Annotated in this window: 47 protein-coding genes, 2 tRNA genes and 1 CRISPR repeat array; of the genes, 30 read left to right on the top strand and 19 right to left on the bottom strand. The window is 64.0% G+C overall.

Features of this window, described 5'->3' with window-relative positions:
- A CRISPR array of direct repeats spans positions 1–1778; the repeat unit is 36 nt; unit sequence GCTTCAATGAGGCCGCGGCGAATTCGCCGCGGAAAG.
- 514 nt (positions 1779–2292) lie between these two features.
- Both cas2 and A39O_RS0103780 read right to left on the bottom strand, forming a co-directional pair.
- Positions 2293–2586 (bottom strand): CRISPR-associated endonuclease Cas2, encoded by a 294-nt coding sequence (gene cas2 / locus A39O_RS0103785; protein WP_020503375.1) that lies wholly within the window; start codon positions 2584–2586, stop codon positions 2293–2295.
- A gap of 26 nt (positions 2587–2612) precedes the next feature.
- The gene (locus A39O_RS0103780) at positions 2613–4367 is read right to left on the bottom strand and encodes a CRISPR-associated endonuclease Cas4/Cas1 (protein ID WP_020503374.1); all 1755 of its coding nucleotides are present in this window, start codon (positions 4365–4367) and stop codon (positions 2613–2615) included.
- A 177-nt stretch (positions 4368–4544) separates the two neighbouring features.
- On the opposite strand from A39O_RS0103780, the gene A39O_RS0103775 reads away from it, so the two are divergent.
- A complete protein-coding gene (locus A39O_RS0103775) occupies positions 4545–4733 on the top strand; it encodes a hypothetical protein (RefSeq protein ID WP_169338398.1) in 189 nt (62 codons plus the stop codon).
- 654 nt (positions 4734–5387) lie between these two features.
- Here A39O_RS0103775 and csb2 read toward each other — a convergent pair.
- From csb2 to A39O_RS0103710, 9 genes are all read right to left on the bottom strand, one after another.
- Positions 5388–7598, bottom strand: a complete 2211-nt coding sequence (csb2, locus tag A39O_RS37720) for a type I-G CRISPR-associated protein Csb2 (RefSeq protein ID WP_083924501.1) — start codon at positions 7596–7598, stop codon at positions 5388–5390.
- A gap of 2 nt (positions 7599–7600) precedes the next feature.
- A complete protein-coding gene (cas7g, locus tag A39O_RS37715) occupies positions 7601–8737 on the bottom strand; it encodes a type I-G CRISPR-associated RAMP protein Csb1/Cas7g (RefSeq protein WP_083924499.1) in 1137 nt (378 codons plus the stop codon).
- Complete coding sequence (cas8g2, locus tag A39O_RS37710; RefSeq protein ID WP_083924498.1) at positions 8734–9663, bottom strand: type I-G CRISPR-associated protein Cas8g2; 930 nt, start codon at positions 9661–9663, stop codon at positions 8734–8736. Before cas8g2 ends, cas7g begins: the two co-directional genes overlap by 4 nt.
- Positions 9663–12533, bottom strand: coding sequence for a type I-G CRISPR-associated helicase/endonuclease Cas3g (gene cas3g / locus A39O_RS0103740; protein WP_020503366.1), 2871 nt, complete (start codon positions 12531–12533; stop codon positions 9663–9665). Before cas3g ends, cas8g2 begins: the two co-directional genes overlap by 1 nt.
- 681 nt (positions 12534–13214) lie before the next feature.
- Positions 13215–14057: a Fic family protein gene (locus tag A39O_RS0103730; protein WP_157639598.1), complete on the bottom strand. Its 843-nt coding sequence runs from the start codon at positions 14055–14057 to the stop codon at positions 13215–13217.
- Positions 14058–14535: 478 nt separating this feature from the next.
- The gene (locus tag A39O_RS31860; RefSeq protein ID WP_020503363.1) at positions 14536–14958 is read right to left on the bottom strand and encodes a hypothetical protein; all 423 of its coding nucleotides are present in this window, start codon (positions 14956–14958) and stop codon (positions 14536–14538) included.
- A 235-nt stretch (positions 14959–15193) separates the two neighbouring features.
- Positions 15194–16141 carry a phosphatidate cytidylyltransferase gene (locus tag A39O_RS0103720; RefSeq protein ID WP_020503362.1) on the bottom strand — a complete coding sequence of 316 codons (948 nt, stop codon included), beginning with the start codon at positions 16139–16141 and terminating at the stop codon, positions 15194–15196.
- Positions 16138–16758, bottom strand: a complete 621-nt coding sequence (locus A39O_RS0103715) for a lysophospholipid acyltransferase family protein (RefSeq protein ID WP_020503361.1) — start codon at positions 16756–16758, stop codon at positions 16138–16140. Before A39O_RS0103715 ends, A39O_RS0103720 begins: the two co-directional genes overlap by 4 nt.
- Positions 16755–17408: a CDP-alcohol phosphatidyltransferase family protein gene (locus A39O_RS0103710; RefSeq protein WP_020503360.1), complete on the bottom strand. Its 654-nt coding sequence runs from the start codon at positions 17406–17408 to the stop codon at positions 16755–16757. Before A39O_RS0103710 ends, A39O_RS0103715 begins: the two co-directional genes overlap by 4 nt.
- Before the next feature lie 159 nt (positions 17409–17567).
- Between A39O_RS0103710 and A39O_RS36165 the strand changes: the two genes are divergently transcribed.
- Positions 17568–20174 carry an nSTAND1 domain-containing NTPase gene (locus tag A39O_RS36165; RefSeq protein ID WP_026199145.1) on the top strand — a complete coding sequence of 869 codons (2607 nt, stop codon included), beginning with the start codon at positions 17568–17570 and terminating at the stop codon, positions 20172–20174.
- Positions 20175–20648: 474 nt separating this feature from the next.
- On the opposite strand, the gene A39O_RS0103700 is transcribed toward A39O_RS36165, so the two are convergent.
- The 3 genes from A39O_RS0103700 to A39O_RS40255 form a co-directional block, all read right to left on the bottom strand.
- A complete protein-coding gene (locus A39O_RS0103700) occupies positions 20649–21587 on the bottom strand; it encodes a trypsin-like peptidase domain-containing protein (protein ID WP_020503359.1) in 939 nt (312 codons plus the stop codon).
- Positions 21588–21610: 23 nt separating this feature from the next.
- Entirely contained in the window at positions 21611–21856 is a 246-nt protein-coding gene (locus tag A39O_RS31850) for a CU044_2847 family protein (RefSeq protein ID WP_020503358.1), read from the bottom strand.
- A 331-nt stretch (positions 21857–22187) separates the two neighbouring features.
- Positions 22188–22394 (bottom strand): hypothetical protein, encoded by a 207-nt coding sequence (locus tag A39O_RS40255; RefSeq protein ID WP_157639597.1) that lies wholly within the window; start codon positions 22392–22394, stop codon positions 22188–22190.
- 97 nt (positions 22395–22491) lie between these two features.
- Here A39O_RS40255 and A39O_RS0103680 point away from each other — a divergent pair.
- From A39O_RS0103680 to A39O_RS0103605, 16 genes are all read left to right on the top strand, one after another.
- Positions 22492–22568 (top strand) — tRNA-Val (locus A39O_RS0103680).
- 190 nt (positions 22569–22758) lie between these two features.
- Complete coding sequence (thrS, locus tag A39O_RS0103675) at positions 22759–24678, top strand: threonine--tRNA ligase (RefSeq protein WP_020503355.1); 1920 nt, start codon at positions 22759–22761, stop codon at positions 24676–24678.
- Positions 24679–24888: 210 nt separating this feature from the next.
- On the top strand, positions 24889–25422 hold the full coding sequence (gene infC, locus A39O_RS0103670) for a translation initiation factor IF-3 (protein ID WP_026199144.1): 534 nt from the start codon (positions 24889–24891) through the stop codon (positions 25420–25422).
- A gap of 28 nt (positions 25423–25450) precedes the next feature.
- Entirely contained in the window at positions 25451–25645 is a 195-nt protein-coding gene (rpmI, locus tag A39O_RS0103665; protein WP_020503353.1) for a 50S ribosomal protein L35, read from the top strand.
- Positions 25646–25677: 32 nt separating this feature from the next.
- Positions 25678–26037 (top strand): 50S ribosomal protein L20, encoded by a 360-nt coding sequence (gene rplT, locus A39O_RS0103660; RefSeq protein WP_026199143.1) that lies wholly within the window; start codon positions 25678–25680, stop codon positions 26035–26037.
- Between the two features lie 262 nt (positions 26038–26299).
- Positions 26300–27331, top strand: coding sequence for a phenylalanine--tRNA ligase subunit alpha (gene pheS / locus A39O_RS0103655; protein ID WP_020503351.1), 1032 nt, complete (start codon positions 26300–26302; stop codon positions 27329–27331).
- Between the two features lie 81 nt (positions 27332–27412).
- Positions 27413–29803 carry a phenylalanine--tRNA ligase subunit beta gene (gene pheT / locus A39O_RS0103650; RefSeq protein WP_020503350.1) on the top strand — a complete coding sequence of 797 codons (2391 nt, stop codon included), beginning with the start codon at positions 27413–27415 and terminating at the stop codon, positions 29801–29803.
- Between the two features lie 4 nt (positions 29804–29807).
- Positions 29808–30107 carry an integration host factor subunit alpha gene (gene ihfA, locus A39O_RS0103645; protein WP_020503349.1) on the top strand — a complete coding sequence of 100 codons (300 nt, stop codon included), beginning with the start codon at positions 29808–29810 and terminating at the stop codon, positions 30105–30107.
- Positions 30088–30465, top strand: a complete 378-nt coding sequence (locus A39O_RS0103640) for a MerR family transcriptional regulator (RefSeq protein ID WP_020503348.1) — start codon at positions 30088–30090, stop codon at positions 30463–30465. Before ihfA ends, A39O_RS0103640 begins: the two co-directional genes overlap by 20 nt.
- A gap of 469 nt (positions 30466–30934) precedes the next feature.
- Positions 30935–31011 (top strand) — tRNA-Pro (locus A39O_RS0103635).
- A gap of 143 nt (positions 31012–31154) precedes the next feature.
- Complete coding sequence (ribBA, locus tag A39O_RS0103630) at positions 31155–32276, top strand: bifunctional 3,4-dihydroxy-2-butanone-4-phosphate synthase/GTP cyclohydrolase II (RefSeq protein WP_020503347.1); 1122 nt, start codon at positions 31155–31157, stop codon at positions 32274–32276.
- 495 nt (positions 32277–32771) lie between these two features.
- Positions 32772–33242, top strand: coding sequence for a 6,7-dimethyl-8-ribityllumazine synthase (ribH, locus tag A39O_RS0103625; RefSeq protein ID WP_020503346.1), 471 nt, complete (start codon positions 32772–32774; stop codon positions 33240–33242).
- A gap of 5 nt (positions 33243–33247) precedes the next feature.
- Positions 33248–33763, top strand: a complete 516-nt coding sequence (nusB, locus tag A39O_RS0103620; RefSeq protein ID WP_020503345.1) for a transcription antitermination factor NusB — start codon at positions 33248–33250, stop codon at positions 33761–33763.
- An 82-nt stretch (positions 33764–33845) separates the two neighbouring features.
- A complete protein-coding gene (gene thiL, locus A39O_RS0103615; protein WP_020503344.1) occupies positions 33846–34832 on the top strand; it encodes a thiamine-phosphate kinase in 987 nt (328 codons plus the stop codon).
- Complete coding sequence (locus A39O_RS0103610; RefSeq protein WP_051088758.1) at positions 34822–35328, top strand: phosphatidylglycerophosphatase A family protein; 507 nt, start codon at positions 34822–34824, stop codon at positions 35326–35328. The genes thiL and A39O_RS0103610 overlap by 11 nt, the downstream gene beginning before the upstream one ends.
- Before the next feature lie 33 nt (positions 35329–35361).
- Entirely contained in the window at positions 35362–36324 is a 963-nt protein-coding gene (locus A39O_RS0103605) for a universal stress protein (RefSeq protein ID WP_020503342.1), read from the top strand.
- A gap of 133 nt (positions 36325–36457) precedes the next feature.
- On the opposite strand, the gene A39O_RS0103600 is transcribed toward A39O_RS0103605, so the two are convergent.
- Positions 36458–36883, bottom strand: coding sequence for a hypothetical protein (locus A39O_RS0103600; protein ID WP_020503341.1), 426 nt, complete (start codon positions 36881–36883; stop codon positions 36458–36460).
- A 312-nt stretch (positions 36884–37195) separates the two neighbouring features.
- Between A39O_RS0103600 and A39O_RS0103595 the strand changes: the two genes are divergently transcribed.
- The 3 genes from A39O_RS0103595 to A39O_RS31845 all read left to right on the top strand — a co-directional run bounded on the left by A39O_RS0103595 (position 37196) and on the right by A39O_RS31845 (position 43241).
- Positions 37196–39451 carry a nitric oxide reductase activation protein NorD gene (locus A39O_RS0103595; RefSeq protein WP_157639595.1) on the top strand — a complete coding sequence of 752 codons (2256 nt, stop codon included), beginning with the start codon at positions 37196–37198 and terminating at the stop codon, positions 39449–39451.
- 24 nt (positions 39452–39475) lie between these two features.
- Positions 39476–39694: a hypothetical protein gene (locus A39O_RS0103590; RefSeq protein WP_020503339.1), complete on the top strand. Its 219-nt coding sequence runs from the start codon at positions 39476–39478 to the stop codon at positions 39692–39694.
- Positions 39695–39953: 259 nt separating this feature from the next.
- Positions 39954–43241 (top strand): hypothetical protein, encoded by a 3288-nt coding sequence (locus A39O_RS31845; RefSeq protein WP_020503338.1) that lies wholly within the window; start codon positions 39954–39956, stop codon positions 43239–43241.
- Here the strand turns inward: A39O_RS31845 and A39O_RS0103580 are convergent.
- Positions 43192–44277, bottom strand: a complete 1086-nt coding sequence (locus A39O_RS0103580; protein ID WP_020503337.1) for a carboxypeptidase-like regulatory domain-containing protein — start codon at positions 44275–44277, stop codon at positions 43192–43194. The two genes, A39O_RS31845 and A39O_RS0103580, sit on opposite strands and share 50 nt — an antisense overlap.
- 199 nt (positions 44278–44476) lie before the next feature.
- Here A39O_RS0103580 and A39O_RS0103575 point away from each other — a divergent pair, with 199 nt between their 5' ends.
- A complete protein-coding gene (locus A39O_RS0103575; protein WP_020503336.1) occupies positions 44477–44797 on the top strand; it encodes a DUF1840 domain-containing protein in 321 nt (106 codons plus the stop codon).
- 144 nt (positions 44798–44941) lie between these two features.
- Here the strand turns inward: A39O_RS0103575 and A39O_RS0103570 are convergent, their stop codons facing one another.
- A complete protein-coding gene (locus A39O_RS0103570) occupies positions 44942–45124 on the bottom strand; it encodes a hypothetical protein (RefSeq protein WP_020503335.1) in 183 nt (60 codons plus the stop codon).
- Positions 45125–45448: 324 nt separating this feature from the next.
- On the opposite strand from A39O_RS0103570, the gene A39O_RS0103565 reads away from it, so the two are divergent.
- The 6 genes from A39O_RS0103565 to A39O_RS0103540 all read left to right on the top strand — a co-directional run bounded on the left by A39O_RS0103565 (position 45449) and on the right by A39O_RS0103540 (position 52576).
- Positions 45449–46543, top strand: coding sequence for an AAA family ATPase (locus tag A39O_RS0103565; RefSeq protein WP_020503334.1), 1095 nt, complete (start codon positions 45449–45451; stop codon positions 46541–46543).
- 423 nt (positions 46544–46966) lie between these two features.
- Positions 46967–48175, top strand: a complete 1209-nt coding sequence (locus tag A39O_RS0103560; RefSeq protein ID WP_020503333.1) for a hydrogenase small subunit — start codon at positions 46967–46969, stop codon at positions 48173–48175.
- Complete coding sequence (gene hybA, locus A39O_RS0103555) at positions 48172–49203, top strand: hydrogenase 2 operon protein HybA (RefSeq protein WP_020503332.1); 1032 nt, start codon at positions 48172–48174, stop codon at positions 49201–49203. Before A39O_RS0103560 ends, hybA begins: the two co-directional genes overlap by 4 nt.
- Positions 49196–50353, top strand: a complete 1158-nt coding sequence (gene hybB, locus A39O_RS0103550; protein ID WP_020503331.1) for a Ni/Fe-hydrogenase cytochrome b subunit — start codon at positions 49196–49198, stop codon at positions 50351–50353. The genes hybA and hybB overlap by 8 nt, the downstream gene beginning before the upstream one ends.
- A complete protein-coding gene (locus A39O_RS0103545) occupies positions 50350–52053 on the top strand; it encodes a nickel-dependent hydrogenase large subunit (protein WP_026199142.1) in 1704 nt (567 codons plus the stop codon). The genes hybB and A39O_RS0103545 overlap by 4 nt, the downstream gene beginning before the upstream one ends.
- Entirely contained in the window at positions 52031–52576 is a 546-nt protein-coding gene (locus A39O_RS0103540) for a HyaD/HybD family hydrogenase maturation endopeptidase (RefSeq protein ID WP_020503329.1), read from the top strand. The genes A39O_RS0103545 and A39O_RS0103540 overlap by 23 nt, the downstream gene beginning before the upstream one ends.
- Before the next feature lie 17 nt (positions 52577–52593).
- Here the strand turns inward: A39O_RS0103540 and A39O_RS41570 are convergent, their stop codons facing one another.
- Positions 52594–52770: a hypothetical protein gene (locus tag A39O_RS41570; protein WP_020503328.1), complete on the bottom strand. Its 177-nt coding sequence runs from the start codon at positions 52768–52770 to the stop codon at positions 52594–52596.
- A gap of 302 nt (positions 52771–53072) precedes the next feature.
- On the opposite strand from A39O_RS41570, the gene A39O_RS0103530 reads away from it, so the two are divergent.
- Complete coding sequence (locus A39O_RS0103530; RefSeq protein WP_020503327.1) at positions 53073–54431, top strand: vWA domain-containing protein; 1359 nt, start codon at positions 53073–53075, stop codon at positions 54429–54431.
- A gap of 257 nt (positions 54432–54688) precedes the next feature.
- Here the strand turns inward: A39O_RS0103530 and A39O_RS0103520 are convergent, their stop codons facing one another.
- Positions 54689–55759 carry a tetratricopeptide repeat protein gene (locus A39O_RS0103520; RefSeq protein WP_020503325.1) on the bottom strand — a complete coding sequence of 357 codons (1071 nt, stop codon included), beginning with the start codon at positions 55757–55759 and terminating at the stop codon, positions 54689–54691.
- A 353-nt stretch (positions 55760–56112) separates the two neighbouring features.
- Between A39O_RS0103520 and A39O_RS0103515 the strand changes: the two genes are divergently transcribed.
- The gene (locus A39O_RS0103515) at positions 56113–56655 is read left to right on the top strand and encodes a hypothetical protein (RefSeq protein WP_020503324.1); all 543 of its coding nucleotides are present in this window, start codon (positions 56113–56115) and stop codon (positions 56653–56655) included.
- The last annotated feature ends 258 nt before the right edge of the window (positions 56656–56913 follow it).

Here is a 56913-nt window from a genome sequence, read left to right as displayed (position 1 = left end):
GCTTCAATGAGGCCGCGGCGAATTCGCCGCGGAAAGCTCTTGACCAGTGTGCCCTGACTCCCAGGGTGCAGCGCTGCTTCAATGAGGCCGCGGCGAATTCGCCGCGGAAAGCTCGCAAGCCGCCGTCACCGCCGCGACCGCCGAAGCCGCTTCAATGAGGCCGCGGCGAATTCGCCGCGGAAAGGTAGCCGGCGGCATCAAAGACAGCGCCCAGAAAGGCGCTTCAATGAGGCCGCGGCGAATTCGCCGCGGAAAGCGCGCCCGCGGGTTGGGAAAAGGCATTCTCAGGAACGCTTCAATGAGGCCGCGGCGAATTCGCCGCGGAAAGGAAGCTGCTGGTCACATCGGCGCTTGGGGGCCATGGCTTCAATGAGGCCGCGGCGAATTCGCCGCGGAAAGAAAGCAGTCGCGGCGAGAAAAAATTGAAAACGATATCGCTTCAATGAGGCCGCGGCGAATTCGCCGCGGAAAGCGCCGACAGATGCCTGAAAGGCTTGGGCTTGGCGCGCTTCAATGAGGCCGCGGCGAATTCGCCGCGGAAAGCTTCTGGCACTGTGCGCTCTGTTCTGTTGTTCTGGTTGCTTCAATGAGGCCGCGGCGAATTCGCCGCGGAAAGCAGGCCGGGCGGGTGGACCCGGAGACCGGCGAGCTGCTTCAATGAGGCCGCGGCGAATTCGCCGCGGAAAGGTCCTATCCGCCGCCGGGCGGCGGGGCGACTGATGAGCTTCAATGAGGCCGCGGCGAATTCGCCGCGGAAAGGGCGGCCCTGCATTTGGGGTCGGCGCGGCTAGGGGATGCTTCAATGAGGCCGCGGCGAATTCGCCGCGGAAAGCTGCTGGTTCGCCAGTCCGGCCCGCGCCATGGCCTCGCTTCAATGAGGCCGCGGCGAATTCGCCGCGGAAAGCCATGGTGTTGACGGTCTCGAAATAGGGCGCCGGACCGCTTCAATGAGGCCGCGGCGAATTCGCCGCGGAAAGCCGCTGCTGCCGCTGACCTTGCCGCGCGGATCACCGATGCTTCAATGAGGCCGCGGCGAATTCGCCGCGGAAAGGTCTCGCCCTGGGGCACATCGCCGGTCCTCGCGTCTGGCTTCAATGAGGCCGCGGCGAATTCGCCGCGGAAAGGTGTCTTGTGGCGCCGGGCCAGGCCGGGGGTACTGACCCGCTTCAATGAGGCCGCGGCGAATTCGCCGCGGAAAGGTCCTCGAACTCGAACTGGCCGACGACAAGCCAGCCGCTTCAATGAGGCCGCGGCGAATTCGCCGCGGAAAGGAGCTGATCCGCGCCGGGGATCTGCTGGCGCGGCTGGCTTCAATGAGGCCGCGGCGAATTCGCCGCGGAAAGCTCTGCCTGACCACCCACCGCCAATACGGCACTCCATGCTTCAATGAGGCCGCGGCGAATTCGCCGCGGAAAGGACGATGTCGAGCGCGTGTCGCTGCTGGGCGAGCTGCTTCAATGAGGCCGCGGCGAATTCGCCGCGGAAAGAAAAAGACCTGGGGCTGGATGATGCGACCTGGAGCGGCTTCAATGAGGCCGCGGCGAATTCGCCGCGGAAAGCCGGCCCGGAGCGCCAGATGCTGCTGCGCGAGCTGGGGCTTCAATGAGGCCGCGGCGAATTCGCCGCGGAAAGCACCCGATACTGCGCCAGATCAATCACGTGGTCGGCAGCTTCAATGAGGCCGCGGCGAATTCGCCGCGGAAAGCTCTCCGATGAAATTCACAAAGGCCGGTTCATGGGCTGCTTCAATGAGGCCGCGGCGAATTCGCCGCGGAAAGAGCCCGCTCTGGAGCCCGCCAGGGGCGCGGGTTGCGGGGCGCTTTGCGAGCGCTCCCTGATCGGAAAGCACTTGCGCGCCACGACTTGACTCAAGACAAGAGAAGTGTAAATCATTTTCCTGATTTTTAAAGAGCAAATTTCTGCGAGTGCTCACGGGGTTTGACGCACCATTGGAGCGCTCGCGGCCTCCCGGCGAGCCTGGTGTTTCGTTGCGTGTCCTAAACCGCGTCCGGCGCGAAATACGTAATTTTCATTGTGTGTTCGGCCTTGGGGATTTAACCAACCTCGCTGGAGACGCGGCTTAAAATTGATGCTCTTCAAAACTTTAAAAGCGCCAACTCCATCAATTGTCGAGTCTGCCGGGGCCGAGCCAATCCAAGAACATCGCATACCGCGCTGGGCGCGGTTTAGCCTGAAGAAGCGGGTCCGCTCGACGTTGACGATGAGCGAAGGCCCGGTGTTCGCGGGGCGACGGGCGTCTCGCAGTGTCGATTCAGGTCGATGCGCAGTGGATCAAACGATGATCACCTCATGTTCAATGACCTGGAACTCGGCTTTCCCCAGGCTGACGACGCGTGGGATGACATTATCAGCAACGCCCAAGTCCATCAAGACGATGTGATCTTCCACGTGGTTGATGATGCCGTCGAGCAGCGCGACCAGTTCGGCGTGCTGTTTCGGTGTGAGGCGGCACTGAAAAACGGAAAGTTGAACCCATTCGCCGTAACCTTTCATCAGTTTGAAGATGCGGCGCCAGCGTCCGGGTTCCGAGATGTCGTAAGCGACGATGTAGAGTCGTTCGTTCATGACCGGGTGAGTCTGATCAACTCAGGTTAACGGGGGGTGAAGTTCGGGTAGACATCGAGTTCCCCGAGCAGATGACGGGCGAGCAGCCGGGCCTGGAGTTCGAAGAGTCGGCGGTAGCTGAGCCGGTAGCCGAACTCCGGGTGTGTGACCTCCTGGCTCATCCGGCGCTCGAAGGTCGCGATGAATCGCTTGCGCCCGTCCGGGGTCAAGTTGACGCTGCCGGCCGCGGAGACGAAATCGGTCGGGCGGACTTCGCCGTTGTTGATCGCCTGGAGCACGCTGGAGTCGGCGATCAGGGGGCGGAAAGGTTCCATCAGGTCCAGGGCGAGCGCGGGGCGACCATAGCGCGGTTGGTGGTAGAACCCGAGATAGGGGTCGAAACCGACGGCTGAGAGCGTGACGAGCCAAATGCGCACCATCAGCGTGTATGCGAAAGAGAGCATCGCATTCACCGGGTCGGTGGGCGGGCGGCGGTTGCGGGTGGTGAAGTCGAAAGCGAAGTTGTCTTCCGGTCCGCTGGGTTTGATGAGCTTGCCGAAGTTGCCGAAATAGCGGGCGGCGGCGCTGCCCTCGGCGCCGAGCATGGTCTCCAGGTCCGGCACCCTGAGCACCCGGCGGGCGTCGCCGCTCATGGCTTCGAGCAAGTCGGCGGGAGCGGCATCGCCGACTTTCCAGTTGCGTCGCATCAGGGTGCGGCAGTTGCGGACTTTGGCTTCGATCAAACCCTTGGTGAGACGCAGACAGAAGGCCGGGTCGTCCGCGGCGCGGAACTGCGCGCGCCGCAGCTCGACGTTCTTGTGTCCGGTGCCGACGGTATGGCCGCTGAACCAGCCGCCATAACTGTGCCAACTGACCGGGATGCCGCGGGCCATGAGTTCGGTCAGGGCGGGGCTGGTGACGTAAACGTTGCCGAACAGAACGAGCTGGGACGTGTCGATCAGCCGGGCGGTTTGGGTCTTCACATCGTCGACGAAGATCTCCAGGCATTCGCCGGCCTTCGCGACCTTTGCATGAAACGCCTGGACATAGACCGGCATCGCGCTTTCCTGCCCGACGGCGAGCGGGCGCGGGGCGATGTCGGCGCCGCGGAAGAAGCTGATCTCATCCGGCAGGCAGATACCCACGAGCGAGCAGTGCGGGCATTTGGGGCTGTCTTCCAGTGGGGCGGGGATGCGTCCGCCGGCCGCGACGAAGCGCAGACCGTCGATGGTGGTGCGCGTGAGCCGGCGCAACTCCTCGGTGAACTCGACATGCACGCGCTCGCGGCTGCCGGCAAAGTAGAGCACCCCGGCGTCGCACTGGTATCCGTGCTCGGCCAGGATCATCCCCTGAACGCAGAGTTGCACCCGCTCCGGGTCATAGGCGCCGTGCGGCACATGGGGGCGTTTGCCGCGCTTGTAGTCGACCGGAGTGACCGTGAGTCCCTCGCCCTCGATCAGATCGAGCCGAGCGATCAGTCCGAGCCGGTTCGACGACAGGGTGATCGATCGGGCGTGGATCTTTTCCATCACCGCGCCTTCGTCTTCCGCCGCTTTGATCTTAGCCTGGTCAGCGGCGGCCGGCAGCTTACCGCCGGGTTTGTCCACCCGGCGGTGGACATGCCGCCCCTCGACCGTGTCGCTGGAGTCTTCCCACTCGCCTTGAACCCACTCCAGGTAAGCGAGACGCGGGCAATAGCAAAACTCATTGAGCATGCGCGCCGGCAGCAGCGGCACGTCGCGGATCAACTCCGGGAAGGGGAGTTCCAGATCGAGCTGTTCGGGGTGTTCGGCGATGGCCATGGTGGACTCCTTGTGGCACGCTCAGCGGTTTGAACGTGATGCTTGCTATACGCGCGTTCGCATGAAAAACGTATCAGGTTGATGCAGCATGGGTCAGTCAAGTTTGCGTGGGCCGGACGGGCTGGCCGTGCGGCAGGATACCGAGGCGGCACTGAATGGCCTGCCAGGTCGGAGGTGGTGCGCGTCGTGCTTGCCGAGTCCCTGTTGCGGCAGCAGCCTGAGCGCCTGATGAAGGCAATGGCCGCGGCGGCGCGTGCCGAGGTGCGGCAACTCAATGTGGCGTTTCTCCCGGCAGAGAACGGTGCGCTCGACGCCGATGGGGCGCGTCGTGCGGGCAAAGAATCACGCGAGCAGTGGGGGGTCTGATGCGCGGCGGCGAGGTCCGGCTGGCCGATCCGGATCAGAACCGCGGCTGGAAAACGGTGTTGGATGTCGGGTGGCGTCGCCCAGGGTGCCGCCGGACCCGCGGGCGTCCAGCCCGCGGGTGTCGGCAATGCACAGCACAACCGACCGGAAAACCGGGTCGCGACCTCTGTGTGCCGGCACTGTCCTTTGCTGATCGACATGCGTCATCGCCAGGAGGGTTCCTACGGATACGTAACCATTTCAATCATTGAAACAAGGCGATGGACTGCATCACGGTACGCGAAACGCGCCGCGTGCCGGTTAAGTATGGAAGCCCCTGGCGGCGGCAAGTGAGATGTCCGGCACAGTTTGGGGCATTGAGGTCGGGGGCTTGATCATCGCGGTCCTGATCATCGTTCCGGCCCCCGTGTTTAAAGAAACGCCATGCCGGTGCTTTGAACCGGCTGGCAGCCGCTTCTAAGCCTGGGGCGATCAAGGTCTTGGAGTCCAAGGCTTCAGCCTTGGCGCTCGCGATCCAAGGCTGAAGCTTGAGACTCCGGCTCGTGGCGACCGGAGCATGTCCATGGTCGCGGTCGTCGGATCGTTCTTGTCATCCCGTTGTAGGCTGGACTTCGGATGGTCGGCCCAACCTGGGGGCATCATCGAGAACTTCGATCAAACATCAATTGCAGGGACCGGTTGAAACAATCCGCCTCCGAAATGGCGTGTTCGACCAATGAGAAGTGGTCCGGCTTGGGCCGTTCTGAACCGCAGACGAAAACGACCAGCAAGCCCGCCGCGCGGTCCTTCTGCAACGTCTAGCACCTCTACCGCCGGTTCCGGTATGCCGCTCCGCCGGATCTCCGTCAGGACGTCGATGACGAGCGCATCGGCCGCCTCAACTCGTTTGGCGTGTCGCGTTGGCCGATAGTCTGTCACGCTTTCCCAGTGTTGAGCCGGAGCGAAAAGCGGATCCTCATCTGGTACGACTGTTTCGGGGAGAAGCGTCAGGCGCCCAGCTACTCCGGCCCGCAAGTCGATGAGATCTTTGACCGCCGCATTGAGCGTTGCCAACTGATTGCGCTCCCATCCTGTCGGCGCACGGGCTTCGATCAGATGCGGCGCAAGAATCAGGAGGCGGTGTCGCGAGAGATCGGCCGCAAAGGCGAGATGGCCATGATTGCCCTCGCGCAAAGGATCGCCGGTCGGCGCATGCCCGGAGAAGAACGCTGGAAGTGGATTGCCGCGCGCCAACTGCGCTTGTACGCGGGCCATGACCGCTCTGCGCAGCGCCCGGCTTAGCTCTTCTGGATCGGCAGGAAAAACCAAGCCGTCAGTGATCGCGAAGGCGAAAGCCCCCTCTACACGTCGGACCGGGGCCAGCAAACCCAGACCCAAATAGCGTCCGTCACCGATGATCAAAGGCCCGTCTATAGGCTCGGCAAACTGAATCTCGGCATGCCAAAGCCGCTCTTTCGCAAAACGGGTCCCGGCAGCGAATGCCTCGGCACGCGCACCTCTCGCGGCGAAGGGCTCGCGTTGTACCCGGACGGAGTTCACTCGTTGACGGACACCGGCATGACGCAACGCGTGAAGCACCGCGGTCCCGGCACGTGCTTCCTCAGCCAAGCGTTCTTTGGCGCCCTTGATCTCATCTTTAAGATGATTCGGGTCGATCCGGCGTCGCGCCGAAGGCTGGGGGAGCGCGGCGGGCGTTACTGTTCGCCACAACCGGTTCGAGTCGTCGGATTCGATTCCGAACTTCTCAAGCATCCGCATGTCAGTCGTCGGGGTAAGTCTGGTTTCTTCCAATACCTCGCCCGTATTTATGTCGACACTCTGATTGACCAAGAGTCCGGAGAATGCCCAAGCGATGTCCTCGCCTGCAATCTCGCAACCCGTTGGCACCTCCAAGAGCACCCTACGGATGCCTCGGTCAACGTGGGCGTGCCCGATCGATGGTAAGGGGATGATCCGGATTCGTGATGCTATATCGCGCCCGGTTGCGTCCCGACCGATCAGTCTCCGCTCGATCAGCGCATTTTGTTCGGGAAGCGCTTTGGTGAGCACACTGGCTGCAGTATCGCGCAGCCGAGCGACGAGGTCCGCAGTCCGTTCCTGCGACCAGCCTGCGAAAGGTGCACCAGCGGCTGAGGCGCGTATTTCGAAGAGACGTCGGAATGGTCGGCTATTGTAGACGACTGATCGAAAGTACGGCTTTGGCGCTTGAGTCAAGAGCATGTTAACTTTGTTACCCACCAAGCTTCGGCTGAAACGCTTAAGGTTCGCGGCGTAGCGTGTTTCAAGACTCGTGAGTGAACCGATGATCGGGCAATCGAGCAGAACACCCTGGCCGTAAGGGGTAGGCCGAAACAGGGTTCCCACATAACCTGTGAGTCGTGCTTCCAGATCATCCTCGCTCAGAACCTCGGCCCAAGCCCACGCCATATCGATTCCGCAACCCAATTGGTAGATTTGTTTTGCTGCTTTACAAATGACCTGAGCATTTCGTGAGTCAGGGTGACCTGAGTCGAAGAGCCAGCAGAAGATAAGCGGAATTTCCGCGTTGAATAACTGGGGTCGGATCAGCTTGCCATCACGAATCTTCCCGATTAATTTTGGATCACCGCCAACATGGTCCAGATCGTTATTAGGGACATAATTCGTGTATCGTTGCCCGGATCGAGATCTAGGCGCCGCGATGAGGGGTACTGGCAACCCCTCTAGCCATGCTAATCCCGCGCGAAACTCATCAGGCAACTTGTCGCCGATCGCCGATCCAGAAATCAGCGCTTGAAATACACGAGCCGGCGCAGGAGGCCAGTCACCTGCTCCGTGGTACCGCCCTTCGAAGAGGCGAACCGAAATCACAAGTGCCTGAGCCATAACTAAACCTTGTTTTCTGCTTCGGCGGAAGCGGTCTTCGCAGGCTTTTTCTTACTGTTCTTTGTCTTTTGATCTGGCGCATCTTGAAGGTCGGCATGTGCCAAATCCTTAGAGAAGGAAAAACTCCCGTCCGGTTCGACCGCAAAGTCTTGCTTTACGTTCATGGTGTATTGCACCGCTTTGTGGTGGTCCAGCAACACCGGCGTGCGCACCCCATCCCTACCAACAGTTTCCCAATTTGCAGAAACCGATGGATCAGGAGTAAGGAGGCAACCTTGACGAAGAAAACCATCCAAAGACGCAGTAGCCGCCACCAAAGATAGCCCCAACACGTAACGGCGCAAAGCACTGGTGGTCTCGGTTGTTCCCCGAAGGCGCCGAAGTGCAACGAGGTTGATGGTGATATGTCGCTCGATGCCGCCGCGCACAAGAACGCCGCCAAGTGCCTTGCCTGCGGGAACATGAACGAAGCCGCGCTTTGCGAGAGGACTTTTCGGGTCGCCTTCTTGCTTCTTCTTATCCTCATCGCTAAACACATCGAGTGCAGCGTAGTCGATTGGTGGATTGTACTGAGCTGACCTTGTCATTTCTTCAACGTCCCAGGCACGGATCACGGCCTGAAGAACGCGCGGAAGTTTTGCTTGGGTGTCACGCGAATCCCAGACACCGAAAATCAATGATGTTGGCGCTAACTTAGCGATATCGGTAGCATCACCGTTGTCAAGGAACTTTAAGAATGCTGCATTGGCTTTTTCTTTCAGTTCCGACGAACGGATAAGCGCATCGCCGAGTCGATGTCCGACTTCAAGAATGGAGACAAATTTTCCTTCGCCGTATCTAATCGTTATCTGAGGAATCAGACCGGAGAGCGGGTTTTCTGTCTCGTTGTCGGGTGCGGCTTTGAATATAGGTTCTATGCGATTTCCTTGCGAGCCGACACTATCGATGGTAACAACGCGGCTCCCATCCGACAGGGTATCTATGTTATAGCCGATGTCCGCATAGGTTGGGGGAAATATGACCCCGCCTTCGCCTTCCACAGGCAGGAGTTTTTGCTTCAGATGTAGTGCAACCGGTCCCTCTAGGTCGTCAGCCCATTGATTGATATTCTCGTCAGTTAGCGATAGCAGTATGTTCATGGTCTCGATTCCTCCTCGGCAAAGGTGACAACTTTGTTCTTGCCGGATAAGGCAAGTTGAAAAAAGAAATATCTCTGCGATAAGGCAGGAATACTGCCAGATAACGCAGTGCGCGCGATGACAGTTGGAAGAGGGTAATCCCAGACCGCGTAACGCACCTTACGTGAGCCATATACGTTCGGCCGCACATGCTCCATGCCGAGAGCCGCGAAGAACTCTACAACGGGGGAGGCGGCTATAAGGTGTTCTTGGTCGTTCGGCGAATAGCCAGCATCGATCGCTGTCCAGCCACCGCGTGGATCGAAATTGAAGCTTCCGCGCATTGGAGTGAGAACATCGAAGGGACGTTCTATTACTGCATCACGATGATCGTGCCAGAGATTACTTATGCCATGCGTCTTCAGGTTACCGATAGGCTGCTTCTTGGTCCCCTCGTGGCGTGTCCCAAACAGCATCGCCCGAGCGATTCGGAGTGCGGATCGGTTTCCGGCATAGAGTTTAAACTTGTCTCTGGTAGAGCCGTCTGCCCAGTGTGTGAAATTTATCACTAACTGATCGGTCGTTCGAAGACGTATCGGAAAACCCATCGGATCTCCTGAGCGCTCGGGGAAGGTCTCAGAGAAATGGTATATCAGATTTAGCGACGTTTCCGCGGCGCTCTCGTCTACATCTTGCCCCCGAACTGGTTCGAGATATCCGTATGGTGCCCAGCACTCTATTTCGGAAGTTGTGATAGCATCGAGTACGACTCGGTAAGGGTTTGAGGTTCCGGGCGTGCGCAAGTGGAAGTGTGTATCTCTTGCGCGAAGCCAGTCGAACCAGCCTTCTGCCTGACCAATAAGTAAGTCAGCGGCTTCGAGGAACCCCAGGCAAGCAAAGACCTGTCCGGGATTGAACAGATCCACCGGAATAGACGCTTCAGCCATTAGTCAGCCTCCTGCTTGGCGTATGATTGCTTGGAATCGTTTTCGCGTGACGCTTGCTGGTCCGCCGCGCGAAGTAGAGACTCCCACCAGGCAAGTCCCCAAGGCCCCCAGCGCTGCTGTAAGCAAGCGAAGCGAAGGGCAACATCACGTGCGCGCTGAGCCAGTATGGAGGGTGGTGCGTCCTCGCACCCGGCGGTTGGTATCAAAGGGCGGGCCTGCCCATGGTGAGCGGCAATCATGTGCAGGATCAGGTCTTGCAGGTCAAGCGGAAGCGACTTCAGTTCCGGATCGTCTTGCGCATACCTCAGTGATCCAAACTCGTGTCGATAACCGTCCAGAAGGCGCCAGTTACAGGGTCCTTTGGTTTTGGCATAGGGGCTGCCTTGACGAGGCGCGTTGAACGCCCGTTGCCACCGTTCGGCTTGTTTTCCCTCGTCATGAAGGCGTGCCGCGATCACGAGGGCGCGTGTATAAGGGGCGGGGAGTCCGATCCGGTCGGCGAGGTTTCTTGCCTTGGTGGCTGCACAAGACTGATGCGCTTTAAGACTTTGCAGGGAACCGACCGACCGGTCGTCTTCAGTTGCAGCGTCGTAGCGCCATTTGTCGATCACCAACCAGCGAACGCTTTCTCCGTCGTCGGACTCTTCGGTTGCGAAACGCAGTCGCTCCCGCCAATCTTTGTCGGCTTCTGATCGTTCTTCGATTTTTCCCTGGATGCTCCGCACTCGGAAGCGGATCACGGGAGCTTGTTTATCGGTCTTATTCTCAGTTGCTGGTTTGTCTGTTGGTGGATTCAGCCAGTCCTCCCCGTCGTCTGCGGTATGACGGGGAGGAGCGCTAACCTTCTCGCTCAACAGCCCATCGTCAGTCAGACCACCGAACTTTGCGTCCACTACCAGAGTTTTTCCGACGAGGATTTTGCGGAAGCGATCACGAAGGTTCGCCGGAGTCATTTTGTCATTGGGAATGAAATCGGACAGCTTGCAGGCTTGAACAAGATCGCCGGTTGGAGAGAGTGCAAAGGCAACGCAATCTGATCCGCTTAGGATCGCCGGCGATTGTTGTGCCTTATCGGCGGCTTCGTGAAATATCGGTGTTTCGCGATCTGGCGAGTCATCTTGCTTTGTGCGTTGTCGTGCTTGCTCCCAGTGTTTCGCTGCCACCGGCATGAGCCAATCGACCACCCGCCAGGTCTCAGTTTCCAGAATCTCGCTAATGTGCGGCGGGGCGGCTTCAAAAAAAGCTTCGATCTCTTTTGGTTCGACAGTTGCACCTTTGACGCGGATTGGAAGGTGTTTACGCCAAAGGATTCCCGTTTGAGGTTCGTCATCGACCCAACCTCGAAGCCATGGATCAACCTCAGGACGCCCCGTGTGTTCTTTGAGCGATGTCATGGACCAGGCATCGACGAGGGCACGGGTGAGTGCAGGGCGCAACGGTACCGGGGAGGTGGCGTCAGCAATATGCACACGTAACTGGTCATCGGTAACCGACCGAGTCTTCAAAGCGCGAAGCGAACCAGGGCTGACATTTGCCGATCCGTCCGCGTGTTGTGGCAGTGCTCCGACGAGCGCGTGTAGCGCGGTATGCTGCCTGATTGCGCGTGCTTCACTGGGGTTCGGGCTGTCTGCTTTTGCAGGCTTGGGTGCGCCGGTATCAAAGACGACCACCTTAGCATCGCCCTCTCCACGTCGGTTTACGCGGCCAAGTCGTTGCACCATGCGCTCCCAGGCCACTAGGTCACAGATCATGTGATCCGCGTCGAGGTCGACGCCGACTTCGCCCGCAGACGTCGCGACCAGGAACCTTGGCCCAGTTAGCTCAGTGTCGGAGCCCGCCAGGAAGCCCATTTCTTTCAGTTTCTCACCGGCCGTCTCACGCTCGAATACACGGCGCGCACCGACGAAAAGTTCCGTCTCGCTGTCCATCGTATTCTGGCCCGTTTTCTTTCGCTCAGCGATCAGCTTATCAATCTGCACCTTGGCAGCTTCTGCGGTCTTTCGACTATTGCAGTAAAGAATGCAGCGGACAGCGTTCTGACCTTGGTCGGAAATTTTCCAGGCAGCTTCGGCCAAGGTGACCGGCAGATCTTTCTCGCTTGCAGGTGAACAGGTTAGCGCTTTCCTCGCGTTGAGTCGCTGTTGTGTCACGGGCTGCTGGAGGTGTGGTTCGTCCAAGTCCGATTCTTCCAGTTGAAAGACCGTGCCCGAACGCTCACGTCCAGTCGCGGAAAGCGAGAGCAGTTTGAATGGCGGAACTAGCGTTCTGTCCGCGTTAACCCTCGGGCCAAATTGGTTGGCATCGGTCTCGATCGCTTCCAGCAATTTTTCGAAAGGAGGCACAAGATGCGCCTCGTCGAGCACGACCAGGGTGTCGGCTCCGAGTAGTCCTGCATGGTAGGGGCGCATCTTTCGTGAGACACCAAAGCCCTCGAACAAGAGACGCGAACCGATCATGTCTACGGTGCCGACGATAATGGCAGTGGCGCTCGGATCCTCCAGCCATTCACGGTTATCGATATGTTGCCCGCGCAACGTTGAGATTGACAGAGGTCGTTCAGAACTCAGGTTTTTCCGCAGCTTGATCGCGAAGTCCGTTGCTTGATCGACAACGGCGCGGCGGTCGACTACATAAACCAAGCGTCTTGGCAAAGCGACTCGCTGCTCGTGAGCGAGTAGCCATAAGGCCATGACAGCCGTCTTACCTAAACCCGTTGGTACATCGACAGCGGAAGGAACGATGCCGCGCGCAAACCAGTCACGAAATAGCCGGATCTGCCAGGACATCGGCGGGAACCCCGCCAGACTCGTAAAGCTAGCTTCGAATGTCATCTTGGCGAATCGCTCCAGAGTGTTCGAGCTGAAGAACATTTTGGTGTTGCCCGTGCAAGTCCGTTGGGTGTTGCTCGCGAGAGGACGAAACGCTTCGCGGTTGCTCTGAAGGGATCGCGTGGGTCGTCCGCTTCTGCAATGAGGCCCCGGTGCGTGGCCGGGGAAGTTTCGCTGAGACCGATCCAAGAAAGCGTAGAACGCATCTGCTTCAATGGGGCACCGTTGTAACGTACGGGGAAAGGCTTGGATCGTCATCGGGAGCATCACAACATGTAGTGAGTTCCAGCGGTAGGTGACACAAGCGTGTCCACTAAGTGCTTGAACAGGTCGCCTCGCTCGTCTATTCTCTCCACATTCAAAATAATAGCATTCTTAAGCGTAGAACGCATCTAAACATGGAAATCAATTTTTCCGGTATTTTGGAAGGTTTTTTGTCTTTGGCACAGGTGCTTATGAAGATCGACTTTTATGTCATGGTTGCTGGGGCGGTCATGCTTTGCCTCGTAGTGCTCCTCGTGGCTGTCCTGAAACATCAGTAGGCAGATGGACTCAGCGGCTGACCTGTCGTTGCAGACAGAGCGTATTGTGTTCGGATATGTCATGTATCGTCGGGTCTCGGGTGGGATGGTGCCTAGTCCCGGCTGGAGTGCTTATGCTTTGACAGCGCTGCAAAGGTTGCTGACCATGGAACGGTGCGCTTCTCTGGTGGCGTTTGAGAGGTTAACCATCAGTTTGCGCGCTTCGAAAGCGTGTATTCCAACAACCTATCAAGAGCGTCCCATCTCCCCGATCCCCCGCGGCCAGCGCCGCAAGATAGCTTCCCCGCTCATCGTCACCCGGCGCCAACCGCACCGGCGGGAGTTCCAGCCGCCGCAGCACCAGACGCAGAAACACGCGGGTAACCCGGCCGTTGTAGTCGGCGAAGGGGTGGATGCGCAGTAGTCGGCCTTCGGCGAAGGCGAGGGTTTCGAGCAGCCGTTCTGTGGTTTCCAAACCCTGGGCGGCGAGGCGGGCCTCCAGATCGCGTCCGTAGTCGCGCATGAGGATTGGCACCAGCGGCCACGGCGGGGCGACGTGGCTGCCGACGGTGACGCCGACACGGCGCCATCCGGCCAGATGCGGCGCAACGGGTGCGCAGATGGCGGTGTGCAGGTCGTGTACCAGTTGGTCGTCCAGGGCTCGGGTATCGAATCGGGCCTGTTCGATCTGCTGTTCCAGGGTCAGGACTTGCCGGGCGATGGCCTTGGGACCTGCGAGGGGTTCCTGGGGGCCGACGGTCGCTTGTCGGCGTGGTGGGTTGGTGTGCCAGTGCTCCACGGTCGCGAGCGGGATGGGTTCGCGCTCGAACGCCATGGACTCGGCGACGTTCCGCGGGATGCGGCTCCAGCGGGTTTGTGCTCGGGCGGCAGTGGAGGTGGCACGCCAGGTGGTGATGGCCTGAGTCCAGGACTCCGGTTTCAAGGCGTGCCGATGCGATTCGTCGCCTTGGATGGATTGGCCGCGGTGCTCAGGCGGCGGTTCGGGCAGGCTACCGCTTTGCCGCGCGCTGAGGCATCTGTTCACGGTGCGGCCCTGACGTCAGCCGGCAGGGTGTGCGACACGGCAATCCGGTGAATGCAAAGCGCTGTTTCCATATGCAGTCCTTCCGGCATCGGTCTTCCAGGCGGGACGCTTGGTTGATCCTACCGTGCTCCGCCGCTTGGTGGTAGCGGGGCCGGGAGGGGTGCTGGTGTGTGTTTGTAAGCGCTCATCGCATCGCGAGCCTCGCCCGGCCCGTGGCGGAGCGGGTGCAACTCGGTATGGGGATCCTCAGCCCTGACGCATAACCTAGTTGCTGGCTGACATCTACCGGCGCACCGGTCAGCACGCTGGATTGGCAGGCCGCGTCCGCCGGCGTGCTTGCCTTCAGTCCGGACGGCCGGACTCTGGCACATGGCGCGGCCGAGGTCCGGGGCGCCCTGAGCCGGCGAGCCCGGCGCCGGGGTTCGTTGATCGGTTCAGGCTCGGCGCTCCGGAGATCCCCCGCGGCGCCGCAGCGATCTCAACGGCCGCCGATTGCTGCCGCCTCGTCTTTCAGCATCGCATCGGTCTGGGCGCTGTCGGCCTTCTGGAGGTCTACCGCGGCACGGTCCTGCGCGGCGGCGGCCTTGTCTTCGTCCACCTCGGCCTTGACCGCGGCCTCGTCTGCCGCGTCGTCGGCTTTCGCGGCGGCCTTCCGGTTTGCCCCGGTCGGGTCAGCCGCCGCCTTGGCATCCGCGGCAGCGGCTTCTTTCATCTTGAGCGTCCTCTCTTTCATGGCGGCAGCGGCTGCCTCCTGAGCCGCGGCGGCGGCTTTGAGGACCGATGCTTCCGCGGCTTTGGCGGCGGCGGCAGCCTTGTCAGCGACGCTGTCCGCGCTGACCACGCCGGACAATGCGATAGCGACGGCGACGGCGGATGCGGCAATGACGTGTTTCAGGGACATGAATCTGTTCTCCGATGTTACAGGTGAGGATTGTTCGGAACGTCGTTCATCAATGGCATTGACGGGCGGTCTTCCGGACTGCAGGCCGGCATGGACCCGACTGCGACCGACGTAGGGGCTGGACTGTCCGGCGCCGGCGAGCGGGATTCAGGCTTGCGGTTCCCGCGTGATCGCCACCGAACAGCCCGTGATGTTACACCGAACTGCCGCGTCCGGCCGTGTATTCCGTCGCACTTCAGGTGTAGTAATAGCGCACGACATGGAAGAACACCGGAGCGGCGAAGCACAGTGAGTCGATGCGGTCCAGGATCCCGCCGTGGCCTTCGATGAGCGTGCCGAAGTCTTTCACGCCGCGGTCGCGTTTGATCGCCGACATCACCAGCCCGCCGGCAAAACCCGTCAGACAGATCAGCAGCGCGATGACCGCCGCGGCCCAGGGGGTGAAGGGCGTGACCCACCACAGCAGGGTGCCCACCAGGGTGGCGGCGACGATGCCGCCGACGGTGCCTTCCCAGGTCTTGTTGGGACTCAAGCGGGGCACAATCCGGTGTTTGCCCAGGGTCTTGCCGAAGACGTACTGGAGCACGTCACTGAGCTGCACCACGATGATGAGATAGAGCAGCAGCTTGGCTCCCTCACCCTGATAGCCGGGGATCTCCAGCATCAACAGGGCGGGGGCATGGCTGACGCAGTAGACGGCGATCATCAGGCCCCATTGGATCTTGGCGGTGCGGGCCAGGAAGTCCTCGGTGTCGCCGGCCAAGGCGCTACGCAGCGGGATGAACAGGAAGGCATAGACCGGGATGAAGATGGCGAAAAGGCCGTACCACTGAATGCCGACCAACAGGTACTGGACCGGGGCGAAGATAAAGAAGGCCCAGAACAGGGTGCGGTGATCCGCGCGGTGCGTCGGGGTGAGTGTGATGAATTCGCGCAGGGCGATAAAGGAGGTCAGTGCGAACAGGATCACCGAGCCGATCCCGCCGGTGGCGAGCGCCGCCACGAACACCGCCGTCATTATCCACCAGGAGCGGATGCGGGCATTGAGGTTGGCGATCACCAGCCGCGCCGGTGCTTCGCGCACTCGCCGATCCAGGGCCCAGCCGATCAGGCTGCTGAGGGTCAGCAGGCCGCCGATGCCGCCGAGCAGGAGCAGCATCTCAGGGTCGGTCAGCAGGTTCATCCGCGTGCTCCCAGGCCGATCAGGGCCGCGCGGGCCCGTTGCAGAAAGGCGTGCCGGTCCTCTCCAGGTGCCAGGGCGAGCGGCGCGCCGAAGGTGGCGCTGCCCAGCAGCGGTACCGGCAACACCTCGCCCTTGGGCAGGATGCGGCTGAGATCCTGGAGATAGACCGGCACCAGTTCCACGGTTGGTCGTTGCCGGGCGACGAAATAGAGCCCCGGTTTCAATTCACCGACCGTGGTGCCGTCGCCGCGGGTGCCCTCGGGGAACAGGATCAGCGAGTCACCCGCCGCGAGCGACTCATCGATCCGGCGCAGGGCCTCGCGGCTGCCGCAGCCGCCGGCGCGTTCGACCAGCAGCGCGTTCAGCACTTGGCAGGCCAGCCAGCGGCGCAGCCCCGGCCGGTCCCAGTAGTCCGCCGCGGCCACCGGGCGGGTGCGGGCGCGCAGGGGGGCGGGCAGGGAGGCCCAGATCACCAGGGTGTCCAGATGGCTGCTGTGATTGGCGTAATAGACGCGTTGGGCGGTGGTCGGCGCGGCGCCCGCCCACTGGGCTCGCACGCCGGTGATCAGTCGGGTGAGTCCGGCGAGCAGTCGGGCGGCGGCCGGTGCCGTGTTCATCGCGCCTCCAGCGCGCGGAGGATCGTCTGGGTGCGACGCACGGCCGTGAGCCCGGTGCCGAGCACGATCAGGATCAACACCAGCAGCAGCAGCACGCCGTCCAGCCCCCAGGGGCTCACCAGTGCGGCGCCGAGGAGGCCGGTGGTCAGCGCCGCCATCCGGTGGGGCTTGGCCATGGGTCCCTGGAAGTTCTGGGGCAGACCCAGGGTGCCGCCCAGGGCGCGGATATAGGCGGTGAGCAAGGCCAGGAGTCCCGCCGTCCAGGCCAGTTCAGGCCCCCAGGCGAGTCCGCAGGCATAGCCGACCGGGACGATCAGCAGCGGATCGGCGATGCGGTCCGGGATTTCATTGTAGACCTCTCCGGAGCGCGAGCCGAGTCCGCCCTCCACCGCCACCATGCCGTCTAACAGGTTGCACAGGAGACGCAACTGGATACAGGCGGCCGCGGCCAGATAGAGCCCGGCGCGCACCTCTGGCGGCACCGTTGGCGACAGGAGCATAGCGATAGCCCCCAGCGCCGCGAACACCAGGCTCAGCAGCGAAATATGATTGGGCGCGACCCGCCGGGCCACCAGCCAGCGGGCCAGGCCGCGCGCCCAGGCGGTATTGCGGGTCTTGAGCGGACGACGGGCAGAGGGTGTTGACGGCATCGGGCGGGATCTCGGTGGTCGTCGTGCTGTCATTCAAGCATAGGCAACAGAGCCCCGGCAGACAACATCCGAACAGCGCGAAATAGCTTCTCGTGACACCGCTCCGGAGATTGGGCAAGTATTCGTTCGCCTGGTGCAATCGCGGTATCCTTGGCACCCATGGACCAATCGACCTTCAACGACCTGTGCCGCCTGCTGGAGCGGATCGAGCCCCTGAAGGATCAGCGCCGGCTCAAAGCGCTGGTGTCCCTTGCCCTGCTGAACCACCAGGTGATCGGGGAGGTGCAGTGGGACGGTGCACCGGCGGTAGTGGTCTCGGAGCTGATTCGCGCCTGCCTGGACTTCGACCAGCCCACCGAACGGGGTGAAACGCCCCTGTGCGCCGTGCTCGGCGCGCTCCGTGACGAGGGCCTGGCCGATGGCCGGGTCAAAGCGGACTTCGACCGCCTGCGCGAGCGTCTGGGCTGTACCAGCCCCGTGGTGGATTGGCCCCATGCCCCCTATCCCGGCATGTTGGCCCTGGACCACACCCAGGCGCCGATCTTCTTCGGCCGCACGGCCGAGACCGCGGATCTGCTGGCGCGGCTTCAGACCCCCCAGGGCAAGGGCCTGCTGGTGGTCGCCGGGGCCTCGGGGTCCGGCAAGTCCTCCCTGGTCCGCGCTGGTCTTTGGGGTACCCTCAAGGACCCGGCCCGCACCCCGATCGCCGGCTCCGCGGGCTGGGTGATCACCGCGATGAAGCCCTCGCAGCCATCCCGAGACCCTCTGCAGAATCTGGTCTACAGCCTCGGGCCGGCCGGCATCCCCGGCCTCGGCGATCCGGACCAGGAAGCGGCGGCTCTGCGCGGCACCCGCGCGGGCCTCGCCGAACTGACCGGACGGGTGCTCGCCGGGCGACCCGCCGGGGCCTGCTGGCTGCTGATCGTCGATCAGTTCGAAGAGCTCTTCACCAGCATTGCGGACGCCGAGCGTCAGGTCTTTCTGGATACCCTGCTCCTGGTCCTGGGTCAGGCCGGTTACCCGCGCCTGGTGATCACCATCCGGTCGGATTTTCTGGACCGCTGCATTGCGGACCCCGGTCTGCGTGCCGTGTTCAACGACTGCGCCCACTATGGGGTCGGCACCCCCGGTCCGGCGGCCATGACCGAGATGGTCGAGGGCCCGGTGCGGCGGCGCACCCTGGCCCGGCCGGTCCGGTTGGTCGACGCCCTGACCAACCGGCTGGTCAGGGACGCGGACCGCCAACCGGGCGGGCTGGCCCTGCTCGCCTTCGCCCTCAAGGACCTCTACACCCGCTGCAGCGGCCAGCCCGAGCCGACGCTGGGCGAGGCCGACTATGACGCCATCGGCGGACTCGCGGGGGTGATCGCGCAACGGGCCCGCGAGGCGGTCGCCCGCGCCGGGGTCGACCTGGACCCGACCTTGCCGCGGGTCTTCTCGCGGCTGCTCACCGTGCGCCTGGACGGCGAGGCGACCCGCCGGCGGGAGGACCTGGCCTATTGGGAGGGGGACGCGTCGGCGCAGGCGCTGATCCGCGAACTGGCCGGACCCCAGGCCCGGTTGCTGGTCACCGCCGGGCGGTGCGAGACCAGGTCCGCCGCCGACGTCCTCCAGGGCCGCGTGGTGGAGGTCGCCCACGAGGCGCTGTTCAACGCCTGGCCCGCCCTGGCGCAGTGGATCGAGCGGCGCCGCGAGGCCCTGATGCTGCGCCCCCGCCTGGCGCAGGACGCCGCCGGTTGGGCCGCCGCCGGCCGGCCGGACGGGCTGAAGCCCAGACCGGAGGTGGTCCTGGAGCAGCGCAAACTGCTGGAGGGCGCCGAACTCTGGGCCGAGTTGGTGCGCGACGCGCCGCTCATCGCCCACTTCCTGGTGCGCGACGACGCCGCGGAACTGCTCGACCTGACCCAGGCGGCGCGCGCCGCGGACACCGCCGGGTCCGCGTCCGCCGCCGGTCCGGACCTGGACCCCCGCACCGCGCTCCTGCACACCCTCACCGGCGAGGGCCGCGAGGCCGCGACCCTGAGCGCCCTGGTCGCGCGGTTGCGCGCGGCCGATCCGCAGGCCCCGGTCTGGCTGCGTGCCGGCCTCGATCAGGTGCTTGCCCAACTCGCCGACCCCGCACAGGCGCCGCGCTGGCACAGCCGCCGGACCCGCCTGGGCGACCTGCTCGCTGCCCTGGGAGACGACCGCGCGGGCGTGGGACTGCGGCCGGACGGCCTGCCCGACATCGCCTGGCAGGCCGTTCCCGCCGGGCCTTTCCACTGGCAGGACGGCGCGACCCGCGAGACCGGGGCCTATCGGATCGCCCGCTATCCGGTCACCAATGTCCAGTACCTGGCCTTTACTCAAGTGAAGGAGGCGTATGAGGATGACCGCTGGTGGCAGGAAGGTTTCGCGCCTCCCGAGCCCGCCAAACCCCAATGGGACCAACCCAACCGCCCGCGGGTCGAACTCGCCTGGGTCGAGGCCCTGGCCTACTGCCGCTGGCTGACCGTGCGCCTGCGTGCCGCCGGGTTGATCGGCCCCGCGGAGGTCATCCGTCTGCCCACCGAGTACGAGTGGGAGAAGGCCGCGCGCGGCACCGACGGCCGCGATTTCCCCTGGGGCGCCGGTTACCGCAGCGGCGATGCCAACGTCGACGAGACCTACGACCGCACCGGTCCCCTGTACCTGCGCGAGACCACCGCGGTCGGCCTGTACCCGCGCAATTGCTCGCCCTATGGGCTCATGGACTGCGCGGGTAACTGTGCTGGGAGTGGTGCCTGAACAAATACGCCGACCCGGATGACAGCGACACCCAGGGGCGGGATGAGCGGGCGGTGCGCGGCGGCTCGTGGAGCAGCAGTACGGCTGCCGCGCTTGCCGCGTCCCGCTTCCGGGACCCCTTCAGCGCCCGCCATAGCGTCCTCGGCGTGCGTTTGTTGTGTTCCGTCCCCATCGACTCTGAACACTGAGCCACTGATATTCTTATTGATCTGGCTCCCACGCTCCAGCGTGGGAGCAAGTCGCGACGCGGAAGCCGTCGCGTGGCGCCACCGGCCGCTGGAGCGGCCGGACGGCATTCCCACGCTGGAGCGTGGGAACGAGAAGAAATTCCAACCCGTAGGAGCCCGCTTGCGGGCGACGGGTGGGGGCACAATGACGCGATTCCGGCAGGTCAGGTCGCCCGCAAGCGGGCTCCTACGGAGCTTGATTCTTGATAGCGTCTTATTCGGAAATCGCCTAAAGTCCGACAGGCTGCTAGGGTCGCGTTGCCGCGCTCAGGATCTCGGCGATCACCTGATCGCGCGCGGCCTGGGGGCCGAACTCGGACGGCACGGCGGCGAGCAGCGCAAGCAGCGGTGTGTAGCCGTCGGCGTCGGGTCCGCCCTGTTCAAGGCAGGCGACCGCCAGGTCGGCGGCGACGTCGGTCGGGGTGCCGTCCAGGTCGATCCGGTTCAGGATCGGCTGTTGCCACAGCGCCAGGGTGATGAATTGGCGGCGGCGGCGCGTCTGGCTCCAGCCGGGCAGGGCGAGCAGGAGGTCGCGCAGACGGGCCGGCAGATTGCCGACGGGCGGGGCGGCCGGGCCGGACGGCGCGATCGGGACCCCCGCGGCGGCGCAGCAATCGATCAGGTCGTGAGTGGGAATGGCCCAACCGCCGAGGGCGGTGCGCACATCCCGACTCCAGCGGATGACACCGATGACCGTGCCGCGGCCGGGTGCGAACAGGGGGCCGCCGCTGAATCCGGGCTCGATCTGGCTGTCCTTGAATTTCAGCATGGTCCGCGTGCCGCCGGCGGCGGGTTGCCGGCTGGTCTCGCCTTCGTAATGGCCGGTGATCTGGTCGAACTCGGGCTGGTCGTCGCGCACCGGATAGCCGATGCCGATGAGGTCGGCGCCGGGGTCCGGTGGGGCGCCGAGGCGTAGCGCCGGGGCCGGTCCATCGGGGTCATGCAGCAGGGCCAGGTCCAGGTCGCCGTCAAGGTGGCGCAGCACCGCCGCGCGCGGAGCGCCCTGCCAGGGTACGCAGGCGATGAGGCTGCCCAGGGCGGTGTCGCGCCCAACTACATGGGCGCAGGTGACGAGCCAGCCCGGCGCGGGCGGGAAGCCGCAGCCGGGGCGCGCGCCCATCACCCGCACGCAGGCCGCGCGCAGGGCGGCCAGCCCAGGGTCGACGGCGGTGTCGGGCAGCGGCATGGCGGGCACTCAGGGGGCGGCGCTCAGGACCCGCCCCATTCGAGCGTGACCTTGAGATTGGCCGTGCCGGTACCGCGGGCGATGAGTGTGACCAGGGCGCCGGACTCCAGACCCAGTTCCAGGCCGAGCTCGACGCTGGCCTTGGTGGGCTTGGCCTTGGCGATGGCCGTGCCAAGGCCGGCGGCGATCTTGCCGAGGGTTGCGGTGATTTGGCTCCAACGCTCCAGCGTGGGAGCAAGTCGCGACGCTCCAGCGTCGCGTGGCGCCACCGGCCGCTGGAGCGGCCGGACGGCATTCCCACGCTGGAGCGTGGGAACGAGAAGCTGGTCCGGGTGCCGCCGGCGGCGGGTTGCCGGCTGGTCTCGCCTTCGTAGTGGCCGGTGATCTGGTCGAACTCGGGCTGGTCGTCGCGCACCGGATAGCCGATGCCGATGAGGTCGGCGCCGGATTCCGGCGGGGCGCCGAGGCGCGGGGCCAAAGCCAGGACAGGTGCCGGTCCGTCGGGGTCATGCAGCAGGGCCAGGTCCAGGTCGCCGTCAAGGTGGCGGAGCACCGCCTGGCGCGGGGCGCCTTGCCAGGGTCCGCAGGCGATGGGGCTGCTCAGGGTGGTGTCGCGCCCGACCACTTCGCAATGGCCGCGCCGAGGCTGGCGGCGATCTTGCCGAGGGTTTTGGTGACTTGATCGAAGGGGAGGGCATCGAGAACGCCGACCTCCTCGCGGCCCCCGCGGGGGATGACCTCGAAACAGGCGCGGACCCCGTCGCCCAGATCCACGGGCTGCCAGTGTGTTGTGACGTCGGACGGCATTGCAAACTCCAGGTTGTTGTTGCGCTCGTTTCGGCATCGATGAAAAAACGTTTGCCAAGACCCCGCCACGTCGTTAACATTGTGGGCTCTTGACGACAGGCGCGTAGCTCAGCTGGTTAGAGCACCACCTTGACATGGTGGGGGTCGTTGGTTCGAGTCCAATCGCGCCTACCAATATTCCAGCCGCACGCGGCCAGTCGCAAGCGTCCAGCCCGGTGTCGCCCGTCGTGGTGATTGCCCGTGTGCTGGTTGCTCGTGACCGGCCGCTGGCGGCTGTTTCGTTTGGTTCCCGCCTGAAGTTCGTGTCAGGCGATCCGTCATGTGATCCTTGGTATCGATCACCACTGAATCAAAGGATTCGCCCATGCCCCAGATTACACTTCCCGACGGTTCGCTCCGTCAGTTCGACGCCCCGGTGTCCGTGCATCAGGTGGCCGCGTCCATTGGTCCGGGTCTCGCCAAGGCAGCGCTGGCCGGGCGGGTGGACGGCCGGCTGGTCGATACGTCGTTCGTGATCGACACCGATGCCGCGCTCGCCATCGTCACCGCCAAGGATGAAACCGACGCCCTGGAACTGCTGCGCCACGATGCTGCCCATGTGATGGCCCAAGCGGTGCAGGAACTCTATCCCGGCACTCAGGTGACGATCGGCCCCGCGATCGAAAACGGCTTCTACTACGACTTCGCCCGCGCCGAGCCCTTCACCCCGGACGATCTGGTACTGATCGAAGCGCGCATGCACGAGATCGTCAAGCGCGATCTGCCGATCGTGCGCGAGGTCATGGATCGGGAGCAGGCCAAAGGGGTCTTCGCCGCGCTCGGCGAGACCTACAAGGTCGAGATCATCGAGGACATCATCCCGGTGGGGGAAGAAGTCTCGATCTACCGTCAGGGCGACTGGTTCGATGTCTGCCGCGGGCCGCATCTGCCGAGCACCGGCCGCCTGGGCGAGGGTTTCAAGCTGACCAAGGTGGCCGGCGCCTATTGGCGCGGCGACTCGAAGAACGCCCAGTTGCAGCGCATCTACGGCACCGCCTGGCGCGACAAGAAGGAACTCAAAGCCTATCTGACCCGCTTGGAAGAGGCCGAGAAGCGCGACCATCGCAAGCTCGGCAAGCAGCTCGATCTGTTCCACTTTCAGGACGAGGCGCCCGGCATGGCCTTCTGGCACGCCAAGGGCCGCATCATCTATCGCCTGGCCGAGCAGTACATGCGCGAGAAGCTCATGGAATACGGTTACGACGAGGTGGAGACGCCGCAGATTCTGGACCGTTCCCTATGGGAGCGCTCGGGTCACTGGGACAAGTTCGCCGGCGGCATGTACACCACCCATATCGACGAGCACGACTTCGCGATCAAGCCGATGAACTGCCCAGGGCACATCCAGCTCTACAACCAGGGGTTGAAGAGCTACCGCGATCTGCCCCTGCGCATCGCCGAGTTCGGGGTCGTGCACCGCAACGAGCCCTCCGGCACCCTGCACGGGCTGATGCGGGCGCGGCGCTTCACGCAGGACGATGCCCACGTCTTCTGCACCGAGGACCAGCTCCAAACCGAGGTCGCGACCCTCATCGATATGGTCTTCGAGACCTATCGTGACTTCGGTTTCGATCAGATTGCGCTGGCCCTGTCGCTGCGTCCCGAGAAACGAGTGGGCAGCGACGACCTGTGGGACAAGGGCGAGGCGGCCCTGGATCTGGCGCTCAAGGCCAAGCGCCTGGAGTTCAAGGTCCAGCCGGGCGAGGGCGCCTTCTATGGCCCCAAGATCGAGTTCACCCTGCACGACAGCATCGGCCGTGCCTGGCAATGCGGGACCATCCAGGTAGATTTTTCCATGCCTGGACGCCTGGGCGCGCACTATATCGCCGAGGACAACAGCAAGCAGACTCCGGTGATGATCCACCGGGCGATTCTGGGCTCGGTGGAGCGTTTCATCGGGATTTTGATCGAGCATTACGCCGGTTTGCTGCCGGTCTGGCTCGCGCCGGTGCAGGCGGTGGTCCTGAATATCACCGATCGGCAGGCCCCCTATGCGACTGAAGTGGCTAAAGCCTTGCGCAAAAAGGGCTTCCGTGTGGATTCGGACTTGAGAAACGAGAAGATCGGCTTTAAGATTCGCGAGTACACCCTGCAACGGGTCCCCTATCTGCTGGTAGTCGGTGATCGCGAGGTCGAAACCGGGCGGTTGACGGTCCGTGATCGCAAGGGCCAGGATCTCGGGTCATTCGATCTCGACGGTTTCGCGGCCTGCCTGAACGATGCGGTCGCGACGCGCGCGCACTGAGGGCCGGACGTAGGGGCGGGTTTCAAACCCGCCCCTACACCATAGGATCTGTCTGGATATCAGGTGAGAAGGCTATAACAGGTTGAGGGGGGCGACCGGACGTCGCCACCCGCGGTCGACGCCAGCGCACGCTGTGCCGGCGTTCGACAACGCAAGCGCAGGCCGGGTCGCACCCGGCACTCGGACAGGGACGGCCTTTTTTCAAACCTTGTGGAGGAACCGGCAATCGCTGCACCAAAGAGAAACCGCGTCAATCGCGAGATCAACATCCCGGAAGTACGGTTGATCGGCGCGGACGGCAACCAGGTCGGAGTCGTCAGGGTCCGTGAGGCCCTGGAAATGGCGGAAGAGGCGGGCATGGATCTCGTGGAGATCGTCCCGACCGCTGAGCCCCCGGTATGCCGCCTCATGGACTATGGCAAGTTTCGCTTCGATCAGAAAAAGAAGCAGAACGAAGCCAAGAAGAAGCAGAAGCAGGTCCAGATCAAGGAGATCAAGTTTCGCCCAGGGACGGACGAGGGAGACTATCAGGTCAAACTACGCAACCTGATGCGTTTCCTCCAAGAAGGGGACAAGGCGAAGGTCACCATGCGGTTTCGTGGTCGCGAACATGCGCACCGCGAACTTGGGCTGGAGTTGCTCAAGCGCATCGAGACTGACCTCACCGAGTTGAGCATCGTGGAATCCCAACCCCAGATGGAAGGACGCCAGATGGTGATGGTGCTCGGCCCCAAGAAGAAATAACAGTTCGCAAATAGCGGAGTTGAGCAATATGCCCAAGATCAAGACCAATCGCGGGGCGGCCAAGCGTCTGAAGCGCACCGCCACCGGCGTCAAGTGTTATTCGGCTTTCCGGCGTCACATCCTGACCAAGAAGTCGACCAAGCGGAAGCGTCATCTGCGCGCGGCCCGGCTGGTCCATTCCTCGGACCTGAAGTCTGCCCTGCGGATGATTCCTTACTGCTGATCGCTGATCGCACCTGATACCGGAGAGAGAAGATGCCACGCGTTAAACGGGGCGTAACCGCGCACGCCCGTCACAAAAAGATCATGAAGTTGGCGAAAGGCTACTACGGTGCACGTAGTCGCGTCTTTCGCGTCGCCAAGCAGGCCGTCATCAAGGCCGGCCAGTACGCCTATCGCGACCGTCGCCAGAAGAAGCGCCAGTTTCGCGCCCTGTGGATCGCCCGTATCAACGCGGCGGCCCGCCAGAACGGCTTGTCCTACAGCCGCCTGATCAACGGGCTCAAGCAGGCCGGGATCGAGGTCGACCGCAAGATGCTGGCGGATATCGCCTACCACGACAGCGTCGCCTTCGCCGCCATCGCCGAACAGGCCAAGGGCGCCTTGGCGGCCTGACGCCGCACACCCGCAAGGACGCGGGCAGTGATGATCGGCTCCGCACCTGATATCCAGACAGATTCCTGGTGTAGGGGCGGGTTTCAAACCCGCCCCTACGTCCGGTGATCACGTTCGACGGCCATAAGTAATTGACGAACGAAGGGAAAGGCCCTCGTCTTTCCCTTTTTCGTTGCCGCGGGATTCGCTGCGAATCCAACCCGGCATTTTTTCTGAATTCGCGTTCATTCGCGGACAATCTTCTTCAACGGTAGGTTGGACTATGCCCGAACAGACCGGACTCGGAATCGATGCGTTGCGTGCGGCCGCGCTGGCGGCGATCGACGACGCCGCGGACCTGGCCCAACTCGATCAGGTCCGGGTGCGCTTTCTGGGCAAGAGTGGTGAACTGACCGCGTTGCTCAAGCAACTCGGCACGCTGCCGAAAGAGGAGCGCCCGGCCGCCGGCCAGTGGATCAACCAGGCCAAGGACGCGCTCCAGCAGGCACTGGATGCACGGAAAGTTGTATTGGATCAGGCGGCGTTGATGGCCCGTCTGGGTGCGGAGTGCATCGACGTGACGCTGCCGGGGCGCGGCCAGCAGTCCGGCGGGCTGCATCCGGTCACCCGGACCTTGCGGCGCATCGAGCGCCTGTTTGCCAATGCCGGTTTCGCGGTGGTGGAAGGCCCGGAAGTCGAGAGCGTCTACCACAACTTCGAGGCGCTCAATATCCCGGAGCATCACCCGGCGCGGGCGATGCACGACACCTTCTATTTCGATGCCGACCGGTTGCTGCGCACCCATACCTCGCCGGTGCAAATCCGGGTCATGACCGAGCAGGCGCCGCCGCTCAAGGTGATCGCCCCCGGACGCGTCTATCGGTGCGACTCGGACCTGACGCACACCCCGATGTTTCATCAGGTGGAAGGGCTGCTGGTGGACGAGCAGGTGAGCTTTGCGGATTTGAAGGGCGTGCTCTACGACTTTCTGTCGAGCTTTTTCGAGCGCGACCTGAAGCTGCGCTTCCGGCCGTCGTATTTCCCGTTCACCGAGCCGTCCGCGGAAGTGGACATCCAGTGCGTGATGTGCGGCGGGGCGGGTTGCCGGGTTTGCAAGCACACCGGCTGGCTCGAAGTCCTGGGCTGCGGCATGGTCTACCCCGAGGTCTTCCGTCATGTCGGCATCGACCCGGACCGCTATCTGGGATATGCCTTCGGCATGGGAGTGGAGCGGCTGGCGATGCTGCGTTACGGTATCGACGACATCCGCCTGTACTTCGAGAACGACTTGCGGTTCCTGCGCCAGTTTGCCTGATCCCAGGAAGAGTGCCTTTTCCGGTTCAAGGATTTCCGGTTCACCGATTTTCAGGTTCACAGATAATAGGAATCCCTCCAGATGCGTTTCAGTGAATCCTGGCTGCGGGAGTGGGTGAACCCACCGGTCGACAGCCGCACCCTGGCCGATCAGCTTAGCATGGCGGGGCTCGAGGTCGACTCCGCAACGGCCGCCGCGCCGGCGTTCCACGGTGTGCTCGTGGGCCTGGTCACCCAGGTCGAGCCCCACCCTGACGCCGCCAAACTGCGGGTGTGCACGGTCGAGGTGGCCGCGGCCGCGCCGTTGCAGGTCATTTGCGGCGCGGCCAATGTGGCCGCCGGCCAGCGGGTGCCGGTGGCGACTATCGGCGCGGTTCTGCCCGGCGATGTGAAGATCAAGCGTGCCAAGTTACGCGGTGTCGAGTCGTTCGGCATGATCTGCTCGGCGGTCGAACTGGGGCTGGCCGAGACCTCCAGCGGCATTTTGCCGCTGCCGATGGAGGCCCCGATCGGCGCGGATTTTCGCGCGTGGCTCGGCCTCGACGACGTTTGTATCGAGGTCGACCTGACACCGGATCGCGGCGACTGTCTGTCGATCGCCGGGCTGGCACGGGAGGTGGCGGCGATCAACCGGACCGACTTGACGCCGCTTGCAGCGGCGCCGGTCGCGCCCGCGATCGATGCGCACTTCCCGGTCCGGTTGGAGGCGCCCGCGGCCTGCCCGCGCTATGCCTGCCGCATCATTCGCGGGATCGACCCCAGCGCCGAGACACCCTTGTGGATGCGCGAACGCCTGCGTCGCGGCGGGGTGCGCTCCATCAGTCCGGTGGTCGACGTGACCAACTATGTCATGCTGGAACTGGGTCAGCCGATGCACGGCTTCGATCTGGGCCGGCTGGATCAGGAGATCCGGGTGCGGCTCGCGGAGGCCGGTGAACAGTTGACCCTGCTGAACGGCGACGACATTGTGCTGCGCCCCGATACGCTGGTCATCGCCGACGCCGCCGGGCCGGTGGCGCTCGCCGGAATCATGGGCGGCTCCCGTACCGCGGTGGCGGACGATACCCGCGATATCCTGCTGGAGAGCGCGTATTTCGCACCGGCGCAGATTGCCGGCAAGGCCCGCGCTTACGGATTGCACACCGACTCATCCCACCGCTTCGAGCGCGGCGTGGACCCCGGACTGCAGGTCCAGGCGATGGAGCGTGCGACCCGGCTGCTGCTCGATTGCGTGGGCGGTCAGCCTGGGCCGGTGGTGAACGTGTTGGCCCCGGATCACTTGCCGCAGCGCGCCCCGCTGATGCTGCGCACGGCCCGCTGCACCCAGATCCTGGGGCTGGAGATCCCCGTCGAGACCATTGCCGACTTGCTGGCGCGCCTGGGAATGGATCTGGAGTCGGTCGCCGGGGGTTGGCGGGTGACGCCGCCCAGCGCGCGCTTCGATCTGATTCATGAGGTGGACCTGATCGCCGATGTCGGGCGGATCCACGGTTACGAACGCATTCCGGTCAGCCATACCAGCTCCGCGGCCGTCACCAAGGGCACCCCGGAGGCGGCCTTCGAGCTGGATCGTGCGCGTCTGCTCCTGGTGGATCGCGGGTTTCAGGAGGTCATCACCTACAGCTTCGTCAGCCCCGAGCTGCAGGCGCGGATCGAGCCGGGGGCCGAACCGCTGGTGTTGGCCAATCCGATCAGTGCCGACCTGTCCGTCATGCGTCTGTCACTGTGGTCCGGGTTGCTGCACACGGCACGCTACAATCAAGCCCGGCAGCAGGAGCGGGTGCGCATCTTCGAGACCGGCCTGCGGTTTCGTCCAGGGCTCGATGGACTGCGCCAGGAGGCGGTCATCGGCGGGCTCGTCATCGGCAGCGTGGATGCCGAGCAATGGGGGCAGCCCGCGTGCCCGGCTGATTTTTTCACCCTCAAAGCCGATGTCGAGGCCCTGCTGGCGCTGGGTACGGTCGGCGGCGTCGCGGGGTCGAGCTTCCGCTTTGTCCCGGCCAGCCATCCCGCGCTTCATCCGGGTCAGAGTGCGCTGATCGAACGCGACGGGCACCCGGTGGGACTCATGGGGATGCTCCATCCGACGCTGGCCGCGGGGCTCGACCTGCATGGCGATGCCTTCCTGTTCGAGGTCGAGCAGGCCGCGCTCGGCACCGGCACATTGCCCCGATTTGCCCCGATTTCCCGCTTTCCGGCCATCCGCCGTGACCTGGCCATCGTCGTCGATGCCGCCGTCGCCTTCGGTGATATCGCGGCCTGTATTCGCGCCACTGCCTCCGACTTGCTGCGCGATCTGGTACTGTTTGATGTCTATGCCGGGGGAACGATCGATTCCGGCAGAAAAAGTCTGGCTTTGGGATTGATTTTACAAGCATCTTCTCAGACACTTACGGACCAGACGGTCGATGAAACGATTGCGCGGGTACTGGACCGTCTGGCGTCCGAGTTTGGTGCACGATTGAGGGATTGAAGCGATGGCGTTGACTAAGGCCGATATGGCAGAACATCTGTTCGAAGAACTCGGGCTGAACAAGCGCGAGGCCAAAGATATTGTCGAGCAGTTTTTTGAGGAGATCCGGGCGGCGCTGGAGCGCGGCGATCAGGTCAAGCTCTCCGGCTTCGGAAACTTCGATCTGCGTGAGAAAAAGGAGCGCCCTGGCCGTAATCCGAAGACCGGCGAAGAGATTCCGATCACTGCTCGCCGTGTCGTGACCTTTCGTCCCGGTCAGAAACTGAAAGCGCGCGTGGAGGCCTATGCTGGAACCGAGCAATAGCGAGGTCGAGGTCGTCGGATCGGGCGAACTGCCGCCGATCCCCGGCAAACGCTATTTCACCATCGGCGAGGTGAGCGAACTGTGCGGCGTGAAGCCGCATGTTTTGCGCTATTGGGAACAGGAGTTCACCCAGCTCAATCCGGTCAAGCGGCGTGGCAACCGCCGCTATTACCAGCGCCACGATGTCCTGATGGTGCGTCAAATCCGGTCGTTGCTCTATGACCAGGGCTTCACCATCGGCGGTGCCCGCCTGCAACTCAGCGGCGAAGGGGCCAAGCACGACCTGAGCCAGACCCACCAGGTGCTGCGGCAGATGCGCATGGAACTCGAAGAGATCCTTCACGTTTTGCGCCGTTGATCCGCGGTGGGGTCCATGGCTGTTGTTCTTCGTGCGGTTGTTTGGGTGTGATCAGAACTGACGGGGCCGGGCCTCTCGGTAGGATGAGCAGAGCGAGAGCGATGCCCATCATCAAGCGTCGCGGTGGCCGGATGGGCATCGCTCTCGCTCTGCCCATCCTACGCGCATCTGCGACCACATCACTTTGGATCGCACCCCGGTTGGTCAGCAGTTCCGAATTTGGGTGGCCGCCGCCAACAGCGTGTCGGCAGCGAGGCCGATGGTGGATGCGCTGCGCTTATCCACCCTACGAAACCGGCTCCGTTGTAGGGTGGATAAGGCGCGCCGCTCGGTGGCAGGGACTCGGCACGGCGGTCGCGCGCGCCGCATCCACCAGAGGTCGCGCGGTGCCGCCCAAATTTGGAATTGCTGCCGGTTGGTTTCGCGGCTTGACACGGTCGGCCTTAAAACGTAATCTTACGCGTCCACCCGGGGCGTAGCGCAGCCTGGTAGCGCACCTGAATGGGGTTCAGGTGGTCGGAGGTTCAAATCCTCTCGCCCCGACCAAGTGACTGGGCGGCAGCAGATGACTCTGTTGCCGCCCTTTTCGTTTGTGGGCCGCAGACACGCCGCGTCGCGCCGTGAACGGCTCAGCGTGTCCAGGGTCCAAGCCCTGGTCTAAGCCCTGGTCTAAGCTGTAAGTCCCTCCCATGCCGCTAAATAGCACCGAAGAAATCATCGCCGAGCTGCGCGCCGGTCGCATGGTCGTCATCATGGACGACGAAGATCGCGAAAACGAGGGCGACCTCCTGATGGCCGCCGATCAGGTGACGCCCGAGGCGATCAACTTCATGGCCAAGTTCGGCCGCGGCCTGATCTGTCTGACGCTGACCAAAGAGCGCTGCGAGCAGTTGCGTCTGCCGTTGATGGTCACCGACGGTCACGCCCCGCATGGCACCGCCTTCACCGTCTCGATCGAGGCCGCCGAGGGCGTAACGACCGGCATCTCGGCGGCCGACCGCGCGGCGACCGTGCTCGCGGCGATTGCTGCGGATGCCCAGCCGCGCGATCTGGTGCAGCCCGGCCACATCTTTCCGGTGATGGCGCAACCCGGCGGGGTGCTGGTGCGTGCCGGTCACACCGAGGCGGGCTGTGACCTGGTCCGGCTGGCCGGACTGGAACCCGCCGCCGTGATCGTGGAGATATTGAACGAGGACGGCAGCATGGCGCGCCGGGCCGACCTGGAAGCCTTCGCGCAGACCCATGGGCTGAAGATCGGCACCATCGCCGATCTGATCCATTACCGGGTTCGCCACGAGAAGGCCGTCATCAGGGAGTGTGAGTGTGAAATGCCCACGGAACATGGGGAGTTCCGGGTGCTGGCCTATCGCGACAGCATCGACAACGATCTGCATCTGGCGCTGACCATGGGCGAGATCGACCCGGAACGGCCAATCCTGGTGCGTGTCCACTTGCAGAATACGATGTGCGACCTGTTCGCCCCGCGGCATCCGGCCTGCGGCTGGCCGCTACAGGCCGTGATGCGCCAGATTGCGGAGGCGGGCGAGGGCGTCATCGTCGTCCTGCGCAATCGCGACAATGCCGCGGACCTGCTGGCGCGCCTGAAAGATCTCCAGTTGCATGACGGCGAGGACACGGTCCCGGCGCGGCGTCATAAGGAACGCAGCGAACTGCGCACCTACGGCATTGGCGCCCAAATCCTGGCCGATCTGGGCGTGCGTAAAATGCGCGTGATGAGCGCCCCGAAAGCCATGCACGCCATCTCGGGGTTCGACCTGGAGGTGGTCGAGTACGTCAGCGGCGGGCGCTGAGGAGCCGTTTACTCATAAGCGAAGCAAGTCCGCTAGCAGCCTGTCGGACTTTAGGCGATTTCCGAATAAGACGCTATCAAGAATCAAGCTCCGTAGGAGCCCGCTTGCGGGCGACGTGACCTGCCGGAATCGCGTCATTGNGCCCCACCCGTCGCCCGCAAGCGGGCTCCTACGGGTTGGATTTTTCGCGGAAATCACCTTACGTTAGATTGTGGAGCAACAAAAAGCCTTTATGTTGACTCATACCCTAATCCTAGGGGCTAAGTCCGACAGGCTGCTAGGGAACGCCTGTGGCGTCTCGGTCGTTGTCGTTGTCGTTGTCGTAATCGATGGGTGCGACCCGCGAGGATGCTCTCGTACCCCGTTGTTTCGCTATCCGAGTTTTCCAAGTATCGCAACAAATCGTCGGGCCTGGCTTCTCCGATTACGACAACGACAACGATTGCATTCGTTGCGTCACTTAATTACTGACCCAGATCATCAGGAGTCCCCAGCATGAGCATCAAGACGATCGAGGGCGTCCTGCGCGCCGATCAGGCCCGTTTCTGTCTGGTGGTATCCCGTTGGAACGCCTTCATTGTGGAGAGCCTGGAGAAGGGCGCCGTCGATGCGCTGCTGCGCCACGGTGTGGCGGAGGAGCAGCTGACCATCGTCCGTGTCCCCGGTGCCTTCGAGATGCCCGTCGCCTGCGAGCACATCGCCAAGCGGGGCGGATTCGATGCCATCGTCGCCCTGGGCGCCGTGATCCGCGGCGGTACCCCGCATTTCGAGTACGTCGCCGGTGAATGCGTCAAGGGCATGGCCCAGGTGAGCCTGAAATACGGCATCCCGGTCGCCTTTGGCGTGCTGACCGTCGACAGCATCGAGCAGGCGATCGAGCGGGCCGGCACCAAGGCCGGCAACAAGGGCGCCGAGGCGGCCTTGTCCGCCCTGGAGATGGTCGATCTGCTGCGGCGGCTGGAGTGACCCGGATGGCCAAATCGACCGACCGCGGCGGGGTCAGTCCTCGCAGCCAGGCGCGGCGCTATGCCGCGCTCGCGCTCTACCAATGGCATCTGACGCGGGAGGAACCGGCCACCATCCGGCAGCACATGCTCGACGATCCGGAATGGCTGGACGCCCTGGTGAACTCACTCAACGGCGCCGAAGATGACACTCCGGTCGATCCCAAGGACAGGTTCAACTTCAACCTGGAGTTGTTCGAGAGCTTGGTGAAAGGCGTCCCCGCCGAGGTCACCGCGATCGATGCGGCACTCGACGGGGTTCTCGATCGGCCGATCAGTCAGGTCGACCCGGTGGAACTCGCCATCCTGCGAATCGGTGCCTACGAGATCCTCTTTTCCCCCGCCATCCCGGCCGGCGTGGCCATCAACGAGGCGGTCGAACTCACCAAGCTCCTGGGCGCCCATGAGGGTCACCGTTACGTCAACGGCGTCCTGGACAAGGTGGCCCGCCGCGCCGCGGCAGCCAGTCGCGCGGGCGATTGATCCGCCATCCGCGGCCCGCCCTGGGTTATCCTGCGCACTCGTCGTCAGCGTGCGGCCCGACTCCCGCCTGTCAGGATTGCTCTTGTCCGAATTCGATCTGATCCGTACCCATTTCGCCGCGCTCGGGACATCCCGGGCGGATGTCCTCCTGGGCGTGGGCGACGATTGCGCCGTGCTGGCCGTGCCGGCCGGGCAGCGCTTGGCCGTGAGTATCGATACGCTGGCGAGCGGGGTGCATTTCCTCGCCGACTGTGATGCCGAGGCGATCGGTCACAAATCACTCGCGGTGGGTCTGAGCGATCTGGCGGCGATGGGGGCGGAGCCGGCTTGGGCGACCCTCGCGCTGACGCTGCCGGCCGGGTTGCCCGCCGCCGCACCGGATTGGCTCGCCGATTTCGCCCGCGGCTTCGGGCGTCTGGCGCAGGCGTACGGGGTGAGTCTGGTGGGCGGCGATACGACGCGCGGTCCGCTCTCGATTACGGTCCAGGTCCATGGGTTCATCCCCGCGGGAGCCGAGGTGCGGCGCGGCGGCGCGCGGCCGGGAGATCTGATCTGTGTGAGCGGAACCCTGGGCGATGCGGGGCTCGCCCTGCGCGCACTGCTCGCCGGCCAACTCCCGCTCCCGACCCTGCGGGCGCGCCTCGAGCGGCCGACCCCGCGGGTCGGTCTGGGGCTCGCCCTGCGCGGACGCGCTAGCGCGATGATCGATGTCTCCGACGGTCTGGCGGCGGATCTGGGGCATATTCTCACGGCGAGCGGTCTGGCCGGCGCGCTCGATCTGGCGGCGCTGCCCTTGAGCGACGCGGTTGCCGCGGCCGTGCAAACGACCGGCGACTGGAGTCTGCCGCTGGCCTCGGGTGACGACTATGAACTGTGCTTCTGCCTGCCGTCGGTCGACCGCGATCGGCTCGCCGACATCGGCGCACGCTGCGGCTGCCCGTTGACCGTCATCGGGCGGGTCGAGCGCGGGTCCGGGCTGATCTGTACGACACCCGCGGGTGCTCCGTTCGCGCTTGCTCATGCGGGCTTCGACCACTTTGCGTCGCCGGGCGCGTACGATGCCTCCTGAGATCGCTCCCGTAGTGCCCGGCGAGGTCAGGGCAGGATTCGACCCGCGCCGCCTGCACCATTGGATCGCCTTCGGATTCGGTTCCGGTCTGGCCCCTTGGGCGCCCGGCACCTTCGGGACCCTGGCGGCGCTGCCGCTCTATCTGATCCTGGCTCCCTTGCCGCTCGGCGCCTACCTGGCGGTCCTGGCGGTCCTGATCCTCGTCGGCGTCTGGGCCTGTGACCGCACCGCCCGCGATCTGGGCAGCGCCGACCCCGGCGCCATCGTCTGGGATGAATTCGCCGGTCTGTTGGTGACTCTCACCGCGGCGCCGCCCGGCTGGGTGTGGGTACTTGCCGGATTCCTGCTGTTCCGCGGCTTCGATATCCTCAAGCCCTGGCCCATCAATTGGTTGGAGCGGCGGGTGAGCGGCGGTTTGGGGATCATGGTCGACGATCTGGCCGCCGGGCTTGCGGCCTGGGCCTGTCTACACTTGATTCATCGGGTGGCAGCTTAGCCAACGACCGGAAGCAACGCGAGGGGGTAGGTTATGAACCACTTCAAACACATCCTTTGCATCCTGGACGGCGGGAAGCTTCCAGGCTCCCTGTTGGAGCGGGCGGTCTCGCTTGCGGAAAACAACCAGGCCCGGTTGACCTGCGCCGCGGCGATTCCCGAGCGTCCGACCGGTGTCCCGCTACCGCTGGATCCGTCCTGGGCCGCGGACCCGCTGGCCCGGCTGCGCTCCGAGCGGCTCGCCGCACTGGAGGCGTCGACCCACGGCTACACGGAGCGGGTTCCGATCGACTGCAAGATCCTGGTGGGTCGGCCCTTCATCGAGACCGTCCGCGCCGTACTGCGGGATGGATATGACCTGGTTCTCAAGGAGGCGGAGGACCCGGGATTCCTGCCTCGACTCTTCGGCAGTGACGACATGCACCTGCTGCGCAAATGCCCCTGTCCGGTCTGGCTCGTCAAGCCCGGGGGATCGGCCAACTACGGCACGATCCTCGCGTCGGTCGATCTGGACATCGAGGGGGACCCTCCCGAGGTGGCGGAGATCAACCGCAGGATACTCGCGCTGGCGTCGTCGCTGGCCGTCTCCGACTTCGCCAGCCTGCATGTGCTCCATGTCTGGGATGCCCCGGGGGAGGGAATCATCCGGTCCTGGAGCGAGGACCCCGACCTGGCGGCCCTGCGCTATGTGCAGGGGGAGCGTGAGCGTCGGGAACTCGGCATGGAACGGCTCAGGCACACTCTCGGCGAGGCGCTCGGCGAGGAGGCCACCGGCTATCTGTCGCCCCACTTCCATTTGATCAAGGGTGCGCCCCCGGAGACGATTCCGGCAATGGCAGCCCGGCTCCAGGCGGACCTGGTCGTCATGGGCACCTTGGGCCGCACCGGAATCTCCGGGCTGATCATCGGCAATACCGCGGAGGCAGTGCTGGAGCAGTTGCAGTGCGCCGTGCTGGCAGTGAAGCCGCACGGATTCATTTCACCCGTGACCATCTAGCCCAAGGCGGTCGCGCGCGGGGAACCTGCCCGGCATCGGCCTGGGGGTTGGCCGCGCGGATTGATACCCGGGAGGCTGAAGCATGGTCGAGGCAGGATAGCGAGGCGCCAAGGCGCCTCGCGACGCGCACCGGTCAGAGTTTGATGACGACGACGTTCACGCCGTCTTCTTGACCCAGATCGAAGGTGTTGTGGCTGAGTTTGGCGACCGAGCCGATCGTCTCGGCAACATAGGCGGGTTTGGCACCCGCGTTGATGACAAGACTATTGCCCGACCCGTCGTCGACCACGAGCGTCGCCGCATCCGGCCTGGTCACCGAGATGCCCTCCGCGGGCGAAAGGATGGTGAGATCCGCGTTCAGAAAGCGCACCGACAGCGACGAGGCATCGCGATTGGCCTCGACGAACGCATCGGCCGCGTCGACCGCTCCCGCCTTGACCTTCTCAACCAGCCCAAGGGCCGCCGCTTTCGCCTTGCCCGCGATCTCGCGCGCGTTTTCGCTGGTGGCAGCCTCTTTGACAGCCGCAACCGCTTTGTCGAGTTGTTCTTGCCAGCTCATCGTCGTTTCCTCTTGGTTGATTGTCTATCGAAACAGAGACTTGGAGAACGATATTGGGAATTGTTCAAGTCCGAGCGACGCGACGTCGCCGGGCGGCTCAATGTCCGGACCAGAAGCTGGCTCCGGGGCGAGACGCGGCGGAGCGCTCTTGTTTAGGGAGTATAGAATGCGTCTGACCCCTGAGCGAAAAAATCTACGAATACAATCGCGGCGAATGCTCGCCGCCCGCTGTCGATCGGGTCCGGATCGGTATACTGTACCCGCGACCTTGATCAAGCGCCCCTCACCGCAGCCCCCCGAGGCCCTATGCCCATGCTCACCATCCCCGCGGCCGAGTCACTCCAGCCCTTGCGCCGGCAACTGCGCTGTAGTTTTCCGCAGCTCGACCAGGTGTTCCCGGACTGTATCGCCGAGGCTCAAGCGCTGCTGAGTCCGGCGGGGATCAACGATTATCTGGAGGGAGCTTCGCTGATCTGCCGCATCGGCCGCGGCTTCGAGCCGGTCCTGGTCTATCTGGAGGAGTTGCCGCAAGTCGCCGCCGATCTGGGCGAGCAGACCCTGGGGCTGGTCTCGCAGACGGTGTGGAAGATCTCGCGCAGTCCGAACGGCAAGGCGATTCTGCCCTTTCTGCAGAGTATTGCCGCGGTGTCGCGCCGTCTCGCCAGCGCCGAGTTGCTGGGTCGCTACACCGAGATGATCCTGAGTTTCATGGAGCGGACCACCGGCTCCATTCACGGCTTTCATACTACGATCCCGAGTCCGAGCCTGCCGGATCTGCTGGAGCGCATCCCGTACCTGCTCAGTCAGCTCACCTGCCATGGGCTGAGTAATTGGGTCGAATACGGCCTGCGCCACTATGCCGATCACCCGGACCGTCAGCGCGACTATTTCAGTCTGCAATCGACCGACAGCCGTGCGGTGCTCCAGCGCGAGCGTCACGGCACCCTGTTCGTCGACAATGAGCGCCAGCTCGACCTGTATCTGCGCTCCTTGTGGCGTGAGCACCGGCCGTTCGTTCCTTATTCGGACGCCTTCGACACACTGCGCAAACCGATGCCCTATGTCGACACCTTGGGGGTGCGGGTGCCGGATGTCTACGACGACCGCGCCGGAGTGGCCGGGATCGACCGCTACCGCGCCTTGCTGGCCCACGTCGCCGCGCACCTGCGCTGGAGCGGCTCGCTGATCGCCGACAACCTGAGCCCCTTCCAGCGGGTGGCCGTCGAGACCTTCGAGGACTGTCGGGTCGACTGCCTGGCGATCCGCGAATACCCTGGGCTGCGGCGGTTGTTCCTGGCCCTGCACCCGCGTCCGGAAGAAGATGCCTGCGACCCCGAGCAGGAGTCCTGCATCCGCCATCGCCTGGCCATGTTCTCGCGCGCCGCGCTCGACCCGGATCACGGCTACCGTAATCCGGATCTGGTCGACTTCGTCGCCCGTTTCCACGCCGAGTTGGCCGCCGGCGCGTCCAGCACCCAGGCCATCGCCGAGCTGGCGATCACCTATATCGCCCGTACCCGCCGTCAGCAGGATCTCTCACCCAAGGTCTATTTCACCGACACCGAGGTCGATTACCGCGACGATAACCGCCATCTGTGGCGCTATATCGAGCAAGGCGATGAAGAAGAGTCATTCGAAGAGCGCAAGCCGCCCAAGGCCGAGGAGGCGCAGACCCTGCCACCCCGCCACTACCCGGAGTGGGACTACCAGAGCAAGACCTACCGTCCCGACTGGGTGAGTCTCTACGAGGCACTGCATCCCGCGGGCGACCCGGCCCGGATCGACGCGCTGCTCGACAAGCACCGGATGCTGGCCAAGCGCCTCAAGCAGATTCTCGACCTGCTCAAGCCGCAGCAGTATGTGCGCCTGCGTTATCAGGAGGAGGGCAGCGAGCTGGATCTGGACGTGGCCATCCGCTCGCTCATCGACTACCGCGGCGGAGCCACCCCGGACCCGCGCATCAACATGAGCCACCGGCATGACGGGCGTGATATCGCCGTGATGCTCCTGCTGGACCTCTCCCAGTCGCTCAATCAGATTCCGGACGGCTGCACCCAGAGCATTCTGGAACTGAGCCAGGAGGCGGTCGCCCTGCTCGGCTGGGCCATCGATCACCTGGGTGACGAATTCGCCATCGCCGGCTTCTCCTCCAACACCCGCCATGAGGTCCGTTACCAGCACATCAAGGGCTATCGCGAACACTGGGACGACCAGGTCAAGGCGCGTCTCGCCGCCATGGAGGCCGGCTACTCCACCCGCATGGGCGCCGCCTTGCGTCATGCCGCCCATTACCTGGAGGCCCGCCAGGCGGAGAAAAAGCTGATGCTCATCCTCACCGACGGTCAGCCCCATGACATCGACGTGCAGGACGAACGCCTGCTCATCGAAGACACGCACAAGGCCGTGCAGGAACTCGATCAGCAGGGCATCTATACCTATTGCATTAGTCTCGACGCCCACGCCGACGACTATGTCCGCGACTGTTTCGGCAATCGCTTCACCGTCATCGACCGGGTGGAGCGGCTGCCGGAGAAACTGCCGCGGTTGTTTATGGCGTTGACCAAGTGAGCCTTCAAGCGCTGGCTGGCGCAGATGATCATCCTGACCCCACTCCCCGCGCTGATGACCGGGGATTCGGTGGACGCTGTCTTGGAACCTGAGCCTGACGGAAGTAACTTTGGCGAGTGGTTCTCCGGCGTACTCGGCAGTTATCCAGCGGCCTACTCGCGCATCGACGGCTATTTGCGCGATGCGCCCATGACGGACTTTGGCGACATCCGCCAGATGCTGGTAGGACCCAAGAGCAAGTAAATGTTGGTATCGTTCTTTACCGGAACAGCCATCTCGAACCCACGCAGGTCCGACTGGTCTCCGATCTGGGCATTCAGGGTGATCTTGTCGAGGCGCTGATCCGCGGGGACGTTGCGCCCTCATGAATCAGTATCGACCGGATGAAACCGATCGTCGAGCCCTGGTTGTTTCAATCCGTCACGATCTGATGTTGCCACGGTGTCCGCCCACCTTTGATTGACGTAATGCGACTGACAAAAGACGACACAACGTGTCTGCAATGACTGACCTGATTTCCCAGATCGAGTATCCGCGGTTGCGCAAGCGTCTCAACCAGGAGTGGGCCACGGCGACCAAGGAGAAAAAGTTCGGGCTGGTTTTCGATCCGGACCTGCCGGATCGGTTCGGGTGGTCAGTGCATCGTCGCCGCTCACCTGCTAGCAGCAGTTGCGCCTGCAGTGCGTTCCGCACCGCTTGGGGCAAGCCGCTGCTGTGTCTCGTCTTGCTGCTGTCCGTCGTCGCGCCCTTGCCGGTGCGGGGGCAGTCCCCGCTGATGCCGCCCGCGGGGACCTGCCGACCGACACTCTATCAAGGGACACTGGGACCGGACGCGGACCTGCGGTTGTCGCTCGTGCGCCAGGGTGATGTCTTGACCGGGTCTTGGTACCGCGAGAGCGAAGGTGTGTATGACACCGATGCGAACCGCTTCAGGCATCGGCGTCTGGAACTGAGCGGCCCGCTCGCCGCGGACGGCGGATTCGTGTTGACGCAGACCGACCCCGAACAGTCGGCGGAGCCGCGCGTCCGCGGACGCGTCACCGGTGCCTTCGGTGCGCGCGGCGCGCTCACGGGAACCTGGGAGGGCGGGGCGGGTGAGCCCGCGTTGGCGTTCCACTTGGAACCCATCGACAGTCTGGAGCAGGGGCGGCAGCCGCGCTTTCGGTTGCGCTTTGCGGCCATCGCGGACGATGGTGATGCCGAGCGGGTCTGGCTGAGCATTGGCGGCGGCCCGGAGCTGCTTCTGACCGGCGTTCGGAATGACGCCGCGTTTCCTTGTCATGGCGGCCTTGACCTCGAGTCGGTCGTGGTGCGTCAGTTGAGCGGGACACCGGATTTGTATTGGATCACCTATGACATCACCGGCGAAACGGGCAGTTCGCGAAGTACGGAGCGACGGCACCGCATCGTGCCCGTCGACCGGGTCGAAGCGCCTCTTTTCGATGCGTGGCTGAACAGTTACAGCGGCGGCAATCAAGGGTTTGACGCGACACAGGACGAACAGGCGGACATCACCTACAAGGATGCGACACTGCGGATCGAAACGACCAGCGCGCGCGGTGAGGACAGCGACGGTCAGGATTGCGAGATGTGCGGCTACGCGCATGATCACTGTGCCTCCTATTGCCGGGATTTCATCTGCGAAATCGCTACGATCGGCGCGACGATGAAGGGCGATCGGGAATCCTGCGAGACGGCCTGTCTGGGCAATTGCCAAGCGGCGGACTTTCCGGCGCGCTGTGCTGCCGAAAAGGCCACCCTGGTGCAGTTCAGCGGCAAGCGGTTGCGTTTGATTGCGGCCGCAACCGGCCGCGTGCTGTCTGACGAGCACACTTGGGATAAGACCTTCTTCCCAAGCTGGTTTCGCTGCGCCGCGGAAGGCGCCGCGGCGCCCCTGACATTTTCGATACGTGATGACGGCCGCGTCGGTCGGCTGCAGGTGCGCTCAGTACCCGGGCCCGATCCGGCGACGGACAGGGCCGGGAGCGATCAGCCGCCGCCGTCCGCGACGGCACTGGCGGATTGTTGGCTGTACAGCCGGGTGCCGGGGGATGGCCCGCCGCCGGATCAGTTGCGTGTTGGTCATTTCGTGCCGGACGACTGCTGTGTCGTTGAGACCCCTGCCGGCGGACAACGAACCCTAATCTACGAGCGGGTCAAGGACGCGCATGGAGACGCGACCCAGGGGCGTCCGCTGGTGCTGTTCGATACGCCCTCGCGCCTTTGCTACAACGCCAATCTCGCCGCGGACGGCCCTTGGGGCCGGGCCTGGGTCGAGGCGGTGGTCGCGCCGGAGCGGATGACCCTCGGGCTGGGCGTGATCCGCGAGGCGCCTGATCCGGCCGCCGCGGCGCTGCTCTATCGCAGCCGCCTCGACGCCGACTGGCAGCGGATCGGCAGCGGTACCCTGGTCTTGACCTTGGGTCGCCAGGCGTTCAGCAGCCGTGTCGCCGGTGTCGAGGACCACTGGTATTACGTGGCGGCGCCGCACGGCGTTTTCGGCTGGGCCTTCGGCAGCGATCTCACGCCCTTCGATTCCTCACATCCGCAACGGGCTTACCGGGTGGTCCTGGAGCGGCAACGCGTCGCCGCTCGGGATCCGGCGCAGCAGGCTGATGGTCAGGCGTTCATCGGGCGGGTCCGCGCCGAGACGCCCAAGCGGTTTAGCGAGCGGGGCGGCGCTGCGGCTGACCCGCGCCGCGTCCTGGAGCGCTTCGCGGCGTTTGTCGAAACCTGCCGGACGCCTCGTGCGGTGCAGGATGGCGCTCGGGATGCGCCGCGGGTGGAGTCGGTCGCACGCCACACGCGCATCACGGTGGTCCCGGGAGTGCGCTTGCGTCCGGACCCAGAACCAGGCTGCGGCCAACTCGAGCGCCTCGCATTGGGGACGGTGGTTACGGTGCGTAAGCGGACTGTCGTCCCCAGCCGCGTCGATGGAGTCGCGGGGCGTTGGTACCAGGTAGAGTCACCGGCAGGCATCAGCGGCTGGGTCTTCGGCGGTCTGCTGGCACCGCATGATCCGACTCATCCGCTGTTGTCCTACGGTGAGATTCTGGAACGTCACCTGGCCTCCGAGCCCAAGTCGCTGCGGGCTGAGCTGGAGTTCCTGGAGTTGCTCGCGCGGGTGCGTCCAACGCTTGCCGAGGACCTGGCTGCCGACGTAGAACTGGCCCGCCTGCAGGGTCTCGGCCGGGTGCTGGCCCTGGGCTTTTCCTGTAACGACCTGCCGCCCGCGTTTGCGCTGTCTCTGGCCGATGCCCCGAGCGTGGCGGCGCTGTTCAGGGGTCTCGAGACCGATGTGAAGCCCGTTTGGGAAGAGGGTCCCGAACGGCTCGATCCCGCTGCCTATTGGGCCTTGCACGAGCGCTTTCGCGGGCGGCCGGCGGCAGAACGGCTGGCCTGGGCGGCGGCGCAGGCGTCCGGCAACGATCCAGTGACCGTGAAGATCGCGGTCGATTGCCTCGAGTGGAATGAAGAAGATGAGGGCGGGGGCGGCATGCAAGACGCCCTGGCGTCGCTGGTCGATGACGGGTTTGTCCGTTACCTCGCGGACTATCCGGCCGGCGCCCATGCCGAGGCGGCGGTTGAGTCGCTTGCCCGGGCCCTGGCGGCGGGAATCGAGGCAGCGGACCTGGATCCAGGTGCGGTGTGTGATCCAGACGTGCAGGCGGGGCTGCGGGCCGCGCTGCGCGTGCTGGCGCCGCTCGCGGGGGAGCAGGCCGCCGCGGCCCGCGCGCAGATCAGTCAACTGGTCGATCGTCCCCCTTGTTCGGCTCCAGTACCAGATTGATGCGGTTGTCGCCGATGCGCTGAACCGTGGACAGACTGCGGTAGCCGGGGGCGATCACCATCACCTCGATCCGTGCGCCGGCCGGTTCCTGCAGCCTGATGATGAAGCGGCCAAAGCGGTCGGTTTCACTGCTTGCCGCGCGGGTGGGGATGAGCACGCGGACCCCTGGGATCGGTTGACCGCTCCGCTCCCAGACGAAGCCGGCAATGCCGCTGGTGGCGGCGACGGGCTCCGTGGGCGGCAGCGGCGCCGGCGTGTCCGGCTCCAGCCACCACACCAGGCCCAAGGCAGCGAATGCCAGCGCGGCACCCAGGCGGAGCAAAAGGTTGCCCAGTCGGGTGTCCAGGCCTGCCAGCCAGGTCAGCAGGCGTCCACCGACTCCCTGGTCTTGACGGATCCGGGCCTGGGGCCAGACCGCGAGCAGCGCCTGGGAAGGGATCAGAAACCCGTCCGATCCCGCGTTGTCGGCGGCGACCACCAGACCCAGCACGGACCCGCGGATCGGGTCCCAGGCGCCGGTTCCGGTGAAACTGCCGTCGATGCTGCCGTGATCGGTTTCCAGGCCGGTGATGGCCTGCGCGTCTTCATCGGCACAGTCCGCGTGGATGCGCAGCCCGGTCGGATGCTCCGGTGGAAAGCCCAGGCAGAACACCGCCCGGTTGCGGTAGGCCGCGGGTTCGAGCAATTCCAACGCAGCCGCGACGACCAGTTCCGGAACCGGCTCGGTCAATTCCAGCACGGCAAGCCCCGGCGGTCGCGTACCGGGGAGCGTCCAGCGCGGGTCCAGTCCGGCATGCGGTGCCCAGGCCGCGACCCGCGCTATCCCGCGGTGCGGGTTCGGCAGCAGCGGCAGGATCACCGCGACCTCCCCGGCCGGCGCCTCTGCGCCGACCTCCACCCTCAGGGCGGCGGCGACCACGGTCGCGCAGGTCATCACCTGCCGCGTACCGATGAGCACACCGGCGCCGACCCATTCATCATCATCGAGGTCGGCGCAGCAGCCGATGCGTGCCTGCCAAGGGTATCCGTCGTGCATAACTCGCCGGGCGCCGCCTCAAGTCTGGTGACAAAAAAACCTTGGCGAGCTGAGCGCCTTGGCGTGAGAACTGCGTTTTCAGGGAAAAATCACCCTGAACCCTGAACCCTGAACCCTGAACCCCAAACCCTGAACCTCAGCTTTGCTACAGTAGCGGGGCGGCCACGCCGGTCGCGAGCGACAACCCGTGGAGGCTTCCATGCTGGTGACCTTTGAAACCAAGGCCCATGCCAATATCACGATGTTTGGCGAGGTGGCGGTGACCCTGATCAAGCTCATGGGCCACAGCGGCACCGTGCCGGGGGCGCTGCTGGCGGCGGATGTGCCGGCCGCCCTGGAGCGGCTGCGTCGGGCGGTCTCGGAGCACCCGGATGCGCCGCTGGACCCCAAGACCGGGGTCGGTGCCGCGGACGACGGCGAAGAGCGGCATGTCAGTCTGGCAAACCGCGCGCTCCCCCTGATCGCGTTATTGAGCGATGCGGCCGCGGCGGGGGAGAACGTGATGTGGAGCAGTCCCTAAACGTACCGAGCGGTCAGCGGTCAACAACGCTGGGTGGCCTTGATCATATCCCGGCCATCGTAGCGACAGCGAGGCCGCTGGTCCGCACAGCGGACCCTACGGATCGCGGCCTTACCGTAGGGTCCGCTGTGCGGACCGACGCGCTCAGCGGCCCAAGCCGACGAACCAGGACTTGTGATCCATCCGCGCCATCCGGTGGGCGCGCCCTTGCATCATGCGGCCCGTGTCCAGCGCGCTCAGGCGCGGCCCGACCGGGTGCCGCAGTGAGCGAAAACCGCGGATCTCCGCGCTGGTGCGAATCCCTGCCGACGTTTGTAACGTGATCATGACCGCCAACCTCTCGATTTAAAACTACGTTTCGTGTGGTGCGGACGCAAGGAGCCCCCCGGTTGCACGGTGTGGCGTCGGCCTGAACCGCCGCTGACCATCGGATATCGCCCCCAGCCCATCCTTATGATAGGCCAAACGCGTGAGATGTCACGGGCCGGGTGCTCAATGCGTGCTGCCGTTCGCAGCGCGGTCGAATTGAATTCTTCACTGACCGGTTCCAGGTTCCTGCCCCGACCCAGGCCAGCCGCGCCAAGCGCAAGACCGCAACGGTCATGGGGCCTCGGCTGTGCCCAACTATCTCACCAGGAGCGGTCCCATCCCATGAATATCCCGGCAGTGTCCATCGCGGCAGCCAAGCAGGCGCTGATCGAGCAGTACACCGACCCCCTGCTGCGGCGCCGTGCCTCTATGCTGTGGGGCACCCGCGGCGTGGGCAAATCGTCCATCGTACACCAGGTGGCAGCGCACTTCGGCGTGCCGCTGGTGGATCTGCGCCTCACCACCATCGAGCCGGTGGACATTCGCGGCGCGATCTGGGTGGACGAGCGGCAGTCCAAGACCCTGTGGTTTCCGCCGGAGTTTCTGCCCGGGCAGGATGAGCCCGACGGCATCCTGTTTCTCGACGAACTGACGGCGGCCGATCAACGCCTGCAGATCTCGGCCTATTCGCTGATCCTGGATCGCCGCGTCGGTCACTATTGCCTGCCGGATGGCTGGCAGGTGATCGCGGCGGGGAACGCCAGCTTCCACGGGGCGGTCACCCACGATATGGGCACGGCGCTCGCTGACCGGATGTTCCATTTCAACGTACAGACCGCCATCGACGCTTTTCTGGCCCACGCCCTGACCAGGGGGTTTGCCCCGGAGGTGCTGGCCTATCTCAAGGTGCGGCCCGACAAGCTCGACGATACCCAGGCGCAACTCGCCAACGATCACCTGGTTGGGTCGAGCCCGCGCGGCTGGGAAGACGTCTCCAACGTGCTCAAGTCCGGGTTGTCGGAGTCGGCCAAGCGGGTGTTCGTCCAGGGGCGCATCGGCGCGGCCAACGCGGCCGAGTTCTTCGGCGTGCTGCGTGAAATCCAGGCGGGGGTCGACGTGCTGCGGCTGCTCGCCGCCCGGCCAGGGGCCGAGACCGCGGCACTGCTGCCGACCAGCCTCGACGCGCTGTACGGCATGATCTATGGGCTGCTGGCGGCGGCCCAGGATGCCGCGACCCTCACCCGCGCACTGGAGATCATCGAGCAACTGCCCGACGCCCGCGCCACCACCCCGTTGCCGATCCGCGAGGCCCAGACCCTGGTGATGGAGCTGCTGTTTCAGCGCGCTCTGGAATCCGGTCTAGAGGCGGCGATCTTCGACAGTCCGGCATATCGGCGCTACAGCGAGCAGCGCAAGGCCGAGGGGCTTGCCGACTAAGGCGATTTCCGGGATTCGGATACCGGTCAGTGTCGGTGCGACTTCAGTCGCACCTGCGTCCGAATCGGTGCGACTGAAGTCGCACCGTCATCCGCGCCGATTCCGTATTGGACAACCCGCGCGCGATGGTCTATAAGAGTATTACCATATATCCACATTGTTACTTAACGGGAGGACGTCGCCTAAATTGAACACAGACGGCATGGCGAACGCGTTACGCGCTTGTTCGATCGCCGACGCGATCCCGCGGGTTCAATGACCCGGCGGTCGAAGACCGCTATGACAATTGTCATTGCATTCTGTTGCGGGGATTTTTGCTCGCGCCTCCAGGCAGGAAGCCGACCGATCTATTTGAGAATTCAGTCGTAGCGTTTCACGAATAGCATCAACCTGTGCAGCGCCCCATCGGGCAAGGCAGGATCTATGAACCGATCAGCAGCAAGCCGACGCGAGCCCGCGCTCGGCCCCTACCTCTCCGATCAACTGGATGTCTATGGCATCAGCCGACGCCGCTTCATTGAGTTCGCGCTCGGCATCACCGCGACGCTGGGCCTGCCGCTCGGCATGTCGGGTCAGGTGCTCGCGGCCCTCGAGGACACCAAAGCACGCCCGACGGTGATCTGGCTGCATTTCCAGGAATGTACCGGTTGTACCGAGTCGCTGTTGCGGGCCACGCATCCGACCGTCGAAACCCTGCTGCTGGATCTGATCTCATTCGACTATTCGGAGACCTTGCTGGCCGCCGCGGGGCATCAGGCCGAGCAGGCGCTGCACGACTCGCTGGACAAGAACAAGGGACAATTCATCCTGGTCGTCGAGGGCTCGGTACCGCTGCGTGACGGTGGTATCTATTGCAAGATCGCTGATAAGACACCGCAGCAGATGCTGCATGAGATCGCCCCGCACGCCGCGGCGGCCGTCGCGATCGGATCATGCGCCTCCTGGGGTGGTGTACAGAGCGCGGCGCCCAATCCGACCGGCGCTGTCGGCCTGCCTGAAGCGCTGCGGATCACCGGCATCACCAAAACCGACGGCACGCCATTGCCGGTGATCACGCTGCCCGGTTGTCCGGCCTCGCCCTATAATTTACTGGCGACCGTCCTGTATTACCTGACCCTCAAGAAACTGCCTGAACTGGACGCCAAAGGCCGCCCACGCTTCGCCTATGGGCATTTGATCCATGATCACTGTGAACGCCGGCCGCACTTCGACGCCGGCCGCTTTGCCGAGCAGTTCGGCGACGCCGGCCATCGCCAGGGCTGGTGTCTGTACAAGCTCGGCTGCAAGGGTCCGGAGACTTGGGCCAATTGTCCGGCGATCGAGTTCGGTGATGTCGGTGCCAATACCTGGCCGGTCGGGATCGGTCATCCCTGTTTCGGTTGTGCGGAGCAGGGTGTGGGCTTCCACAAGGCGCTGCACGAGCAAGCCGACGTTGAGTCGGTGACCCCGCCATCGCTGTTCCCCGAGATCATCACCAAGCATGCGGGCGGTGTCACTGTCGGCGCCGCGGCCGTCACCGGCGCTATTGCCGGCGGTGCTGTCGTCTATGCCTTGGGTGCCAATGAAAAACTCAAGCAGGTCGAGGCTGAATCAACCGCCGTCGCCAAGAGCGAAGCGGAGGAACCAAAATGAACATCGATCGCCGTGCATTCTTCAAGATCGCGGCCGCCGGCGCAGCGACTGCATTGTGTCCGGCCCCAGCCGCGGCGCGCCCTCCAAAGGAGCTGCCGCCGGAGGCCGTGGGTATACTCTACGATGCGACCCTGTGCATCGGCTGCAAAGCCTGTGAGGTCGCCTGTAAGGCCGAGAACGACATGCCAATGGCGCATGACACACCGCTGGAGCGAGCCCACGGCGTGGCCGGCACCTGGGATGCCGATAACGATCTGAACAGCCGTACCATGACCAAGATCAAGGTCTACACCAGCGGTACCGCCGCGGTGAAGGACCGCGAGGAAGACGGCTTCAGCTTCATCAAACGCAGTTGCATGCACTGCGTCGATCCCAATTGCATCTCGGCTTGTCCGGTCAGTGCCTTGACCAAGGACCCGTTCACCGGTGTGGTGCGTTACAATCCCGATGCCTGTATCGGGTGCCGCTATTGCCAGCTTGCGTGTCCATTCAATATCCCGAAATTCGAATACGACAAGGCATTTCCGAAGATCGTCAAGTGCCAATTGTGCCCCGACCGCTTGGCCGCGGGCGGCATTCCCGCCTGTTGCGATGCCTGTCCCACCGGTGCGAGCCTGTTCGGGCGCTTGCCCGACCTGTTGACCGAGGCCCATCGCCGCCTGACCTTCAAGCCGGGCGAGCAGCAGCAGTATCCGGTGCGCCGTTTGGACGGCGATGAGCAACGTAAGGCGGAGGTAACCGGCTATCACCCGAAAGTCTACGGAGAGACCGAAAGCGGCGGCACCCAATATCTGATGATGGCGGGTGTTCCCTTCGATAAGCTGGGGCTGCCGCCCGTGGGCGACACCTCGCGCGCCCAACTCTCGGAGACCATTCAGCATACGCTCTATCAGGGCATGGTCGCACCGACGCTGCTGCTGGGCGGACTGGTCTTTGCCGTCTATCGCCGCACCCATGCAGAACAGGAGGACGCGTCCGAGGGTGAGGAGTCGACCCCTGAGGCGCGGGAGGGCCGCCGTGATGAGTGAAGTCTATCGGCCGATCGGCGGCAAACTGCTGACCCGGCATTTCTACTTCATGGGCGTGCTGGTGCTGATCGGCGCCTTCTTCATGGCCCGCCGGTTCATCTTCGGCATCGGTGATGTGGCGAACCTCAGCGACGGGTTTCCCTGGGGTATCTGGATCACCTATGACGTGGTCACCGGCACAGCCATCGCATGCGGCGGTTACGCGATGGCGCTGCTGGTCTACATCTTCAATCGTGGTCAGTTCCACCCGATGATCCGGGCGGCGCTGCTGACGAGCGTTTTCGGCTATACCCTCGCGGGGTTGTCGATCGTGATCGATGTCGGCCGCTATTGGCAGCTCTACAATGTCTTTCTGCCACAGTACGCGAATCTGAATTCGGTGATGCTCGAAGTGGCGCTCTGTGTCACGCTCTATACCCTGGTGCTGTGGATCGAGCTGTCGCCCGCGATTCTCGAAGCGATGAAGGACAACCGGCACTTACGCCAGGTACGACACGCCCTGTTCTTCTTCATCGGACTCGGTATCCTGCTGCCGACCATGCATCAATCTTCCCTGGGCTCGCTGTTGCTCATCGCCGGCTACAAGGTCCATCCACTCTGGCAGACCAACATCATCCCGCTGTTGTTCCTGCTGACCGCGATCACCATGGGCTATGCGATGGTGGTGTTCGAGTCGCTCTATGCCGCGGTCAATCTGGATCGCCCGATCGAGACTGACCTGTTATCCAAGATCTCGGCCATCATTCCCTGGCTGTTGATCCTGTATCTGGTGCTGCGGATCAGCGACCTGGTGTGGACGGGTGCCATCGCGGCCCTGCTCAAGCCTGGCCCGGAGCCCCTGCTGTTCGTGCTTGAAACGGCGCTGTTTCTCTATGCGATCGTCAATCTGCTGCATAAGGAGCGGCGCATCCGGCCACGGGTGCTGTTCTGGACCGCGCTGGCGACCATTCTCGGGGGTTCACTCTACCGCTTCGATGCCTTCCTGATCGCCTACAATCCCGGCCCAGGCTGGCAGTATTTCCCTGGGGTTGGCGAAATCCTGATCACATTGGCGATCATCGCCGTCGAGATCATGGCGTATCTCTTCTTCGTCAAGAAGATGCCGATTCTGCTTGCGGCGCGGCCGGCACGACTGGGAGCAAAAGCATGACAACAACACGTATTTGTGTGGACCCGGTCACCCGGATCGAGGGTCATTTACGCATCGATTGCGACATCCGGGACGGCCAGGTGGTCGATGCCTGGTCGAGCGGACAGATGTGGCGCGGCATCGAGACCATCCTGACCGGGCGCGACCCGCGCGATGCCTGGCTCTATACACAGCGCATCTGTGGTGTCTGCACCACGGTTCATGCGATCGCCTCGGTGCGGGCGGTCGAGGATGCGCTCGCGCTCGAGATTCCGCTGAATGCACAACTGATCCGAAATCTGATCGTAGCCGCGCACGGCATCCATGATCATCTGGTGCATTTTTATCACCTCTCGGCCCTGGACTGGGTGGATGTAGTGTCGGCGCTGAAGGCCGATCCCATGGCGACCGAGCGGTTGGCCCAGGGGCTGTCGGACTGGCCGAACAACAATGCCCGCTATTTCGCCGAGGTGCAGTCGCGGGTCGGCAAGTTCGTGGCGAGCGGGCAACTAGGCATCTTTGCGCATGGCTACTGGGGTCATGCGGCCATGCGGCTGCCGCCCGAGGCCAATCTGATGGCGGTCGCGCATTATCTGGAGGCGATGGACTATCAGCGCAAGTCCAACCAAATCACCGCGATCCTGGGAGGAAAGACGCCGCATATCCAGAATCTGGCCGTGGGCGGGGTGGCCAACGCCATCAATCCGGATGAGCAGTCCGCGTTGAACATGGAGCGGCTGGCCTACCTCAAGACCCTGATGGATGAATTGCAGGGCTTCGTGCGCCGGGTCTATCTGCCCGATGTCATTGTCATCGCGGCCCTGTATGCGGATTGGCTGCCATATGGCGCGGGGGTGATGAATTATCTCTCGGTGCCGGATTTCCCGCGCGATACCAAAGGTACCGACTTCGGGATGCCCGGCGGCTACATTCCGGCGGCCGATCTGACTCAGTTCCACGCGGTGAAGCACTTCGGCGATCCCTATTTCGAGCAGAACGTCAAGGAGAGTATCAAGCACAGTTGGTACAAGGGCGACTGGACACGCTCGCCTTATGACGGGGAGACGGTGCCCGAGTATACGGATTTCCAACAGGATGCGGCCTACTCGTGGGTCAAATCGCCGTCCTTCGCTGACGAGCCCGCGCAGGTCGGCCCCCTGGCGAATGTGCTGGCCGGGGTCGCGTCCGGACACGCGGGCACCATCGGTTATCTGAATACCGCCTTGGAGCGGATCGGCGCCATCACGGGCAGCCCGGTGCCGATGGCGGCATTGCACTCATCGCTCGGTCGGCATCTCGCACGCTGTGTGCGCACCCAGGTGCTCTATGACATGATGGTGGAGAACTACCAGGCGTTGGTGGCGAACATCGCCGCGGGTGATACCACCAGCTTCAATCCGCCGACCTTCCCGAAGGGCGAGCAGATGGGCTATGGATTCCACGAGGCGCCGCGCGGGGTCTTGTCGCACTGGGTGGTGATCGAGAACGGCAAGATCAAAAACTATCAGGCGGTGGTGCCCTCGACCTGGAATGCGGGTCCGCGTAATCAGAACGACGCCAGGGGTCCCTACGAGGCCTCGCTGATCGGCAACCCGATACTCGAAGAGGAACGCCCGCTGGAGGTGCTGCGGACCGTCCACTCATTCGATCCCTGTCTGGCCTGCGCCATTCACCTCCACGATAATGCGAGGCAGACGATTGTCCGCGTCAACGCGTTCTGACGCGGACGCCGGCCCGGATGCCGGCGCGGACGCGGGCGTGCTGGTCATCGGGCTGGGGAATCTGTTGGTCGGCGACGAGGGCCTGGGCGTTCAGGTCCTGCGCCGTCTGGAAACCGACTATGGGTTCGACCCCGCGGTCACGCTGGTCGACGGCGGCACGTCGGGGTTGGACTTGCTGCCGTTGTTTGCGGACTATCGGCGCATCCTGCTGATCGATGCCGTCGCCGGGGAGGGGCCGCCGGGATCGGTCACCGTCCTGCGCGATGAGGCGATTCTGCGGGTCCTGTCGCAGAAGCTGTCGGTGCATCATTTGGGCGTGACCGACGTGCTGGCCCTGGCGCAACTGCTCGGCTATCCGGCGGCCGAGATCGTGCTAGTCGGCGTCGTCCCCGCGGAACTGGGGCTGGGTCTGCAACTGTCTCCGACGGTCGCGCGGTCTGTCCCCGCGATCATCGAACAGCTTGGCGCCGTCCTGGCGGAGTGGGGCGTGACAGTGCGTGCGAAAGAACGCAGCATCTGCTGACTGAAATATGTAACGAGTCAGAAATAAGTTAACCAACGAATCCAATCGTTGTCGTTGTCGTTGTCGTTGTCGTTGTCGTAATCGGAGAAGCGATTCATCTTTGGCATCAGCAGTCCGCTGTCGATCGGTTGTCGATTCGCTACACAGCCTGGCCGTAAAAGGCCGCCAAGCGGTTGAAAGGCTTCGATCGCCACGCACGGGACCAACGCATCCTCGCGAGGATCATCAACTCGATTACGACAACGACAACGACCGGAACACCAAAGGCGTTCCCTAAAGGACTGTTTACACTTGCTGGTGGTGAAAGGTTCCTATAGCAGTCGAGATCCCCCGTGGGAGCGGCCTCCGGCCGCGATCGGGGTCGCCATGACCTCCGCGGCTGGCGAGATCCCGCAAGCCCCATCGCGGCCGGAGGCCGCTCCCACGGGGTCGCGCCGCGACTTTCACGGTAGACTCCCTCCTTCCCAGTTCATTTCAGCACCAGCAGAGGGCGTTCATGCACATCCACCGCGGCACCCGGGCGATTCAGCGGCTGGTCGAGTATGCGCCCTCCAGCGGCGGTCTGGCCCTCTGGGTCAAACACCTCGACCGCGATGATGTTCCCGATACCCTGGCCGCCGCCAATGACGGCACCGCCATCTTTTACGGCCCGCTGTTCGTGACCTTGCCGCTGACGCAGCAGGCCGGACTGGTCGCCCACGAGGTGCTGCATGTGGCGCTGCGTCACCGCCAGCGCTACGTAGCATTGCGTGGTCTCCTGGGCGATGTGGATCTGCAACTCTTCAATTGTTGTGCCGATGCGATCGTCAACAGTGCGCTTGGACACCTGACCTGGCTGGAACTGCCCCCGGGCGCGGTCGGTCTGGACAGCATCCTGGACACCGCGCTCGGTCTTCGGGAACCGGTCGAAAAATCCCTGCTGGAATGGGACCTGGAGCGGCTCTATCGCGCCATCGACGATCGTCGCCTGCCGCAGGTGTCGGGCCCGGCCGCCAGCCGCATGCCGTCCAAGTCCGGCAAAGCTGGTGCCGGCGCGCAGCACCAGGGTCCGAGCGACTCGCACGAGCAAGAGCAGGAGGATGCAACGGCGGGACGCTGGACGACGCGGTTCGACGGTCCACGGGCCGCGCGGGTCCGGGGTCTGGCGTCGCGGATCCAGGAAGACCTCTGGCCGGGTGCGGACGAGAGCCGTCCCGAGGCGGAAATGGAGGAGGCACGGGAGTGGGGTCAGCGCCTCGCGCGGGCCCACACCGGTGACGGCACTTTCTCGCTGCTGCGGGTGCTGCTGGCGGATCTCCCCAAGGTCCGGACCCCCTGGGAGCATGTGCTGCGCACCCATCTCACGCGCGGCCTGTCGCTCCAGCCTGGGCTGTCGTGGTCGCGTCCGTCGCGTTCCTACCTGGCGAATCAGGGCCGCGTCGGTACCCGCGGGCGCATGCCTTGGGAGCCGGGACGGGTCTCAGCGCGCGCCGTCGCCCGGCTGGTGGTGATGGTGGATCTCTCGGGTTCCATCGACGCCCCGCTGCTCGACCGCTTCGCCCGCGAGTTACAGGCGGTGACCCGGCGCCTGGAGGCGCGGGTGATCGTCATCCTCGGTGATGACCGGGTGACCGGGGTCGAGATCTACGAGCCCGGTCGTTTCAATCTGCCCGACCTGGTCTTCGACGGCGGCGGCGGCACCGATTTCACCCCTTTGCTGCGCGAGGCCGACCGTCATCGGCCAGACCTGGGCCTGTTCCTGACGGACCTGGATGGTCCGGCCGACTTCCGCCCGCGCTGGCCGGTGATCTGGGCGGTGCCGGTCGCCAGCGAGCAGGCCGAGGCACCCTTTGGGCGCAAGTTGGTATTGGGCTGAATCAAGCGGCACGCTCAGCGACATGTTTGAAATCGAGTTCGCCGACCCGCACGGGCGCGCGTATGCGGTAGTCCCCATCCCAGCCGCGCGTCTGATCCGGCTGCACGATCTGCCGGAGCTGGCGCCGGCTTGACTTAGAGGCGGGCGGGACGGAGTGACAGCCCGCTCACTTCAAGCCGTGGCACGGACACGACGTACCAGACCGTTATTACGGCTCCCTCGATGATGTGGTCCGTTCACCAGCGGGGCCAGCGCTCTCAGTAGTCCGCGGTGCCCGGTGACCACGGTGTATCGAGCCGCTTGCGCAGGTCGGTGATCCACCCTTGGGTGCACTGAAGGTCTGGGTGCCCGGGGTCGAGGACGCGCTCTTGGTCCGCGAGTAGGGTCTCGAAGTCGGCCAAAGCCGCGGCGATCTCACCCGACTGCGCCCGCAAGGAGGCAATGTTGATGCGCGTCTTGAGCGTCTCCGGATGATCCGGGCCCAGGATGCGTCCCTGGTCCGCGCGCAGTGCCGTAAACTCCGCCAAGGCCGCGGCGATCTCACCCGACTGCGCTCGCCAGTAGGCAATGTTGTTGCGAGTCGTAAGCGTCACCGGATGATCCGGGCCGAGGATGCGCCCCTCGTCCGCGAGCAGGGCCGTGTAGGCAGCCTCCGCGGCCTCGACCTGTCCGGACTCGCCCAGCGCCCAGGCATGGTCGTCTCGCGCCGCGAGTAGGTCCAGCGCATCGGGGTCCACCCGCAGCCCGGCGAGGATGCGCCCCAATGCGACCCGCGCCGGAAGCTCCCGCGGCTGGTCCGCAAAGGCCCGTTGCAGCAGCCGAACCGCCCTTAGCGCATCGGTCTCCGCAATCCGGTTCGGCCCTTCCCCCTGGCCCCGCCGGTGCAGCGTGAGCAGCAACCGGGCGCAGTGCTGAGTCTCGGGGTCGGGCTCCGCGAGCGAGTGTGCTGCGAGCGTAGCGGCGAGTCGGTCGAGCACGCGCCCAAGGTCCTCTTCCAGGAAATGCTCGTCGCGCGCGGCGACGGCGATGGCGAGCTGATCGGGCTCGTTGAAGCGGCGCAGCCAATCGGCGAGCGCGCGCACCCAGCCGTGGGGGATGCGGTCCTGCTCCAAGGTTTCGGCCAACGTGTCATGGGCTGGAAGATCCAGGCACTCGGCGATTGACTGCGCGGCGATGGCGCGGTGCCAGGCGGCGTCGCCATCCGGGATGGCGAGCGTCGCCAGCGTGAGCGCCTGCTGGGCGGGCTCGGGCAGCGCGTCCCATAGCTCCCGGTAGATGTCCTCGACCCGGCGCGGCAGCCGCTCGATGTCGGCCGGGTCGAGCCGCAAGGCCCCGTCTTGAGCGCCTGAGCGACACGGGTCTTGCCCCAGCCGGACGGAGCCTCCAGCGAGACCCAGCGCGCCTCGCCCCGCGCCTCGGCCTCGTCTAGGATAGCGAGCAGTCCGTCGACAAGACGGATGCAGGACTCGCCGAGAAAGGGGGGCTGCGTGTCCATGGGATGGCTCCGGTGCCGGTCGGGAATGGACCTGGGGGTGAGGTTCGTCTATTGTCGTCGCGGGAAGCGGGCCGGGCCAATGCAGGGTCTCGCCGGATTGCTTTCAAGACCGGCGGGCATGGCCGATTCGCCAGCGGTTTCCAACGGTTTCGTACCGCAACGACCGGAGGCCCACCGGGTAAAACCATGCACGAGACACCGGACCCCGAAGCGACCGACAACGCCGAGATCCTGGCGCGCGGTCCCGCGCGCCGCATCCCGTTGAATCTGGTCTACGACTACCCGGTCCGCTGGTCGAAGTACAAAGTGCTGCGCGACCTGATCCAGAACTTCTTCGACAGCATCCCCCGCAACGAGTGGAGCCGCCGCTTCGGCCATCGCATGGTCGGCGAACGCTTGAGCCTGACCTCCCAAGGGGTCGACTTCAGCTATGACTGGCTGATACCGATCGGGGCATCAACCAAGCGCGGCGGCGACGGCCTGTATGCCGGCTATTTCGGCGAGGGATTCAAGATCGCGGCGCTCTGCGCGTTACGCGATCACGGCTGGCAGATCGAGGTCCGCTCGCGGGATTGGCGGCTTACGGTGGTGCCCGATACCCTCAAGGTCGATGGCCGGGATCTTCAGTCGCTCGCCTACGACATCGCGCACAGTCCGCACCATGGCGCGGACACCACGCTGACGATCGCACCGTTGGCTCATGAGGCCAAGTGTGTGAGCCTTTATTAATTTAGAATGATAGACGATAATGAAATACCGCACAGCACATAATTATCTTTTTGGACTGATATGCTCATTTTTTCCGTCATCGAGTTAATGGACGAACAGAAATGCTATGATTTCTTGGTTAATATACTTCATCCGACTGGTCTAGGGTGCCCTGTTTGTCAATGCCCAGTTGAAGATTCGAAAATTCACAGAAGAGATCGCGCGCCAGTTCTATACTACAAATGTGCTAACGGACATATTTATAACGCATTTTCGAAA

Origin of the sequence: Lamprocystis purpurea DSM 4197 (assembly GCF_000379525.1) — a bacterium.
Taxonomy (GTDB): Bacteria; Pseudomonadota; Gammaproteobacteria; order Chromatiales; family Chromatiaceae; genus Thiodictyon; species Thiodictyon purpureum.
Note: the sequence above shows the minus strand (reverse complement) of the source record. Positions and strands in the feature narration are given on the sequence as shown.

Excerpts from the sequence above, each read along its gene's own strand:
- cas7g (WP_083924499.1), bottom strand. The coding sequence starts at position 8,737 with ATGAACATACTGCTATCGCTAACTGACGAGAATATCAATCAATGGGCT.
- hybA (WP_020503332.1), top strand. The coding sequence starts at position 48,172 with ATGAACATCGATCGCCGTGCATTCTTCAAGATCGCGGCCGCCGGCGCA.
- A39O_RS0103575 (WP_020503336.1), top strand. The coding sequence starts at position 44,477 with ATGCTGGTGACCTTTGAAACCAAGGCCCATGCCAATATCACGATGTTT.
- A39O_RS0103700 (WP_020503359.1), bottom strand. The coding sequence starts at position 21,587 with ATGCCGCTGCCCGACACCGCCGTCGACCCTGGGCTGGCCGCCCTGCGC.
- ribBA (WP_020503347.1), top strand. The coding sequence starts at position 31,155 with ATGCCGCTAAATAGCACCGAAGAAATCATCGCCGAGCTGCGCGCCGGT.
- A39O_RS0103640 (WP_020503348.1), top strand. The coding sequence starts at position 30,088 with ATGCTGGAACCGAGCAATAGCGAGGTCGAGGTCGTCGGATCGGGCGAA.
- A39O_RS0103530 (WP_020503327.1), top strand. The coding sequence starts at position 53,073 with ATGCACATCCACCGCGGCACCCGGGCGATTCAGCGGCTGGTCGAGTAT.
- csb2 (WP_083924501.1), bottom strand. The coding sequence starts at position 7,598 with ATGGCTCAGGCACTTGTGATTTCGGTTCGCCTCTTCGAAGGGCGGTAC.
- cas2 (WP_020503375.1), bottom strand. The coding sequence starts at position 2,586 with ATGAACGAACGACTCTACATCGTCGCTTACGACATCTCGGAACCCGGA.
- rpmI (WP_020503353.1), top strand. The coding sequence starts at position 25,451 with ATGCCCAAGATCAAGACCAATCGCGGGGCGGCCAAGCGTCTGAAGCGC.
- A39O_RS0103545 (WP_026199142.1), top strand. The coding sequence starts at position 50,350 with ATGACAACAACACGTATTTGTGTGGACCCGGTCACCCGGATCGAGGGT.
- A39O_RS36165 (WP_026199145.1), top strand. The coding sequence starts at position 17,568 with ATGGACCAATCGACCTTCAACGACCTGTGCCGCCTGCTGGAGCGGATC.
- A39O_RS0103600 (WP_020503341.1), bottom strand. The coding sequence starts at position 36,883 with ATGAGCTGGCAAGAACAACTCGACAAAGCGGTTGCGGCTGTCAAAGAG.
- A39O_RS0103570 (WP_020503335.1), bottom strand. The coding sequence starts at position 45,124 with ATGATCACGTTACAAACGTCGGCAGGGATTCGCACCAGCGCGGAGATC.
- A39O_RS0103610 (WP_051088758.1), top strand. The coding sequence starts at position 34,822 with ATGCCTCCTGAGATCGCTCCCGTAGTGCCCGGCGAGGTCAGGGCAGGA.
- A39O_RS0103560 (WP_020503333.1), top strand. The coding sequence starts at position 46,967 with ATGAACCGATCAGCAGCAAGCCGACGCGAGCCCGCGCTCGGCCCCTAC.
- A39O_RS0103710 (WP_020503360.1), bottom strand. The coding sequence starts at position 17,408 with ATGCCGTCAACACCCTCTGCCCGTCGTCCGCTCAAGACCCGCAATACC.
- cas8g2 (WP_083924498.1), bottom strand. The coding sequence starts at position 9,663 with ATGGCTGAAGCGTCTATTCCGGTGGATCTGTTCAATCCCGGACAGGTC.
- pheS (WP_020503351.1), top strand. The coding sequence starts at position 26,300 with ATGCCCGAACAGACCGGACTCGGAATCGATGCGTTGCGTGCGGCCGCG.
- A39O_RS0103595 (WP_157639595.1), top strand. The coding sequence starts at position 37,196 with ATGCTCACCATCCCCGCGGCCGAGTCACTCCAGCCCTTGCGCCGGCAA.
- pheT (WP_020503350.1), top strand. The coding sequence starts at position 27,413 with ATGCGTTTCAGTGAATCCTGGCTGCGGGAGTGGGTGAACCCACCGGTC.
- A39O_RS0103515 (WP_020503324.1), top strand. The coding sequence starts at position 56,113 with ATGCACGAGACACCGGACCCCGAAGCGACCGACAACGCCGAGATCCTG.
- A39O_RS0103780 (WP_020503374.1), bottom strand. The coding sequence starts at position 4,367 with ATGGCCATCGCCGAACACCCCGAACAGCTCGATCTGGAACTCCCCTTC.
- hybB (WP_020503331.1), top strand. The coding sequence starts at position 49,196 with ATGAGTGAAGTCTATCGGCCGATCGGCGGCAAACTGCTGACCCGGCAT.
- rplT (WP_026199143.1), top strand. The coding sequence starts at position 25,678 with ATGCCACGCGTTAAACGGGGCGTAACCGCGCACGCCCGTCACAAAAAG.
- A39O_RS0103565 (WP_020503334.1), top strand. The coding sequence starts at position 45,449 with ATGAATATCCCGGCAGTGTCCATCGCGGCAGCCAAGCAGGCGCTGATC.
- A39O_RS0103720 (WP_020503362.1), bottom strand. The coding sequence starts at position 16,141 with ATGAACCTGCTGACCGACCCTGAGATGCTGCTCCTGCTCGGCGGCATC.
- ihfA (WP_020503349.1), top strand. The coding sequence starts at position 29,808 with ATGGCGTTGACTAAGGCCGATATGGCAGAACATCTGTTCGAAGAACTC.
- A39O_RS0103590 (WP_020503339.1), top strand. The coding sequence starts at position 39,476 with ATGATCATCCTGACCCCACTCCCCGCGCTGATGACCGGGGATTCGGTG.
- A39O_RS0103715 (WP_020503361.1), bottom strand. The coding sequence starts at position 16,758 with ATGAACACGGCACCGGCCGCCGCCCGACTGCTCGCCGGACTCACCCGA.
- ribH (WP_020503346.1), top strand. The coding sequence starts at position 32,772 with ATGAGCATCAAGACGATCGAGGGCGTCCTGCGCGCCGATCAGGCCCGT.
- A39O_RS31860 (WP_020503363.1), bottom strand. The coding sequence starts at position 14,958 with ATGTCCCTGAAACACGTCATTGCCGCATCCGCCGTCGCCGTCGCTATC.
- A39O_RS40255 (WP_157639597.1), bottom strand. The coding sequence starts at position 22,394 with ATGCCGTCCGACGTCACAACACACTGGCAGCCCGTGGATCTGGGCGAC.
- thrS (WP_020503355.1), top strand. The coding sequence starts at position 22,759 with ATGCCCCAGATTACACTTCCCGACGGTTCGCTCCGTCAGTTCGACGCC.
- nusB (WP_020503345.1), top strand. The coding sequence starts at position 33,248 with ATGGCCAAATCGACCGACCGCGGCGGGGTCAGTCCTCGCAGCCAGGCG.
- A39O_RS0103580 (WP_020503337.1), bottom strand. The coding sequence starts at position 44,277 with ATGCACGACGGATACCCTTGGCAGGCACGCATCGGCTGCTGCGCCGAC.
- A39O_RS0103605 (WP_020503342.1), top strand. The coding sequence starts at position 35,362 with ATGAACCACTTCAAACACATCCTTTGCATCCTGGACGGCGGGAAGCTT.
- cas3g (WP_020503366.1), bottom strand. The coding sequence starts at position 12,533 with ATGTTCTTCAGCTCGAACACTCTGGAGCGATTCGCCAAGATGACATTC.
- A39O_RS31845 (WP_020503338.1), top strand. The coding sequence starts at position 39,954 with ATGACTGACCTGATTTCCCAGATCGAGTATCCGCGGTTGCGCAAGCGT.